We start from the raw sequence: 55,855 nt of genomic DNA, 5'->3' as shown, positions 1-55,855 counted from the left end.
CAGCAGGTCATCGACATAACCGATCCACTGGTGCCGCGAAAGGTCGTCGCGGATGATCAGGCGCGGTGCCCTAGCCAGGTATGCCGGGCTGGCATAAAGTGCCAGGCGATAGTCAGTGAGCTTACGGGTGATCAGCATATCGGCGTGGGGGCGGTCGAGGTGGATGCTGATCTCAGCCTCGCGGTTGAGGATGCTGACGAAGCGTGGCACCGCCACCAGCTCGACTTCCAGTCCGGGGTAGCGCTCGAACAGGCCGCCCAGGCGCGAGGTGAGGAACATAATGCCGATGCCTTCGGTCACACCCAGGCGAATCTTGCCCAGGGGCGCAATGGCTTGAGTGATTTCTTCCTGAGCCAGCAACGCGACGTTCTCCATCGCCTCGGCATGTTTGAGCAAGGCCTGGCCCGAGGGTGTCAGTTCATAGCCCTGGGCATGCTGGACAAACAATGCGGTGCCCAGGTTCCGCTCGATGGTTTCGATGTGCCTGGCGACAGTGCTGTGGGTGGTATTCAGCCGTTTGGCAGCGCTCAGCAAACGTCCGCTACGCTGTAGTTCGAGGAAAAATCGCAAGCCGTTCCAGTCAAACATAGGGCTCCTTGTGAATCGTCGGTTTCACTTTCCTTGCTTGAAAACGCGCAGCCTATGCGCAAAAACGCAGGTTTTCATCTCGAAATTAATCAATAACATAAGCTGATACAAGGACAATAAAACGGCGAGGTTGCTGATGTCATCGGCCCATCTGCCTTACGATTATGTGATCGTCGGTGCTGGCCCCGCGGGTTGTGTGCTAGCCAACCGACTGTCCGCCGACCCGCGCAACAACGTGGTGTTGCTCGAAGCCGGCGGCCAGGATAGCTACCCATGGATTCATATTCCGGTCGGTTATCTGTTCTGCATCGGTAATCCACGCACCGATTGGTGTTTCAAGACCGAGCCCCAAGCCGGCCTGCAAGGTCGCAGCCTGAGCTACCCGCGGGGCAAGGTACTCGGTGGCAGTTCCTCTATCAACGGTATGATTTACATGCGTGGCCAGTCTAGCGACTATGATCGCTGGGCTGAGCAAGGCAATCCGGGTTGGGCCTGGAAAGATGTGTTGCCGTTGTTCAAACACAGCGAAAATCACTTCGGTGGAGCCGACGCATGCCATGGCGACCGGGGCGAGTGGCGGGTGGAGCAGCAGCGTTATTCCTGGCCGATCCTCGATGCCTTCCGCGCCGCCGCCGCTGAAAATGGCATTGCCAGCGTCAGTGATTTCAATGCCGGTGATAATCAGGGCTGTGGATACTTTCAGGTCAACCAGCGTTCCGGAGTGCGTTGGAATTCGGCCAAGGCCTTTCTGCGACCGGTGCTCAAGCGTCCCAACCTGACTATCCTGACGGGCGTGCAGGTCAACCGGGTCAGCCTGGAAAACGGTCGGGCCACGGCAGTCCTGGCGCGTTGGCAAGGCGAGGAGCGCTGGTTCCCTGCCCGTCGGGAAATCATCCTCTGCGCCGGCTCGGTCGGCTCTCCCGCAATCCTGCAACGCTCCGGCATCGGTCCACGACCGTTGCTGGAAAGCCTCGGGATTGCCGTGCGCCACGAACTGCCGGGCGTGGGTGGCAACCTGCAGGACCATCTGCAACTGCGACTGATCTACAAGCTCAGCAATGCCCGCACGCTCAACCAGGTGGCCAACAGCCTGTGGGGCAAAGCCGGCATGGGCTTGCGCTATCTCTACGACCGCAGTGGTCCGCTGGCGATGGCGCCGAGCCAGTTGGGCGCCTTTGTGAAATCGAGCCCGGAGCAACGCTCGGCCAACCTGCAATATCACGTACAGCCGCTGTCGCTGGAACGCTTCGGCGAGCCCCTGCATCGCTTTCCTGCATTCACCGCGTCGGTGTGCAACTTGCGACCGTTGAGTCGGGGTCGCATCGATATCCGCTCGGCCAATCCGGAGGATGCACCGCTGATCGATCCCAATTACCTCAGCGATCCCGAGGACCTGAGGGTCGCCGCCCAGGCCATTCGCCTGACCCGGCGCATTGTCGACGCCCCTGCCCTGCGCGTGTTCAAGCCCGAGGAATACCTGCCCGGTGCGTCCCTGCAAAGTGAAGAACAACTCTACGAGGCCGCCGCAAAGATCGGCACCACCATCTTCCACCCGGTCGGCACTTGCCGCATGGGCAACGGTGCGCAGGCTGTGGTCGATGCCCAGTTGAGGGTCCACGGCGTGCCCGGGTTACGGGTGGCGGACGCCTCGATCATGCCACAGATCACCTCCGGCAATACCTGTTCACCGACAGTGATGATTGCGGAAAAAGCTGCGCGGATGATTTTGCAAACTCGCCAGGCGACGGACCAAGGAGGATTGGGCAGCACCCCGGAAAGTGTATTACCGAGCGCTTGAACAGAGCGATCGGCAGCAGGATTGCGTTGGTCGTCAGGCGCAATTCACAGTGGAACAACAACAATAATCACTGGGGCCCACAAGGCCGAGGACATCACGCATGTCGGACTATATCGAGCAACAGTCAACGCCGGCGTCTGCCAGCACGGGCAAGGAAGAACGAAAGATCATCTTTGCGTCATCCCTCGGGACCGTCTTCGAGTGGTATGACTTCTTTCTCTATGGCGCCCTGGCGGCGGTGATCAGCAAGCAGTTCTTTGCCGGGGTCAACGACACCACTGCGTTTATCTTCGCGCTGATGGCCTTTGCCGCAGGCTTCCTGGTGCGACCGTTCGGCGCGCTGGTGTTCGGTCGGCTGGGGGACATGATCGGACGCAAATACACCTTTCTCATGACCATCGTCCTGATGGGCCTTTCGACTTTTGCCGTCGGCCTACTACCGACCTACAGCAGCATCGGCATCGCCGCGCCGATTATCCTGGTGGTGTTGCGCATGCTCCAGGGGCTGGCGCTGGGCGGTGAATACGGTGGTGCCGCGACCTATGTGGCCGAACATGCACCGGCTGGCAAGCGGGGTTTGCACACCGGTTGGATCCAGTCCACGGCGACCCTCGGACTGCTGCTATCGTTGCTGGTGGTCCTGGCCAGTCGCTACATCAGCGGCGATCAGTTCGAAGTATGGGGCTGGCGCTTGCCGTTTCTGCTGTCGATCTTCCTGCTGGCGATCTCTACCTGGATTCGCCTGAGCATGCACGAATCACCCGCTTTCGTGAAGATGAAGGCACAGGGCAAGGTCAGCCAGTCGCCGATCCGCGAGTCTTTCGGTTCCTGGCCGAACCTGAAGATCGTCCTGACCGCATTGTTCAGCATCAACGCCGGGCAAGCGGTGACTTTCTACACCGCTCAGTTCTACGTGATGTTCTTCATGACCCAGATGCTCAAGATGGATCCGGCCCAGGCCAACACGCTACTGATTATCAGCGTGGTGATCGGTGCACCGTTCTTTGTGCTGTTTGGCTGGCTCTCGGACAAGATCGGTCGTAAGCCGATTATCATGCTGGGTCTGTTGCTGGCGACGGTCTGCTACTTCCCGCTGTTCAAGGCGCTGAGTCATTACGCCAACCCGCAGGTGGACGCCGCCAGCCGGCAGGCGCCCATCGTCGTACTGGCCGATCCGGCTGGTTGTACCTTCCAGTTCGACCCTGTGGGTAAAGCCCGTTTCGATAGCCCTTGCGACCAGGTCAAGACCTTCCTGGTTAAACAGGGCCTGCCTTACGATTCCCGGACAGCAGCGCCGGGTTCCACGGTGACGGTTTCGGTGGGCGAGCAGAAGATCAGCGGCTTCGACGAAGCAGCCATGCGCGCGGCCATCAGCCAGGCCGGGTACCCGGCCAAGGCCGACGCGGGTTCAGTGAACGAACCGATGGTGGTCTTGCTGATCGTGCTGTTGATCCTGATCGCTACCATGACCTACGGCCCGCTGGCGGCGGTGATGGTCGAATTGTTCCCGACCCGCATCCGCTACACGTCCATGTCGCTGCCCTACCATATCGGCAACGGCTGGTTCGGTGGATTCCTGCCGACCGTTTCGTTTGCCCTGGTGGTCTATACCGGCAATATCTTCTACGGCCTCTGGTACCCGGTGCTAGTCACCGGGATCAGTCTGGTGGTGGGGCTGTTCTGCCTGAAAGAAACCAGGGATGTGGATATCGATAAGGTCTAAGCGGTTCGACGGGTGGCAGTGGTGTATCTGTCACCCGCGGCCCTCAAGGAAATGCTGTATGAAAACCTTGAACCTCATCCTCGTCATTTTAGGTGGTATGGCCTTGGGGCGCGGTCAGGTACACGCGGCGACCATGCGCTGTGATAAAGGCCCGATTGGCGAAGGAGAGACTTCATTCGAGGTGCTGGAAAACTGACCGGCATTAGCGCCGGTTTTTTTATCGCCAAGAAAAACTTATGCACGATTTTCATAAAAAAATAATATAGAAAAATAAGTATATAAATCAGATACTTAGAGTATTTTTTAGAAAGAAATAAAAATTTTGTGCACAAGTTATCCACAAAACATCAGGCGGCACTCGGCGTTTCCGCCACCGTTTGCGACGGCAGTGAACCCATGTCGCGCTGGGCATTTTCGTTCCAGGCCTGAACCCGCTCGTTCAACTCGGCAATGGCTCGTGGGCCAGTGCCTTCGGCGAACATCGGTGCGCCGATCACCACGGTGATGGTGCCGGTTTTTTTGGCCCAGCCGGTTTTCGGCCAGAACTTGCCGGCGTTGTGAGCAATCGGTAGCACCGGGAGCTCGGCGTTTACGGCCAGCGCTGTACCGCCCCGGGAAAACTTGCCGACGGTGCCGAAGGGCACGCGGGTGCCCTCCGGGAAGATCAGCACCCAGACGTTATCCCTGAGCAGCTCATCGCCCTTCTTCGCCACGTGCTTGAGCGCCGCTTTTGGGTTGTCCCGGTCAATGGCGATCGGCCGCAGCATGGCCATGGCCCAGCCGAAGAACGGTACATACAGCAACTCACGCTTGAGCACCTGGCTCAGCGGCGAAAAATAGGCCGACAGAAAGAACGTTTCCCAGGTGCTCTGGTGGTTCGACAGAATTACGCAAGGGCGCTCGGGAACATTCTCCGCACCTTTGATCTCGACCCGGATATCCAGGCATACCTTGGTCAGCCACAAGGCACAGCGGCACCAATAGACATTGATGAAGCGATAACGGGCCTTGAACGGCAGGAACGGGGCAATAAAAAAGCTCAGGGAGCACCACAACAGCGAACTGGTGCCCAGCAGCAGGTAAAAGAAAAAGGTTCTGATGGCCTGCAGGATCGACATAGCGGCATTTACCGTTGCGGGCATTGCCCGGCTGTTAATAAGTGCACCCCCGAACAGTCCTTGGTCAGGAAGTCAGAGAAGCGCTAATTGTGGATAAGTTCAGCGGCCACCGCCGCCAGATCGTCAAAAATCAAAGTGCCCACCGGCAGGGTTTTGCCCAATGTCTTCTCGCCTTTACCGGTCTTAACCAAAACTGGCTGACAATCGACGGCGCTGGCGGCTTCCAAGTCACCCAGGCTGTCTCCAACAAACCATAGCCTAGACAGTTGGACACCGTAATACGCGGCGATGGTCCTGAGCATGCCCGGCTTGGGCTTGCGACAATCGCAACCCTCGTCCGGGCCATGGGGGCAATACACGACCAGTCCGAGCTCGCCACCTTGTTGCGCCACTAACGAACGCAGGCGCTCGTGCATGGCATCCAGGGTCGCGAGATCGTAGTAGCCGCGAGCAATGCCGGACTGGTTGGTAGCGACGGCTACCGTCCAACCGGCACGGCTCATCTGTGCGATGGCTTCGATGGCGCCGGGAAGTGGAATCCACTCCTCCAGCGACTTGATGTAAGCGTCGGAGTCGTAATTGATCACGCCGTCCCGATCGAGAATCAGCAGCTTCAAAACCGGCCCTCAGCCCAGCAGCGAAATATCGGCGACGCCGAGGAACAGACCCCGCAGGCGTGCCAGTAGCGCATAACGGTTGGCTCGCACCTTGGCGTCTTCGGCATTGACCATCACCGCTTCGAAGAACGCATCCACCGGCTCGCGCAGGGCAGCCAGGCGTGCCAGCGCTTCGTTGTACTGGCGCGCCGCAGCCATTGGCTGGACGGCCTGGTCCGCTTGCTGGATCGCCGAGTAGAGCGAGAATTCGTTGGCGTTGTCGAAGTATTTCGCCTCCACCGTAGCGGCGATGCTGCCCTCGGCCTTGCTCAGCAAGTTCGATACCCGCTTGTTCACCGCCGCCAACGCGGCGGCTTCCGGCAATTGGCGGAATGTCTGCACCGCTTGTACGCGCTGGTCGAAATCCAGCGCTGAACCTGGTTTCAGGGCACGGACCGACAGGTAAGTAGCGACGTCCACGCCTTCGTCTTCATAACGGGCACGCAGGCGGTCGAAGATAAACTCCAACACCTGCTCGGCCAGGCCGGCGGCCTTGATCTTGGCACCGAAAGCGCTGACGGCGAAGGCCACGGTTTCGATCAAGTCGAGGTCGAGTTTCTTCTCGATCAGGATTCGCAGTACGCCCAGGGCGGCACGACGCAGAGCATAGGGGTCCTTACTGCCGGTCGGCAGCATGCCGATACCGAAGATGCCCACCAGCGTGTCGAGCTTGTCGGCAATCGCCACTGCCGCACCGGTCAGGGTTGTCGGCAGTTCGGCACCGGCACCGCGCGGCATGTACTGCTCGTTCAGGGCCAGGGCGACATCTTCTGGCTCGCCGTCATTGAGGGCGTAGTAGTAACCGGCGATACCTTGCATTTCGGGGAACTCGCCGACCATTTCGGTCGCCAGGTCGCACTTGGACAACAGGCCGGCGCGTGCCGCGTGCTGAGCGTTGCCCGCGATGCGTGGAGCGATAAACGCCGCCAGCTTGGAGATGCGTTCGGCCTTGTCGTAGACGCTGCCCAGTTTTTCTTGAAACACCACGTTCTGCAGGCGCAGATTGAAGTCGGCAAGCTTGTGCTTCTTGTCCTGCTTGAAGAAGAACTCGGCGTCGGTCAGGCGTGGGCGCACGACCTTCTCGTTGCCGGCGACGATCTGCCGCGGGTCCTTGCTCTCGATGTTGGCGACCGTGATGAAACGCGGCAGCAACTTGCCTTCGACATCCAGCAGGCAGAAGTACTTCTGGTTGTCCTGCATGGTGGTGATCAGGGCTTCCTGTGGTACATCAAGGAAACGCTCTTCGAACGCGCACACCAGTGGCACCGGCCATTCGACCAGGGCGGTGACTTCGTCCAGCAGGGCCGGCGGTACGATCGCGGTGCCTTCTTGCAGGGTCGCCAGCTCCGTGGTACGCCGGCTGATCAGTTCGCGACGCTCGTTGGCATCGGCCAGCACGTAGGCGGCACGCAGGTCGTCGAGGTAGCTGGCCGGCGAGCCGATACGCACGCTTTGCGGATGATGGAAACGATGACCACGGGAATCGCGACCGGCCTTCTGGGCGAGGATGGTGCAGTCGATGACCTGGTCACCGAGCAGCATCACCAGCCATTGGGTGGGACGCACGAATTCTTCCTTGCGCGCAGCCCAGCGCATGCGCTTGGGAATCGGCAGGTCGTTCAGCGAGTCTTCGACGATGGTCGGTAACAGGCTGGCGGTCGGCTTGCCGGGGATGTTCTGGCTGTAGCGCAGTTTCGGTCCGCTCTGGTCGATTTCGTTCAGTTCGACGCCGCACTTCTTGGCAAAGCCCAGGGCGGCCTGGGTCGGGTTGCCTTCGGCATCGAAGGCGGCTTGGCGTGGCGGGCCATCGAGATTGATGCTGCGGTCCGGTTGCTGAGTCTGCAATTGGGTCAGCAATACGGCCAGACGCCGTGGCGCGGCGTAGACCTGCTTGGCTGCAAAGCTCAAGCCGGCAGCCTGCAGGCCTTTTTCAATACCGGCGAGGAACGCCTCGGCGAGGGTATTGAGGGCCTTGGGTGGCAGTTCTTCAGTGCCCAGTTCTACCAGAAAATCTTGCGCACTCATTGTGCCGCCTCCAACTTAGCCAACACTTCATCACGCAAATCCTCGGTCGCCATCGGGAAGCCCAGCTTGGCACGGGCCAGCAGGTAGGCTTGGGCGACGGCACGCGCCAGGGTGCGCACCCGCAGGATGTACTGCTGGCGTGCGGTCACCGAAATTGCCCGGCGCGCGTCCAGCAGGTTGAAGGTGTGCGAAGCCTTGAGGACCATTTCATAGCTCGGCAACGGCAGCGGCTGATCCAGTTCGATCAGGCGCTTGGCTTCGCTTTCATAGAAATCGAACAGTTCGAACAGCTTCTCGACGTTGGCGTGTTCGAAGTTGTAGGTCGACTGCTCCACTTCGTTCTGGTGGAACACATCGCCATAGGTCACCTTGCCGAACGGACCGTCGGCCCAGACCAGGTCGTAGACCGAATCGACACCTTGCAGGTACATCGCCAGGCGTTCGAGGCCATAGGTGATTTCGCCGGTCACCGGGTAGCACTCGATGCCTCCGGCTTGCTGGAAGTAGGTGAACTGGGTGACTTCCATGCCGTTGAGCCAGACTTCCCAGCCCAGGCCCCAGGCGCCGAGGGTCGGCGATTCCCAGTTGTCTTCGACGAAACGGATGTCGTGCACCAACGGGTCGAGGCCGACGTGCTTGAGGGAGCCCAGGTACAGTTCCTGGAAGTTTTCCGGGTTCGGCTTCAGGACCACCTGGAACTGGTAGTAGTGCTGCAGGCGATTCGGGTTTTCGCCGTAGCGGCCGTCAGTCGGGCGGCGGCTGGGTTGTACGTAGGCGGCATTCCAGGTTTCCGGGCCGATGGCGCGCAGGAACGTGGCGGTATGAAAAGTGCCGGCGCCTACTTCCATATCGTAGGGCTGAAGTACCACACAACCTTGCTCAGCCCAGTATTGCTGGAGGGCGAGGATCAAGTCTTGGAAGGTACGCACGGCTGGCGTAGGCTGGCTCACGAAATTCACCTGTTACTTGGGCTGCGATTCAAAAGGCGGGAGTATACCCGATTCGGTCGCGCCTCCACCCCCTGGGAGCCTTATGCCACGCTGCTTTTGGTGTAACGACGAGCCTTTGTACATGGACTATCACGATCAGGAGTGGGGCGTACCGTTGCGCGACGAGCAACGACTGTTCGAGTTACTTCTGCTCGAAGGGTTCCAGGCCGGGCTCTCGTGGATCACGATCCTGAGAAAACGCGAGCACTATCGCAAGGTCCTGTTCGGTTTCGATATGAGCAAAATCGCGGCAATGAGCGACGATTACATCGAGACCCTGATGCACGATCCCGGGATCGTGCGCAATCGCCTGAAGCTCAATGCCGCCCGGCGCAACGCCCAGGCCTGGCTGAAGACGAAGGACCCGGTGGCCCTGCTCTGGTCCTTTGTCGGCGGCCTGACGCTGACTCATCACTTCAAGGACCGTAGCGAGGTTCCGGCCGTCACGCCCGAGGCCCAAGCCATGAGCAAGGCTTTGAAGAAACTCGGTTTCAGCTTTGTCGGGCCGACCATCTGCTACGCCTTCATGCAGGCGTCGGGGATGGTCATGGACCATACCACCGATTGTCATCGCTATGCCGAGCTGGCCGGGCTGGGGCTACAATAGCCGGCTGACGAGTGAGCACATCGGGAGTGATCTGTGGAAAAGTTTAAAGGCGCCATGTTGGTGGGCGCGTTGCGGTTGTTTGCGCTGTTGCCCTGGCGTGCCGTGCAGCGTGTCGGCGCGACCATCGGCTGGCTGATGTGGAAGCTGCCCAACCGTTCCCGCGAGGTGGTGCGGATCAATCTGGCGAAGTGTTTTCCCGAGCTCGATCCGCTGGCCCGCGAGCAACTGGTCGGGCAGAGCCTCAAGGATATCGGCAAGTCCCTGACCGAGAGCGCCTGCGCGTGGATTTGGCCGGCCCAGCGCTCCATCGACCTGGTGCGCGAAGTCGAAGGCCTCGAGGTGCTCAAGGACGCCCTGGCCTCGGGCAAGGGCGTGGTCGGTATCACCAGCCACCTGGGCAACTGGGAAGTACTCAATCACTTCTACTGCAACCAGTGCAAGCCGATCATTTTCTACCGTCCGCCCAAGCTCAAGGCGGTCGATGAACTGCTGCGCAAACAGCGGGTGCAACTGGGTAACCGGGTGGCGGCCTCGACCAAGGAAGGCATTCTCAGCGTCATCAAGGAAGTGCGCAAAGGTGGCGCGGTGGGCATTCCCGCCGATCCTGAGCCGGCCGAGTCCGCTGGGATCTTCGTGCCGTTCCTGGGCACCATGGCCTTGACCAGCAAGTTCGTGCCCAACATGCTGGCCGGCGGCAAGGCGGTCGGGGTGTTCCTGCATGCGCTACGCCTGCCCGACGGTTCGGGCTTCAAGGTGATTCTCGAAGCCGCTCCAGAAGCCATGTACAGCGCCGACACAGAGACTTCGGCGGCGGCCATGAGCCAGGTGGTCGAACGTTATGTGCGGGCTTATCCGAGCCAGTACATGTGGAGCATGAAGCGCTTCAAGAAGCGCCCGGTGGGTGAACAGCGCTGGTACTGAAACACCTCGTTGGCGCGAGCTGTGGATAAAATCGCCAGCGATTTATCCACAGCGGCGTTAGCCAAGGACGCAATAGATGTCCGATCACAAGCATGACCTGCGTATCAAGATCGTGCACCCCAGCATGGGTGAGTGCCTGGCACGCACGCGCCATCTGTCCTGCAAGGGTGTGTACGTGCAGCACCTGCGTTTTATTGATCTTTGAGTGCGGCTTTTTCCAGTTTCTTCAGAAACACCGTCATTTCCTTTTCCGCTTGCTTGTCGCCATGGGCACGAGCAGCGTCCAGTCCCTGTTCCCAGGCCTGTTTCGCCGCGTCGGTGTCGCCAGCGGCCTGATAGGCCTTGCCCAATAGTTTCCAGGCGGCGGAATACTTGGGGTCCAGGGTCACGCAGCGTTGCAGGTGTTCGGCGGCCTCGGCGTTGTTGCCAAGATCCAGGTAACCCTTGCCCAGGCCGAAGCGCAGCAGGGCGTTATCCACACCCTTGGCGAGCATTTTTTCCAGTGATTCGAGCATCGGGGATTCCCTTTAAAAAAAACTCAGACCGACGTGGAACAGCTTCTCCACATCGCGGATATATTTTTTATCCACAAGGAACAGGATCACATGGTCGCCGGTCTGGATCATTGTATCGCCATGAGCGATCAGCACTTCTTCGTCGCGGATGATCGCACCGATGGTGGTTCCAGGCGGCAGTGCAATCTCCTCGATGGTCCGGCCGATCACCTTGCTCGACTTTGCATCGCCATGGGCAATCGCCTCGATGGCTTCCGCCGCGCCCCGGCGCAAGGAGTGCACGCTGACGATATCGCCACGCCGCACGTGGGCGAGCAAAGTGCCGATGGTCGCCAACTGGGGGCTGATGGCGATGTCGATATCGCCGCCTTGGATCAGGTCGACATAGGCCGGGTTGTTGATGATGGTCATGACCTTCTTCGCCCCCATCCGCTTGGCCAGCAGCGAGGACATGATATTGGCCTCGTCGTCGTTGGTCAGGGCCAGGAACAGGTCGGCGTCGTTAATGTTCTCTTCCATCAGCAGGTCGCGGTCCGAGGAGCTGCCTTGCAGGACCACGGTGCTGTCGAGGGTATCGGACAGATGACGGCAGCGTGCCGCGTTCATCTCGATGATCTTCACCTGATAGCGGCTTTCGATGGCTTCGGCCAGACGCTCGCCGATTTGTCCGCCGCCGGCGATGACGATGCGCTTGTAATTTTCGTCGAGCCGGCGCATCTCGCTCATCACTGCGCGGATATGTGCCTTGGCCGCGATGAAGAACACCTCGTCATCGGCCTCGATCACGGTATCGCCCTTAGGCATGATTGGCCGGTCGCGGCGAAAGATCGCCGCCACGCGGGTATCACCATTGGGCATGTGCTCACGCAACTGGCGTAGCTGCTGGCCCACCAGTGGCCCGCCGTAATAGGCCTTGACTGCCACCAGTTGGGCCTTGCCATCGGCGAAGTCGATCACCTGCAAGGCGCCAGGGTGCTCGATCAAACGCTTGATGTAATGGGTGACCACTTGCTCGGGACTGATCAGGACGTCCACCGGGATCGCGTCGTTGTCGAACAGGCCGGCGCGGGTCAGGTAGGCCGACTCGCGTACCCTGGCGATTTTGGTGGGTGTGTGGAACAGGGTGTGAGCGACCTGGCAGGCGACCATATTGGTTTCGTCGCTGTTGGTCACCGCCACCAGCATGTCGGCATCATCCGCGCCGGCCTGACGGAGAATCGTCGGGAACGAGGCCCGACCCTGCACGGTACGGATATCCAGGCGGTCGCCGAGGTCACGCAGGCGCTCGCCGTCGGTGTCGACCACGGTGATGTCGTTGGCTTCGCTGGCCAGATGCTCGGCCAGGGTACCGCCGACCTGTCCCGCGCCGAGAATGATGATTTTCATCGGATGACTCCGTTCAACCCGGTTAGCCGCGCACGGCAGCGATCTTGATCAGTTTGGCGTAGTAGAAACCGTCGTGGCCACCTTCCTGGGCCAGCAGTTGGCGACCGTGAGGCTGCTTGATGCCGAACGGGCCGGCGATATCCAGCTCGCGGGCACCCGGGGTGCGAGCCAGGAACGCCTCGATCACCTCGGTATTTTCCGTCGGCAGGGTCGAACAGGTGGCATAGAGCAGAATGCCGCCGACGTCCAGGGTGGTCCACATCGCGTCCAGCAGTTCGCCTTGCAGGGTGGCCAGGGCGGCGATGTCGTCGGGTTGGCGGGTCAGCTTGATATCCGGATGGCGACGGATCACTCCGGTGGCCGAACACGGTGCGTCCAGAAGGATTCGCTGGAACGGCTTGCCGTCCCACCAGGTCGCGGTGTCTCGGCCATCGGCGGCGATCAACTCGGCGTCCAGGCCCAGACGCTCGAGGTTTTCGCGTACCCGTACCAGGCGCTTGGCCTCCAGGTCGAGGGCGACCACGCTGGCCAGTCGCGGCTCGGCTTCGAGGATATGGCAGGTTTTGCCGCCAGGGGCACAACAAGCGTCCAGCAACCGTTGACCGGGAGCCAGGTCCAGCAGCCCGGCGGCCAGTTGCGCGGCTTCGTCCTGGACGCTGATCCAGCCTTCGGCAAAGCCCGGCAGGTTGCGCACGTCGCAGGCTTGGGCAAGGACAATGCCGTCCCGACTGTAATCGCAAGGCCGGGCGGCAACCGTGGCATCGGTCAGCAGCTTGAGGTAGGCATCGCGGCTGTGGTGGCGGCGGTTGACCCGCAGGATCATCGGTGGGTGGGCGTTGTTCGCCGCACAGAGGGTTTCCCATTGCTCGGGCCAGAAGGCCTTCAGGGATTTCTGTAGCCAGCGCGGGTGGGCGGTACGCACCACCGGGTCGTGTTCCAGCTCGGCCAGTAGTGCCTCGCTTTCTCGCTGTGCGCGACGCAGCACGGCATTGAGCAGGGCCTTGGCCCAGGGCTTTTTCAGTTTTTCGGCGCAACCGACGGTCTCGCCGATGGCGGCGTGGGCCGGGATGCGGGTATAGAGCAACTGGTAGAGACCGACCAGCAGCAGCGCCTCGACATCGGCGTCGGCGGCCTTGAAGGGTTTCTGCAGCAGCTTGAGCGCCAGCGCCGACAGGCGTGGCTGCCAGCGGGCGGTGCCGAACGCCAGGTCCTGGGTCAGGCCACGGTCGCGGACCTCGACCTTGTCCAGTTGCAGCGGCAACGAACTGTTGAGTGAGGCCTTGCCGTTGAGCACGGCGGCCAGAGCCTTGGCGGCGGCCAGACGCGGGTTCATTGGCCGAGCACCGTGCCGAGGGCGAATTTCTCGCGGCGGCTGTTGAACAGGTCACTGAAATTCAGGGCCTTGCCGCCGGGTAGTTGCAGGCGGGTCAGGCACAGGGCGTCTTTGCCGGTGGCGACGAGCAGGCCGTCCTTGCTGGCAGCGAGGATTTCGCCCGGCTGGCCTCGGCCTTCGGCCACGCTGGCGGCGAGGACTTTCACCGTTTCGCCGTTGAGGCTGCTGTGGCAGATTGGCCAGGGATTGAACGCACGAATCCGTCGTTCCAGCTCGACCGCCGGGCGGTTCCAATCGATGCGCGCCTCGTCCTTGTTCAGTTTGTGGGCGTAGGTGGCCAGGCTGTCGTCCTGGCCTTCGCCACCAAGGGTTCCGGCGGCCAGGCCGGCGATGGCTTGCAGGACCGCCGGTGGGCCGAGTTCGGCGAGGCGGTCGTGCAGGCTGCCACCGGTGTCCTCTGCGCTGATCGGGGTGACGCTCTTGAGTAGCATCGGCCCGGTGTCGAGGCCAGCCTCCATGCGCATCACCGTCACGCCGCTGTCGCTGTCGCCGGCTTCCACCGCGCGCTGGATCGGCGCCGCACCGCGCCAGCGCGGCAGCAGGGAGGCGTGGCTGTTGATGCAGCCCAGGCGCGGGATATCCAGGACCACCTGCGGCAGGATCAGGCCATAGGCGACCACCACCATCAGGTCTGGCTTGAGCGCCGCCAGTTCGGCCTGGGCATCGGCGTTGCGCAGGGTGGGCGGTTGCAGGACGGCAATGCCATGTTCCAGGGCAAGCTGCTTGACTGGGCTGGGCATCAGCTTCTGTCCGCGACCGGCCGGGCGATCCGGCTGGGTGTAGACCGCGACAATCTGGTAAGGGCTGCCGAGCAGGGCCTTGAGGTGTTCGGCGGCGAACTCGGGAGTGCCGGCGAAGACGATGCGCAATGGCTCAGTCATAAATGAAAGCTCGCTTGAAAAAGAAAAGGCTTGCCGTGGCAAGCCTTTGGGATGAAGGGATCAGGCGTTCTGGCGATGTTTCTTTTCCAGCTTCTTCTTGATCCGATCACGCTTGAGCGTGGACAGGTAATCGACGAACAACTTGCCGTTGAGGTGGTCGCATTCGTGTTGGATGCACACCGCCAGCAGGCCATCGGCAACCAGTTCGTAAGGCTGACCGTCACGGTCCTGGGCCTTGATCCTGACCTTGAGCGGACGTTCGACGTTCTCGTAGAACTCCGGCACCGACAGGCAGCCTTCCTGATACTCGCCGGTTTCGTCGGTCAGCGGTTCGAACTCGGGGTTGATGAACACCCGGGGCTCGCTGCGGTCTTCGCTCAGGTCCATGACCACGATACGCTGGTGCACGTTGACCTGGGTTGCCGCCAGGCCGATGCCGGGGGCTTCATACATTGTTTCAAACATGTCATCGATCAGTTGCCGCACCTTGTCGTCCACCACGGCCACGGGTTTGGCGATGGTGCGCAGGCGCGCGTCTGGAAATTCGAGGATGTTTAAAATGGCCATAGGCGTATTTGCTGCACATGTGAGGTAAAGTCAGAGACGGCTGCCCAAATGTCCCGGCGGGATTCGGCTACCGTTGTAAAACGTTCTCCTTGGGAGCGAGCTACGAAGCTCCGGCGTTTCACGCGAAGGTACATAATAAAGGGATTCACTGCATGAGGAAAACACTACTCGCCCTGCTGTTGGCCTTTACCGGTGTCGTGCAGGCGCAAGTGCAACTCAAGGACGGTTATCCACAGCGCTACACCGTGGTGCGTGGCGACACACTTTGGGACATTTCCGCTAAGTTTCTCCGTGAGCCCTGGAAATGGCCGCAAATCTGGCATGCCAACCCACAGATCGCCCATCCGGACCTGATCTACCCAGGCGACATCCTGACACTGCAGTTTGTCGACGGCCAACCGCGACTGGTCGTCGAGCGTGGTGCCTCTCGCGGTACTATCAAGCTGGTGCCGCAGGTGCGCAGTTCGCCGGTGGCGGACGCAATCCCCAGCATTCCGTTGGAAAAGATCAATGCGTTCTTGCTGAGCAACCGCATCGTCGACAGCCCCGAGGACTTCAAGCAAGCCCCGTATATCCTGGCCGGCAGCAACGAGCGGGTGCTTAGCGGCATGGGCGATCGGGTCTATGCCCGCGGCGTGTTCGATTCGACGCATTCGGTGTACGGACTGTTCCGCGAGGGCAAGGCCTACAGCGACCCACGGACCAAGGAATTCCTTGGCATCAACGCCCAGGATGTCGGCACGGGCGAGTTGCTGGCGACCGAGGGCGATGTCGGCACCCTGATGCTGCGCCGGACCACCGAGGAAGTTCGCCTCGGCGACCGGCTGTTCGTCAGCGAAGAGCGACCGATCACCTCGACTTTCATGCCCAGTGCTCCCCAAGCGCCGGTCAGTGGCGTGATCATAGATGTACCACGAGGTGTTACACAGATTGGGGTCATGGATGTGGTCACGATCGACAAAGGGCGTCGTGACGGGCTGGCGGAAGGCAACATCCTGGCGGTGTTCAAGACCGGTGAGACGGTTCGCGACCGGATCACCGGCCAGCCGGTGAAGATTCCCGACGAGCGCTCGGGCCTGCTGATGGTGTTCCGCACCTATGAAAAGCTCAGCTATGGTTTGGTACTCAATGCCACGCGGTCGCTGGCGGTGCTGGACAAGGTGCGCAATCCGTAATGGCTTTTCGGGCGAGTTCCGTTAGTTAGCTAAACAGATTACTCACAGAGTTATCCACAGGATATTCCTGCCGAATCGCGACCGCCCTGGATCAAGGATGATTGAATGTCGCTCTCTGTGAATACCCTCCCCTCGCCGGCGGAGCTGGAAGCTCGCCTGCGCTTGCATCGCCTTCCGGATATCGGTTCCAGGCGCTTTCGCAAGCTGATCGAAGCTTTTGGCTCGGCCTCTGGTGCCCTGAGTGCGCCCGCCGCTGCCTGGCATTCGTTGGGCTTGCCCGCACGCTGCGCCGAGGCTCGCCGCAGCCCTGTCGTGCGTGATGGCGCCAGCGCTGCATTGGACTGGCTAGAGCGTTCGAACCAGCATTTACTGATGTGGGACCAGATCGATTACCCGGCGTTGTTGGCCGAAGTGGACGATGCCCCGCCGTTGCTGTTCGTGGCCGGCGACCCGGCGGTTCTGGACAAGCCGCAGTTGGCGCTGGTCGGTAGCCGACGTGCCTCGAAGCCGGGCATGGATACCGCCACGGCCTTCTCCCGAAGCCTGGCCGGTGCTGGTTTTGTCATCACCAGCGGCCTTGCCCTGGGGATCGACGGAGCGGCCCATCAAGCCGCGTTGGACATCGGCGGGCTGACAATCGGCGTGCTCGGTACCGGCCTCGAGAATTTTTATCCACAGCGACACAGGGCGCTGGCGCGAGCGATGATCGACCAGGGCGGCGCGGTGATTTCCGAGTTCCCGTTGGATACCGCGCCGCATCCCGGTAACTTCCCCCGCCGCAACCGGATCATCAGCGGTTTATCCCTTGGCGTACTGGTGGTGGAGGCCAGTGTTGCCAGTGGCTCGCTGATCACCGCCCGGCTCGCCGCAGAACAGGGGCGTGAGGTCTATGCAATTCCCGGTTCCATTCACCATCCCGGTGCGCGGGGCTGTCATCAATTGATTCGCGATGGCGCGGTGTTGGTGGAGACGGTCGAGGATATCCTGCAGAACCTGCGGGGCTGGCAGCGGGTTGCCGCCAGCGAGCCGCCCGCCGCCTCCGATCACCCGCTGCTGGCCTTGCTGCACGCGGCTCCGCACACCAGCGAAGGGTTGGCACTGGCCTGTGGCTGGAACCTGTCGCGAGTACTGGCGAGCCTGACCGAGCTGGAACTGGAGGGCCGGATTGCCAACGAAGGCGGACGCTGGTTAGCTCGCATGAGATAGCCTTACTTGAGTAAACTGCGAGCGGCGTTGAATCCGGAGAACAAGCGATGGTCAAAAGTTGGCGTGTGCAAGAAGCCGCACGAGAAGTTCGCGCGGGAGCGGTGATTGCCTATCCAACCGAAGCGGTCTGGGGCCTGGGCTGCGATCCCTGGAACGAAGAGGCGGTGGATCGGCTGCTGGCGATCAAGAATCGTTCAGTGGACAAGGGGCTGATCCTGGTCGCCGACAATATCCGCCAGTTCGATTTCCTGTTCGAGGACTTTCCGCAAGCCTGGCTCGATCGCATGGCCAGCACCTGGCCGGGACCCAACACCTGGCTGGTGCCGCACCAGGATCTGTTGCCGGAGTGGGTGACTGGCCAGCACGACACCGTGGCGCTGCGGGTAAGCGATCATCCGTTGGTGCGGGATTTGTGTTCGTTGGTGGGACCGCTGATTTCCACCTCTGCCAACCCACAGGGACGGCCTGCGGCGAAAAGCCGGTTGCGAGTGGAGCAATATTTCCGCAGTCAGCTCGACTGGGTGCTGGGCGGCAATCTCGGTGGGCGCAAGAACCCGAGCCTGATCCGTGACCTGGCGACCGGCAAGGTGGTACGCCCGGCTTGAGCTGAACCCTGTGGCGAGGGTGCAAGCCTACTCGCCACAAGTTCGTGCAAAACTAAGGCAACAACACCGTCGATCCTGTAGTCCGCCGCGCCGACAGCTCGGTCTGCGCCTTGGCCGCTTCGGCCAAGGCGTAATGAGCGCCGATCTCGATTTTCAACTGACCACCGATAATCATCCCGAACAGTTCATCGGCCATGGCCTGCAGTTGTTGCGGGTTGCTGGCGTAGCTGCCGAGGGTCGGTCGGGTCACATACAGCGAGCCCTTTGCCGCCAGGATTCCCAGGTTGACGCCGTCCACCGCGCCCGAGGCGTTGCCGAAACTCACCAACAGGCCCCGTGGCGCCAGGCTGTCGAGGGAGGTCAGCCAGGTGTCCCTGCCGACACCGTCATAGACCACCGGGACCTTCTTGCCATCCGTCAGCTCCAGCACTCGTTGCGCCACGTCTTCGTGGCTGTAGTCGATGGTTTCCCAGGCACCGAGGGATTTGGCATAGGCTGCCTTCTGCGCCGAGCTCACAGTACCGATCAGCTTCGCTCCGATGGCCTTGGCCCATTGGCAGGCCAGTGCCCCGACACCGCCGGCTGCGGCGTGGAACAGCACGGTTTCGCCGGCTTTGAGCTCATGAGTCTGGCGCAGCAGGTATTGCACTGTCAGGCCCTTGAGCATGACCGCCGCCGCCTGTTCGAAGCTAATCTGCTCCGGCAATTTCACCAGGTGGGCCGCCGGCAACAGGTGAAACTCGCTGTAGGCCCCCAACGGCCCGGTGCCATAGGCCACGCGGTCGCCGACCTTGAACTGGGTAACGTCGCTGCCCACTGCCTCGACGATGCCCGCGCCCTCGCCGCCCAGCCCGGAAGGCAGGCTCGGCGGTGCATACAGACCGCTGCGCCAGTAGGTGTCGATGAAGTTCAGGCCGATGGCCTTGTTCTGTATTCGTACCTGCTGTGGTCCCGGCTCGGCGGGGGTGTAGTCGACATATTCGAGGACTTCGGGGCCGCCATGGGCACGGAACTGGATGCGTTTGGCCATCGATACTCTCCTTGGGCAGTTTTCGTCTTGAGGCTGCGCGAAGGGCCTATCGGACTCCTTCGTTTGATCTTCGTCAACTGCGACGGTGACAAGGGCGGTGTTATGCTACCTGCCCTTTGCCGCCCGCCACGCGATGTGCCGCGTAGCTTTGCCCGATTCAAGGTGATGCCATGACTACCCGCACCGAGGCCGTTAAAGCCTATCTGCTCGACCTGCAAGACCGTATCTGCGCTACGTTGGAAACCGAAGACGCGGGTTCGCGATTCGTCGAAGACGCCTGGACCCGTCCTGCCGGCGGCGGTGGTCGGACCCGGGTGATCGAAAACGGCAGGGTCATCGAGAAAGGCGGCGTGAACTTCTCCCATGTCTTCGGCAGCGGTCTGCCGTCGTCCGCCAGCGCTCACCGGCCCGAACTGGCCGGGCGCGGTTTCGAGGCGCTGGGGGTGTCCCTGGTGATCCATCCGCATAACCCTCATATACCGACCTCCCATGCCAATGTGCGGTTCTTTATCGCTGAAAAGGCCGGTGAAGAGCCGGTCTGGTGGTTTGGTGGCGGCTTCGACCTGACCCCCTACTACGGCAACGAGGAAGATTGCGTGCATTGGCACCGTGTTGCCGAGCAGGCTTGCGCGCCGTTCGGGGCGGATGTCTACCCGCGCTACAAGGCCTGGTGCGACAGTTATTTTCATATCAAGCACCGCAACGAGCCACGGGGCATCGGCGGTCTGTTCTTCGACGATCTGAACGAATGGGACTTCGACACCAGCTTCGCCTTCATGCGCGCCATCGGGGATGCCTATATCGATGCCTATCTGCCGATTGTCCAGCGGCGCAAGGCGACGGCCTGGACCGAAAAACAGCGTGAGTTCCAGGAATTCCGTCGTGGGCGCTACGTGGAGTTCAACCTGGTCTATGACCGTGGCACCCTGTTCGGCCTGCAATCGGGCGGGCGTACCGAATCGATCCTGATGTCGCTGCCGCCGCAAGTGCGCTGGGGCTATGACTGGAAAGCGACTCCAGGCAGCGACGAGGCTCGATTGACCGAGTACTTCCTGCAGGACCGCGACTGGCTGGCGCGGGGTCAGGCCTGATGGATCGCTATGTCGTCTTCGGCAACCCTATCGGCCACAGCAAATCGCCGTTGATTCACCGTCTGTTCGCCGAGCAGACCGGCCAGCAACTGGACTACAGCACCCTGCTGGCGCCACTGGATGATTTTTCCGGCTGCGCCCTGACGTTCTTCCAGGACGGTCGCGGGGCCAATGTCACGGTGCCGTTCAAGGAAGAAGCCTTTCGCCTGGCCGACGACCTGACGGCACGGGCGCGGCGGGCCGGCGCGGTGAATACCTTGAGCAAGCTGGCCGATGGCAGCCTGTTGGGTGATAACACCGATGGCGCCGGACTGGTCCGCGACCTGACGGTCAATGCCGGCTTCAGCCTGCGGGACAAGCGTATCCTGCTACTGGGGGCCGGTGGCGCCTTACGTGGAGCACTGGAGCCACTACTGGCGCAAGGGCCGGCGTCGGTGATCATCGCCAATCGCACCGTCGAGAAAGCCGAGTATCTGGCCGAAGAATTCGCCGACCTGGGGCCATTGTCCGCCAGCGGCTTTGATTGGCTGCGCGAACCGGTGGACCTGATCATCAACGCCACCTCGGCCAGCCTGTCGGGCGAGGTGCCGCCGATTGCGCCGAGCCTGATCGAGCCGGGCCAGACCTTCTGCTACGACATGATGTACAGCAAGGAGCCGACCGCGTTCTGTCGGTGGGCCAGCGAACACGGCGCGGCGGTAGCGATGGATGGGCTGGGCATGTTGGCTGAGCAGGCGGCGGAAGCTTTTTTGCTGTGGCGTGGCGTGCGCCCGGATACCGCACCAGTGCTGGCGGAGTTGCGGCGCTTGCTGGCGCTCTGAGTACCGCCTGACTTACTCCTCAAAGCGGATCGGGCACTTATCCACACCCTCCAGCTTGACCAGTTCCTCGACCACGGGTGCCCGTGCCTTTCTCAAGGTCAGGCTGCGCCCGTCCCTTGCCAGCCTGCGGGCTTCCTGGTGCAGCATCTCTACCCCGGAATAGTCGATGAAGTTGATGTGCTGCGCCTCGATCACGACCCGTGGACCGTGTAGCCGTTGCAGGCGCACCTGCAAGTAATGGCTGGCGCCGAAGAAGATCGATCCGCCGACCCGCAACACATCCTCATCACCGTTGCGCCAATGCTGCACCCGTGGCTGTGAGGTGCGTTTGAGGTAGAAGAACAGCGACGCCAGGACCCCGGCATAGATCGCTGTCTGCAGCTCCAGGAGCAAGGTGGCCATGCAGGTCAGGGCCATCACCGCAAACTCGGCATGGCTGACCCGGAACAAGGCGCGGATACCCCGGTGATCCACCAGGCCCCAACTGATCAGCAAAATGCTGCCGGCCATGGCCGGAATCGGAATATGGGTGATCAGCGCCGAGCCGCACACCGCGAATAACGCTACCCATAATGCTGAGAACACCCCGGCCAGCGGCGAGCTGGCCCCGGCCTCGTAGCTCAGGGCGGCGCGAGTGAATGAGCCGGCGGACAGGTAACCGGAAAACAGGCTACCGACGATATTCGACAGGCCCTGAGCGCGCACCTCCTGGTTGGCATCGAGCAATTGCTGGGAGCGTGCGGACAGCGAGCGGGCAATCGACAGGCTGGTCACCAGCCCCAGCATGCCCACCGCGACGGCGCTGGGCACCAGCCGCAGGACGGTCTCGACGTCCAGTGGCAACGGACTGAATGGCGGCAGGTGCCCGGTGAAGCCCTTGACCAATTGCACATGGCCGAACATCCCTGGCCACAGCCAGACCAATAGGCTGGCGAGTACCAGGGTGATCAGCAAGCTCGGCCAGCGCGGCAGCAGCGCCTTGAGCACCAGGCCCAACAGCAGCGTGCCGAGCCCGAGGGCCATCGACGCTCGGTCCAACTTATCGGCATGCCGTACCAGCGCCAGCAGACTGTTGAGGGCGGTTGCCTGGTTTACCACCTCGATGCCCAACAGGTTGGGCAACTGCCCCAGGGCAATGACCACGGCGGCGCCGAGGGTGAAACCGAGCACCACCGAATGGGAAACGAAGTTCACCAGAGCGCCGAAACGCAGTATGCCCAGCAGCCACTGGAAGATGCCGGCGATAAAGGTCAGCAGCAGAATCAGAGTGATGTAGTCCTGGCTGGCGGGCACCGCCAGTGGGCTGACGCTAGCAAACAGAACAATGGAGATCGCGGCGGTGGGACCGCAGATCAGGTGCCACGACGAGCCCCAGAGGCAGGCGATCAACACCGGAATAATGGCTGCGTACAGCCCATATTCAGGCGGCAGGCCGGCGATCAGGGCGTAGGCGACCGATTGGGGCAGCGCGAGGATGGCGCCGCTCAGTCCCACCACCAGGTCACGGCTGACGCTGGCGCGGGTTTGCCGAGGCAGCCAACTGAGAAATGGTAGGAATCTGTGGCGATTGGTCCAGCCCATGGGTCTCTCGGTGGGTTGAGTCGGCGTCAGGGTGCAGTATGAGTGTGACAGGCGCGAGAAGCCGAGCCCTCGTCACGGATTGTGGCGGATTTCACAGCGGCGCGGGCTCAGAGCTTCGCCTTCACCACTGGCAAGCCATCCTGCCCATCCACGGTCTTGACGTCCTTCAGCCACCTGTCCAGTACCGCCGGATTGGCCTTGATCCAGGCCCTGGCCGCCTCGGTGTTGCTCAGCTTCTTGGTCGCCACCTCGGCCATGATGCTGTTTTCCATGTCTTGGGTGAAGCTCAGGTTGTTCAGCAGTTTGCCGACGTTCGGACAGGCCTGTGCATAACCCTTGCGAGTCACGGTATAGACGCTGCCGGTGTCGCCGAAATATTTCTCGCCGCCCTTGAGGTAATGCAGCTTGATCTGCACGTTCATCGGGTGTGGGGTCCAGCCGAGGAAGACCACGAACTTCTGCTTCTTCACCGATCGGGCCACCTCGGCGAGCATGGCCTGTTCGCTGGACTCCACCAGTTTCCACTGGCCCAGGTCGAATTCGTTCTTCTTGATGATCTCCGCCAGCGAAGCGTTGGCCGGCGCGCCGGAGCCGATGCCATAGAGCTTCTTGTCGAATTGGTCGGCGTACTTGGCCAGATCGGCGAAGTCATGCACACCCGCTTCCCAAACATAGTCCGGGACCGCCAGGGTGAATTCGGTGCCTTCGAGGTTCTTCGCCAATTGCGTGACATCGCCGCTGGCGACGAACTTGTCGTAGAAGCCCTGCTGCGCCGGCATCCAGTTGCCGAGAAAGACATCGACCTGGCCGTCCTTGAGGCCGCCGTAGGTAATCGGCACCGCCAGGGTGTCGACCTTGGCCTTATAGCCCAGGCCGTCGAGCAGCAGGCTGGCAATGGCGTTGGTCGCGGCGATATCGCTCCAGCCGGGGTCGGCCATCTTCACCGTGTCGCAACTCGGTTCGGCGTAGGCGCCCAGGCTGCTTATGGCCAGCAGCCCGGCGGTCAGCGCTGTGGATAACTTCTTCATGGCTTTCCCCTTGTATGTGTTATTGGTTTTGGCAGGGTTGTGGATAACGAGCCTTGCGCTCCAGATCGTCGAGGTCGATGTGGTTGCGCATGTATTGCTGACTGGCGTCCACCATCGGCTGATGGTCCCAGCTCTTGAGCTTTCCGAGGGTCAGGGCGTCGGCGACGAAACGCCGGCGGCGCTGACTGGCGAGCACTTGCTGGTGGATCGCCGGGATATTCCATTTCGCCCGGGCTTCGACCAGAAAATCGTTGAACAGTGCCTGATGCTCCGCTGACTGACTGAGCTCTCGCTCTTCGCGAGGATCGTTATGGAGATTGAAGAGTAGGCAGGGGTCGTCTTCGCTGTAGATGAATTTGTAGGCGCCACGGCGAATCATCATCAGCGGACTGATGGTGCCTTCGGCCATGTACTCGCCGAACACTTCATCGTGTCCACCCTCGCCTCGCAGATGCGGCACCAGCGAGCGGCCGTCCAGCGGCAATTGGCCATTCAGGGTGCCACCGGCCAGCTCCACCAGGGTCGGCAACAGGTCGGCGGTGGAAACCGCGGCGCTGACCCGTCCGGCGGCGAATTGCCCCGGTGCGCTGATCAGTAGCGGGACGCGAGCGGCCATCTCGAACCAGTGCATTTTGTACCAGAGGCCGCGCTCGCCGAGCATATCGCCGTGATCGCCGGAGAATACGATCACGGTGTCGGCGGCCAGGCCGGTCTCTTCCAGCGTCTGCAGGAGCTTGCCGACATTATGGTCGATGTAACTACAGGCACCGAAATAGGCTCGGCGGGCGTCACGGATCTTGTCCACGGGTAGCGGCTTGTCCCACAGATCGTAGACCTTGAGCAGGCGTTGGGAATGCGGATCGAGACTGTTCTGGGCCGGAGTGTGCGGCAGCGGGATATCCTCGTCGCGGTAAAGGTCCCAGAACGCCTTGGGAATGCTGTACGGGTCGTGGGGGTGAGTCATCGAGACGGTCAGGCAGAACGGTCGGTCGCCGTCTTCGCGGATATGATCGAACAAGTACTGCCGGGCCTTGAACACCACCTCCTCGTCGAAATCCAATTGATTGGTGCGCACGCAAGGCCCGGCCTGTAGCACCGAGGACATGTTGTGATACCAAGTGGGGCGCACGTCTGGCTCGTCCCAGTTGACTGCCCAGCCGTAGTCGGCTGGGTAGATGTCGCTGGTCAGGCGCTCCTCATAACCGTGAAGTTGGTCCGGCCCGCAGAAATGCATCTTGCCCGACAATGCGGTGCGGTAGCCCAGGCGGCGCAAGTAGTGAGCATAGGTCGGCACGTCGGCGGGGAAATCGGCGGCGTTGTCATAGGCGCCGATCTTGCTCGGCAACTGGCCGCTGACCAGGGTGAAACGCGAAGGAGCGCACAGCGGGCTGTTGCAGTAGGCGGCATCGAATACCACGCCGGCGGCGGCCAGGCGGTCGAGATTGGGCAGTTTGATCGGTGAGGGTCCGTAGAACGGCAACAGGGGCGCGGCCATTTGATCGGCCATGATGAAAAGAATGTTCTTGCGCTTCATGATGTCGCGGCATTCCATAGTCAATTGTTATGCGATAGTGCTGCGATCCAGCATGTGCCCCGTGCAATTTGCGGTAAAGCCCATGCCAGACAATGACTAGGATAAGTACAGCTTATGTTTGATGCATTGGGCGACCAGTCCCTGGACATGCTCCGGGTTTTCGAAGCGGCGGCTCGTCATCGCAGCTTTACCGCGGCGGCGGCGGAACTGGGCACCACCCAGCCAGCCATCAGTCAGCAGATCAAGCGCTTGGAACAACAACTGGTGACGCGCCTGTTCGACCGTATCTACCGTGGCATCGAACTGACCGAGGCCGGCTCGATCCTGTTCGAGCAGGTGCAGGCCGGGTTGCTGAGCATCGACAGTGGCCTGAGCGCAGTGACCGCCCACCGTCAGCATGAGGTGTTACAGGTCGCCACCGATTTCGCCTTTGCCGCCTACTGGCTGATGCCGCGCCTACACCGCTTCCACGCGGCCAATCCGCAGGTCGATGTCAGCCTGGTAACCAGCGAGCGCAGCCACAACATGCTGCGCACCGATATCGACGTGGCGGTGCTGTTTGGCCAGGGGCGTTTCAAGCAAGGCGAAAGCCATTGGTTGTTCAGCGAGGAAGTGTTCCCGGTGTGCGGCCCGCAATTGCTCAACGGGCGCGTGCGACCATTACCCGTCGAGAGTCTGCTGGAGTTTCCGTTGTTGCACCTGAAGGGCGAGAGCAGCAGTCAGTGGTTCGACTGGAGCGGAGTGTTTCGCGAGCTGGGCCTCACCACGGCGCCGGCGCCGGGGCAATTGCGTTTCGACAACTACACCTTGCTGATCCAGGCGGCAATCGGTGGCCGGGGCGTGGCCATCGGCTGGCGGCACCTTGTGGACAACTTGCTGGAGCAGGGATTGTTATGCCGACCGCTCGACGAGACAGTGCTTTCGAGCTTCGGTTACTATGTGGTGCTGCCACCGCGCAAGCGCCGTGGGCCATTGATCCGGCGCTTCTTCGACTGGTTGATGGCCGAGCAGGCCGGCAGCGCGCAATCGTTGGTGGAGCTGGGATCGCCGTCGATTGCGCTGTAGCGTTGAGTCATTCCCAGGATCAACGAAAGAGGGCGGTATGCAACGTATCAAGGGCTACCACGCCCATGTCTATTTCGATGCCTCGACGGTCGATCAGGCGCGCGAATTGTGTGAGCGGGCGGCGGCGACATTTGCGTTGCAGATGGGACGCATGCACCAGCGCCCGGTAGGTCCGCATCCGGACTGGAGCTGTCAGTTGGCCTTCGACGCCGAGTATCTGGGCGAGGTCTTGCCGTGGCTGGCGCTTCATCGCAAGGGCCTGGTGGTGTTCCTGCACCCGTTGACCGGCGATGACCGGGCAGATCACAGCGACCATGCGATCTGGATGGGAGCGGTACGGCCGCTGGACTTGTCGATATTTCGGTGACCTCCGCTACCTCCTGTAGACGCCGAACTTGCCGGCAAATTGCAGGACAACGAGTTATCGGCCCCGGTAAATAGTATTTCGAATGAGCTGTAGTGCCTTTCCTGCGGAGTATTTTAAATGCGTTCATTATTTACTGGGAAACAAGAAACTCTATTTAAGCCCTCTCGCAGGGAAAACAATTTCGCTAGACCTGAATTACTCTGATTTACATGCGCGAATTGTGATAGTTGCAAGGATGTGGATGCGCTCGAATTATTTTTTTCGAGCGAGAGCCCATGATCCATGCGTATTACCAATAAGGAAATATTGTTGCCTTCAGCTTGGGTAGAGAAGCCCGGAAATACTACGCTGGCAACGAAGACTGTGCGTGTTGGCAACTCCAGTAGCGGCATCGAGGTTTGCGCGTCACCGAAGTCAGACACTTTCAACAAAGTGCCTATGAATGGCAGCGCCTATCCGGAAGATCTCAATCCCTTCGCGGGCAAGGTCGACGAATACCCGGACGGCATCAATCCCTTCGTAGACGCCGCCGAGACCTCTTCGCAAGCACTCAACCCCTTCGAGAACGAAACCGACACGGCCGATAGCACCGCCGCCGGCTTGCAGGAGGTGTTGCCGTCCGCACCACGGCTTGACGTAACGTTCGGGGCTCCCCTGGCTTTCATTCAGATGATCAATACGTACCTGAGAACCCGTAGCGACGGCTCTTTTCAGAGCAGCAACAATAGCAGGCACGTTGATAAGTTGAGCAAGGACATCAACCAGACTCCGGCCCTCGCCCAATTCCTGATCATGAAGGGCGAAAAGGGAAAAGAGGCCGTGGAATGGAAGGGTGAACCTCCCAGCAAAGAAGAATTTCAGCAAATGCTGCAGGCATTCAAGCCGCTGCACAAGGTAAAGGGCAGTTTCTATACGTTGCTGACCCATTTCGACTTCGCCGGCGCGGGCTATCGCCTGCTCGACGATGGTGCCCATGAGCGGATCATCAGGAAGGCTGCCGAGCCCGACTTGCATCGCCCGGGCAAGGGGGCTGTCGTGGACATGAAGCGCAAGGCCATGACCGATGTCCTTGAGCATTTCAGTGACCCGCTACGCCGTGACGAACCTGTGCCCGAGGGCTTGTTGGATGAGCTGATTGCCCATTACGGTCGCGTGGAGAAGGACCAGGACCAGGCACGGTTATCGGCGCAGAAGCTGGCGGAGAACAGCAACCTGTCGCTCAATGACAGTGGTTTCGGTGATGCGCTTGCGCGCTTTTTTCGTCGGGTGAAAACAGGCGAACGGCTAGGTCGTTTCAATAACGAAGTGGCAGCGACCGGGGAAAAGCTTCGAGGAAAAATGTTCGAAAACCTGGAGCGTATCCATCGCCAACATGAACCACAAGCGGTGGCGGTGAGGACCAAGACAATGCTCGAAAAGCATTTGAGGAAGGCGCACGACGAGTACGCGAAAGAGATGAAAGGCAGGAATATCTACCCCGACAGCATAGGGGCGGAGACTGCCGGTCAGATTAACGGCAAAGCCGAGGAAAACTTCCAGCAGGTGCTCCGAAGCGTTGTTTTCAGCTACGAAAAAGCTTTTGTCGAGGGTATGGCTAAGGCCGTCTCGTCTTTTTCTCCGCCCGATTATTTTCAGGGAAAAAGCCTCGGTAGGTCGGTGGACAATATCATTAATATCAATGATAACTTGAGTGATTTGCATCGGGTCGCGCAAGCACAGCATAAGGCCGATATACATGAGGTAAAGAGTCGATTCGGTGAAAAAGCGGTGGTGGGACTTTCGACGGATTTCCAGGCGCTGCAACTCGATTTTGCCGGTCGCATCAAGCAAAAAGTGTTAAGCAACTACGGAGATGTGCTCCAGCGTTACGAAAAAAAGCTGGATAAACTGCGACAGGCGACACCTTCCGATAGCCTGCACGGCAAACTCAAACTTGCTCGGGAACTGGCTGTTCTCTCCAAACAATCTGCCGCTGACCTCGACAAGATACGCACGCATCGTCATGCGGAGCATCTGCAACTGCAACCTGCCGAGTTGGAGCAGGTTTTGCAAAAGGCCGCCCAGCCGATACAAGAGAAGGTAACGGAGCTGCTGCCCAAGCCGATGGGTATCAAAGGGATGCTGAAGTCGATCATCGTGCGCCCATTCAAGCCCACGGTGAAAAACATCGCAATCGGTGCCGCCGTGGCGGGCGTGTCGACCCTGGCGTTGGTGGCGTTACCCGCAGTGATCGCAGGTCCAGTGGGTGTTGCTTTGATTGTCGGGTTGTCTGTTGCGGTGGTGGGCTGGTTTGGCCGGAATATCTACAGAAGTCTTAGCCAGAGTCATGAACTCAATAAATTACTGACTCAGATAGGGCAACCACGGAGCGAGGTTGAGAACCGCGACAAAGCCTGAATGTAGCGTGACGGATCTGTTCAGGACTGTTCATATTCAGGAAGAGTAAAAAGGTGGGAAGAGGGCATTATCATTGATAGTGCCCTCTTCCTTGTTTTTCTTGGAGAAGCTGGAGTTATCGCTTAACGGATGGGGTGGTCGAATTTGCCTTGAACTGTGCTTCCCAGAAAGCTCTCATTTGCTCAACCCTCGTCTGCGTTGCTTGCGTGGTGTTGTTTGTGGGGTCGCTTTGGCTTCTCTCCAGGCCTTTTTGGGCATCTATTTTCCGTGACGGTCGGATTGGCACGGATCTGGTGCCGGCTTCCGAGTCGCTACGTTTGACTAGTGATGGCGGTGGCACCTCTTGGCCGATGGGTGTTTTTTCTTCGCCTGTGAACATTTCATTGAACTCTTTTTCTATAACGTCTTTGGACATTTGATCAAGTGCCAGCTCTGAAGCAAACAGTTGATCAAACTCGCTGTCTACAGAGTCTCCAGGTATTCGATCGCTATTGGGCCGATCAGGCACTGGCTGCGCCGGTTTGGTTTGGGAAGGGGGACTCGAAGCGCTTGGGACTCCTCCATATTTAAATGTTCGTGGTGGTTTTTGGGGAGGAGACAGCGCTCCGGATTTATTATCTTTTTGCTCGCTGGATGCCTTATTAATCGACTCTGTTGGTGATTGTGGATTCACCTGCGCGGTGGGGTTATTAGTCGTATCGGAGCTTGATTGTGAATATGAGTTTTCAGGGTTTTCAGAAAAAGTTGAAATATATTGGAGCAATTCATTTTCATTGATAACTAAATCTTCCTGGTCGCTTCCCAAATTGTTTGAAATGACCGAATGCAAAAATTGCTTTCCTGGATTTTTCTGGGGCCATTCGCTCAGTTCATCACCAGTACTACCATATTGCGCGCTCTGTGATTTTTCTTGCATGGTAACTTCAGGCCCTTTCATCTCGTGAGGCGCATTTGAATTTTCGCCACTCATTGGATGCCGTGCAGCAGCAAATTTTTCCTCCTGAAGTTGGACTCTGTCCTCAAGAGCTTTGATATAGCCATCTTGAGTATCCAGTTTTTCATCTATTTTAGAGATGATATTGTCTTTGTCCGTTATTTTTCCAAACTCAAGGTCGAGACCATTAATCTTTTTTTCGAACTTTGCGGCGCCAGCATCGCGTAATCCGACAGCTTCAAGTATTTTGAAGCTATTACTCAAATAAAGACCTTTTGTTTCGGAGTAACGAAGAGTACCCTTATTGGGCAGGTTCTTTACGCTATCGATTTTTTCTTTTAAATTCAGTAAACTATTTTTGAGTTCTTGCGCATTGTTCTGCTGAGTCCGCAATAAATCTATGACAGGGTTGGTTTTGGCTGCGATCGGTGTTTCTTTGTGGCTACTTTCGGGAACATCTACCCTGGTGTTGACTTCTGTCTTGTGGGGGGCGTTATTAATAGTCTGAACGTGCAGGCTGGCTTTGGAGTTTTTTTCCGACCGTTCGCTCCTAAATATGTCAGGAAGAATGCTTGGGAAACTTAAAAAGGGGGCAAAGGGATGCATCATGAGGGCCCATTCTTGAAATTGAAACGACCCAGTACATTGGTACTGGCGCGATCCGCCGTTATAAAAAGTCGGTACGCGCGTTAAATGGTTGGCCCTTTAAGGAGGGTGTGCTTCCAATAAACGCCCATCGTCTATCAATCGGTTACTATCTCTGGTTCGCGTGTAGGTAAAAAACTAATATACCTATGAAAAAGGCTTCAGCGCTGTAGCGCCGAAGCCTCCAGGCGTCAAATTTTAGGCTGAGGCCCGGATTGTTTTCCTTCCAGCATTTTGAAAAAATTTATTCTGTCTTTAATTGATTGGCCATTTTGGTTTGTTTCCAATGGAGGTCTTGAGGCTGGTTTGGTCGTGTTGGTAAGTGCGCTCTGGCTTCGCTGTAAATGTGCCTGGATAAGATCTTCGCGTTTTTTGGGAGTTGGCAAAGCAGCGGTTTCCGAGGTGCTTCGAGTGAAGGGCAAGATGTGCCTCGGCAAGGGCACCGGCTTTGTCCGTGAGGGGGTAACTGCTATCTGGCCATCATTGAGATTGGGTCTCGGTTCGGCCCGCGAGCCTGTACGGGTGTCGCCAGGCTGATTTGTCAGACGAGCAATCAGTTTTTCGTTCTCGTTCAAGCACGTTTTGAGTGTCTCTTGAATAACCGTGCATTTTACTTTTTTGCCAAAGGGGGCGAGGGTAAGGTCTTTTATGTCTTGCGGGGCTTTTGAGGCACCGCCATCATGCCTGTGGATCGCTTCCCGGAAACTCCAATTTGAGCTGAAATACGCACCTCTTTCGGGAGAGAAACGCAGATAACCGCCACCTTGTTTGTTTTGTACAAAGTTGACCTGTTTTTTCAAATTTTCCAGGCATGTTCGGAGTTCCTCCGCACGTTCCAACTCCGTTATCGGAGCGGTGTGTTGGGAGGACTCGGATCCATCGAGAGTGTAAATACGCGGAGAACCGCCGTCGTTCGATATTGGGCCCATCTTCTATAAAACTCCTTTGCCCTATTCCATTTTTTTCATCGTTCACGCCACGAGCTGGCGTGAACGCAAGCAGGCGATGCTCAGTCAGCTCAATCCCTCAAAGCTTTCAGTAAACGCTCGCTGTGTCATGAATTGATTGGCCTCAATGCTGTGCGCCGTCGCCTTTGTGCTGACAGGCCAGGCGTTACACCAGGATCGCCCTGGTGCTTCTTCGGTCTGCTTCGCTCAACACGATGCTGGCCGTCGGGCTTCGGGTATCGATTGATATGACCTTGAATTGGCTACCGGGCTTGAACAAGCTTTCCTGTTCATAAGCGCTGTCGGCTGTGAACGGGTTGCCAATGACTGTGAACATGACCGGGCGATCCTTGTGGCTGCTGTACTTGCCCTCGGCGAAGGGGCGGGCGTCTTTTTTCTCAGGCGTCACCGCCATGAAAAATGATGATTCGATGGGCAGCGCACTATTATAGGCATCCTGGTATTTCTGGATTTCATTGTCGGGTAAAGAAGCACCACGAAAATAGGCCTTTGTGCCGGAAGGCTCGGTTAAGGCGGTGTCCATGACCTGGAGGAGTATTTCATCGTTCAACTCAAGAACTTTCTCGACCTGCTTGATGGCCTTCTGGGAAAAACTATTGATGTGGCTGTTATTGTCGCTGTTTTGATAGAAACAAGTGACCTCAGCAAGACCTGGTTTTTTGCTGGCCGCTTCTGGACGGAGGGTTGAAACTTTGGCGCGACACAACCCGTTGATATAGGCTGCCCCGCAGTTGCTCCCCCAGAGTTTCAGCACGCCGCGTTTAAGGTCTTCTGGTCTGTTACGTTGTTCCTGCAGTTCTTCTGATAGTGCTCCGAGTGCTTTTTTTTGTTCGTTAAGTGCTTGCTCTTCTTTGGTGGATTCGGCTTTCTTTATTTCAAGGCTTGCGATTTCCTTGGTATGGATTTTTAGTGCAAGATCTATATGGTGACGCATATCGGCCACTGCTATTTTTTTACCCGCGCCGCTGTTAAGGGTGATGCCGCTATCTTTAAGGTTGTCGACTGCTTGCGCGTAACCCTTGTCACCAAGATGCAGACGGACCGCCAGGCCTTTATGATGGCTGAAGTGGTCGCCTTTCCCCCTGGAGCTATGGAGGTAGACAGTTTGCTTGGCGGGATTTTTATTTTTTACTGTATCAAGGTTCTCGCGTAACTGGGTAAGGTAGGCGATTTTGAATTTTTCCAGCCTTAATTCCTTACTTATGTCTCCTAAAGAGTTATTTACTGCTTTAATTTGCGTGTTGAGGGTTTTAATTTTTTTATCATTACTGGTGATTTTATCATCCAGCGACACTGACAGACGATGGTTTGTAAGATTAATAGGCATATCATTCAGTCCGATTTCGAGGGCAGACGGCTGGCTGATAATGGGCGTCAGTAATAGCCCACTCGATTATGGGGGGAGGTCTGCGCGACAGATAGAGTGAAATACTCAGCTATTGCTGGCCGTCGATACTTTCAGTAAACGCTCGCCGAGCCATAGGTCGCTTCCGAGCTTCGAGTAGGTAAAGGGCCTTTGTACCCATAAAAAAGGGCTTCAGCGCTGTAGCGCTGAAGCCCTTCGGGTGTTGCCGGTGACTGGGTGGATCAGTTACGCGCCGTGCGTACCCCTTCCGCCAGCGCCGCGCATAAGCTCAGCACGCCATCGACGGCCTGTGCGTCGCTGGTGGCATTGGCAATATGGTCGATCAGCGCCGAGCCGACCACCACACCGTCCGCGAGCCGGGCGATGGACGCAGCCTGCTCCGGTGTACGGATGCCGAAGCCGATGCTGATCGGCAGGTCGGTATGGCGACGCAGGCGAGTCACTGCCTCTTCGACATGTGCCAGGGTTGCCGAGCCGGCACCGGTCACGCCCGCCACCGACACGTAGTAGACGAAGCCCGAGCTGCCGTTGAGCACGGTGGGCAAACGGACATCGTCGGTGGTCGGGGTGGTCAGGCGGATAAAGTCCAGGCCAGCGGCCTGGGCCGGGTCGCACAGTTCGCCGTTGTGTTCCGGCGGCAGGTCGACCACGATCAGGCCGTCGACGCCGGCAGCCTTGGCGTCGGCGATAAAACGCGGCACGCCATAGTGGTGGATCGGGTTGAAGTAGCCCATCAGCACCAGTGGGGTCTCGTTGTTGTCGGCGCGGAACGCACGAACCATCTGTAGGGTTTTCGCCAGATTCTGTTTGGCGGCCAGCGCACGGATATTCGCCAACTGGATCGCCGGGCCGTCTGCCATCGGGTCGGTGAAGGGCATGCCCAGCTCGATCACGTCGGCACCGGCCTTGGGCAAGCCCTTGAGGATCGCCAGGGAGGTGTCATAACCCGGATCGCCGGCAGTGACGAAAGTCACCAGGGCGGCGCGGTTCTGTTGTTTCAGCTCGGCAAAGCGGGTTTGCAGGCGGCTCATCAGTGTTTCTCCTGCTGGGATTGCTGCATATGGTGCATGACGGTTTGCATGTCCTTGTCGCCGCGACCGGACAGGTTGACCACCATTAGGTGATCCTTGGGCAGGGTCGGTGCGCGTTTGAAGACCTCGGCCAGGGCGTGGGCGCTTTCCAGCGCCGGGATGATGCCTTCGAGCCGGCAGCACTGGTGGAAGGCTGCCAGTGCTTCATCATCGGTGATGGAGGTGTACTGAATGCGACCGATATCGTGCAACCAGGCGTGTTCCGGGCCAATGCCGGGGTAGTCGAGGCCGGCGGAAATCGAGTGCGCGTCAATGATCTGGCCGTCGTCGTCCTGCAGCAGGAAGGTCCGGTTGCCGTGCAGCACGCCGGGCACGCCACCGTTCAGGCTGGCCGCGTGCTTGCCGGTCTCGATACCGTGGCCGGCGGCTTCGACACCGATGATTTCGACGCTGGTGTCATCGAGGAACGGATGGAACAGGCCCATGGCATTGGAGCCGCCACCGATGCATGCCACCAGGCTGTCGGGCAGGCGCCCTTCCTGAGCCAGGAGCTGGTCGCGGGTTTCCTTACCGATCACCGCCTGGAAGTCGCGGACCATGGCGGGGTACGGGTGTGGTCCGGCGACGGTGCCGATCAGGTAGAAGGTGCTGTCGACGTTGGTCACCCAGTCGCGCAAGGCTTCGTTCATCGCATCCTTCAGTGTGCCGGTGCCGGCTACCACCGGAATGACTTCGGCACCCAGCAACTTCATGCGAAACACGTTGGCCTGCTGGCGCTCGATGTCGGTGGTGCCCATGTAGATCACGCAGTCCAGGCCAAAGCGCGCCGCCACGGTGGCGGTCGCCACGCCGTGCATACCGGCGCCGGTTTCGGCGATGATGCGTTTCTTGCCCATGCGCCGCGCCAGCAGGATCTGGCCGATGCAGTTGTTGATCTTGTGGGCGCCGGTATGGTTCAGCTCTTCGCGCTTGAGGTAGATCTTCGCGCCGCCGCAGTGTTCGGTCAGGCGTTCGGCAAAATACAGTGGGCTGGGACGACCGACGTAGTCGCGCTGGAAGTAGGCCAGTTCCTCGATGAATGCCGGATCGGTCTTTGCGACTTGGTACTCACGGTTCAGGTCGAGGATCAGCGGCATCAGGGTTTCGGCCACGTAGCGGCCGCCGAATGCGCCGAACAGGCCGTTGGCATCGGGGCCGTTGCGCAGGTTGGACGGGGTCATGGGAGGCTCCAGGTGGGTGATTGAATGAGCGATAGCTTCACTCTAACCATGACAGGCGCGGATGAAAACCGATAAGATTGCTATGACTTGTCAGGAAAACTCACAGATATCATGAGCCGCGATCTACCTCCGCTCAATGCCCTGCGCGCCTTCGAGGCCACGGCCCGCCTGAATAGTGTCAGTCGGGCCGCCGAACAGCTACATGTGACCCACGGTGCGGTCAGTCGGCAGTTGAAAGTCCTTGAGGAGCACCTGGGCCTGAGCCTGCTGGTCAAGGATGGACGTGGCCTGAAACTCACAGATGCCGGCATCCGTCTGCGTGACGTTAGCGCCGACGCCTTCGAGCGCCTGCGGGCGGTGTGCGCCGAATTGACTCAGGATTCGGCATCCGCTCCGTTTGTTCTGGGTTGTTCCGGCAGCCTGCTGGCCCGCTGGTTTATCCCGCGCCTGGGCCGCCTGAATGCCGATTTGCCGGATTTGCGCCTGCACCTGTCGGCGGGTGAAGGTGATCTCGATCCGCGCAAACCAGGGCTCGATGCCCTGCTGCTGTTCGCCGAGCCGCCGTGGCCGGTGGATATGCAGGTTCATGAGTTGGCCGGCGAGCGCATCGGGCCGGTGATGAGTCCGCACTTCGCCCGCTATGAAGCCTTGCTCAAGGCGCCGGCCCAGGACCTGGTCGGCGAGCCGTTGTTGCATACCACTTCGCGCCCGCAGGCGTGGCCGAGCTGGGCGCGGCGCAACGGCATCGATGCCAACGAGCTGAAATATGGGCAGGGTTTCGAGCATCTGTACTACCTGCTTGAGGCGGCGGTGGCCGGATTGGGCGTGGCGATCGCGCCGCAGCCGTTAGTGGCGGACGATTTGCGCGCCGGTCGATTGGTCGCTCCCTGGGGCTTCAACGAAACACCTGGGCGACTGGCGTTGTGGTTGCCTGGGCGCGCCGCGGATGGGCGCGCCCGGCAGTTGGCAGAATGGCTCAAGACCGAGCTCGAACTCCTGGTGTGAGTCTCGGGCGACTCAATCCCCGCGTTTGCACAGCAGGTAGGCGGCCAGCAAGCCGAGGGCTCCGATGGCGACACCGGCGGTCGTCCACGGGTGCTCTTGAGCGTAGTCGCGGGTGGCGATCCCGGTTTCACGGGTCTTGGTCTTGACCTCCTCATACGCCTCGCCGAGCAGATGGCGAGAGTGCTTGAGGGCGCTCTCGGCATTGCTCTTGAGCGCTTTGAGGGTTTTGCGCGACTCTTCCGACGCATCGTCCTTGAGGCTTTCCAGAGACTTGAGCAGGCTCTCGATCTCAGCTTCCATGCTTTGCAATGAGGTTTTACGTAACGATGAATGGGCCATGTTGGCTCTCCTGCGATGATGAGTGGCGTGTGCAAATTGGGACTGCGCGGGTTTGTGAAAGTGCAGAAAATCTGCCGCCCGCCCGCTTTGGGTCATCCGGGAAATCACTGCTAGGCTGTATTGACAGTCCCGAGAGTAGGAGAACGCCATGAGTGATCATCACACCTACAAGAAAATCGAACTGATAGGTTCGTCGCCCAACAGCATCGAAGAAGCGATCAATAACGCCTTGGCTGAGGCTGGCAAGAGTATCAAGCACCTGGAATGGTTCGAAGTGCTGGACACTCGTGGCCATATCAAGGACAACAAGGCGGCGCACTTTCAGGTGACGTTGAAAGTCGGTTTCAGGATCGCCAATAGCTGAGCAGATGCTGGTGGCGGGTTCTGTCATTCAATTTCGTCGCCACGAGCCCCCGGTCGGCGTTGCTGTTCCTCGTCATAGCCGGCTATGACTCGTCGCAGCGCCTTGGCCACGGACTTGAGGCAGTCGGGCTTGAGCTAACCCACTAAGCGTACCGGCCACTCGCCTTTTGAACTTCTGCACTGGCCGACAGCCCTATTGCTTGTTATACCGAAGGCTCTATCAGGCCTTATGTGCGTCGCTCAAAAGCCGACGCACTTTTTTTGATTCGACCAGGGAATGTGAGTGATGAAAAAGCTGATGTTGGCAGTAGCCTTGCTGAGTATCGCAGGTACCACTCTTGCGGCGGGCAAGTCGTGTGACGAGCTGAAATCGGAAATCAAGGCGAAGCTGGATGCCAAGAAAATACCTCATTACTCGCTGTCCATTGCCGATAAAGGAACCGGGGAAAGCGCAGGCAAAGTGATAGGTTCTTGCGAAGGTGGAACCAAGGAAATCGTCTACAGAAGAGATGCCGGTGATTTGTAGTTCACTGGACACTTATCGCGAGCAACTGTGCTCGCGATAAGTGTTTGTAGCTTTCAGCCCTTCATCACCTGTGCCAACAACTCGTAGGAATGCAGCCGATCAGCGTGTTCGTACAGGTCGCAGGTGAAGATCAGTTCATCGGCCTGTGTCTGTTCTATCAGCACGTTAAGATTCGCACGGATCTTCGATGGGCCGCCGACCATCGCCAGGCCTAGAAAATCCCCTACCGCTTCGCGTTCATGGGGCAGCCATAAGCCGTCCATGGTCTGTACCGGTGGACGCTGTACCAGGCTTTGGCCTCGCATCAGCGCGAGGATGCGCTGGTAGACCGAGGTGGCCAGGTAATCGGCCTGCTCGTCGGTGTCGGCGGCCACCAGCGGTACCCCGAGCATCACGTAAGGCGTGTCGAGTACCTCGGACGGCTTGAAGTGGTTGCGGTACACCCGAATCGCTTCATGCATGAAGCGCGGTGCGAAATGTGAGGCGAAAGCGTAGGGCAAGCCTCGCTCGCCGGCCAGTTGTGCACTGAACAGACTCGACCCGAGCAGCCAGACCGGCACGTTAGTGTTGCTGCCCGGCATGGCGATCACCCGCTGGTCCGGGGTACGCGGGCCGAGGTATTTCATCAGTTCGGCGACATCCTCCGGGAAGTCGTCGGCGCTGCCCGAACGCTCGCGGCGCAGAGCGCGGGCGGTCATCTGATCGGAACCAGGCGCACGGCCCAGACCCAAGTCGATCCGGCCCGGATACAGGCTGGCCAGAGTGCCGAACTGTTCGGCGATCACCAGTGGCGCATGGTTGGGCAGCATGACACCACCGGAGCCGACGCGGATGGTCGAGGTGCCACCGGCCAGATAGCCCAACAGCACGGAGGTGGCCGAGCTGGCGATGCCGTCCATATTGTGGTGCTCGGCGACCCAGAAGCGGTTGTAACCAAATTTCTCTACGTGTCGGGCCAGGTCCAGCGAGTTGCGCAAAGATTGCTCCGGGCTGCCATCCTGGCGCACGGGCACCAGGTCGAGGGTGGAGAATTTGACATCGGACAGTCGCTTCATAAGCCTGCTACTCCTTTTGGGGGCACAGGTTTCCGGCACGTGGCGAAATACCTGGCGGTATAGTCTTGGCAATATGGGCATATACCCGAGTTTCAAGAGCTACCGAAACTTTTAGGTTGCAAAATTAGCCTGCAAAAAAAGCAGACGGCTCCTACAGGTTGAACTTTGCCGGCTCGACTATCCTCAGAACCCTAGTGACGACACAGATCACCCTGTCCGGCGCGAACCTTCGCACTGGCTTTTGAGGAGGTAGTTATGAGTATCACGAAGAACGCATCGGCTCATTGGGAAGGCGACCTGAAAACCGGCATCGGCTCCATCTCCACGGAAACCGGCGTGCTGCGCGAGGCACCTTATGGCTTCAAGGCGCGCTTCGAAGGTGGCCGGGGCACCAACCCCGAAGAGTTGATCGGCGCGGCGCATGCCGGTTGTTTTTCCATGGCCCTGTCGATGATCCTCGGTGAAGCCGGGCTCAAGGCGGATCGTATCGACACCAGCGCGCAAGTGACGCTGGAGCAGGTCGACGGTGGTTTTGCGATTACCGCGGTACACCTGATCCTCAAGGCGAAAATCCCTGGGGCCAGCCAAGGGCAGTTCGATGAACTGACCAGCAAGGCCAAGGATGGTTGCCCGGTATCCAAGGTTCTGAACGCGAAGATCACGCTGGACGCGACCTTGCTGGACTGAGGCCGGATGATCCTGGTCTGACGGGCTGGCCCGTGCGGCTTTTGGCGGTCTTACGATGCCGTTCGTGATGGCTCGGCAGGCTTCCTCCCGTATGAGTGATGTGAGGGAGGGTCAGAACTTGGCTTGCCCGGTTGTGGTCCAATCGGTTGTGGCAACCCAGTGCGTACGCCCTTGCGACGCGTTGCCGCGAAGGAGCTTGACCATGAAACGCATTGCCCTGGGAGTTTTCTGTTGCGCACTGGCTGCGTCGGCCCTGGCGGCCCCGAAGGATTGCGAGGAGCTGAGGAAAGAGATTGAGGTCAAGATCCAGGCCAAGGCCGTACCGTCCTATACCCTGGAGATCGTTTCTAAGAAAGAAGCCGAGAAGCACGATATCGCGATGATTGTCGGACGTTGCGAAAACGGCACCAAGGCAATCATCTACCAGAAGAACGATATCTGAGGTCTTCTACGGGATGCAGCGTACATTCTGGCTTTCGCCGACCTGTTCGCGCTTGTCGTTGTAGAGCCGTGCGCTGGCGTCGAAGCTCAGGGCGACGGCCTCCAGGTGATAACGCCGGCCAGCTTCGAAGTGCTCGTAGGGTACGCTGATATAGCAGATGCGCTCCAGCGGATCGGTGTTCATCGCCATGCCGCCGGCGTAGACATCGAAGTCGAAACGCACGGTCAGTTCATGGGCGCCTGGGGTGACCTGGAAAAAACGCCCGTCGTCCAGACGCTGGTTATCCAGGCTTTCGGCCATGACCAGCGTGCCGGTGCGGGTGCCCATGTCGATCCAGGCCATTTGCGGGTTGACCGCTGGCAATGGGTTGGCGCAGCCGCCAAGGCTGGCGAGGACCAGAAGGGAAGAAAGGAGCTTGCGCATGATGATTTTCGCTCGGTGATATGAAATTCGGCGTACCCGCAATCGATGCCTCGGGTTGCCCTGTCAACATCCAGTGGACACCTGATCCTCGACCATCATTCATGCATATTTTTCGCTCTACGCGATAGTCTTGCAACAAACCCCGACCGGATGATTTTTCATGGTGCTCAGGCTGTGTCCAGGCCCTAGGCGACTCACGCTTATTTTGCGTCCCTTGCTCGCTGGCCTGTCGCTTTGGTTTATCGGCGGTTGTAGCAGTGTGAGTTATTACAGCCAATTGGCCGGCGGGCAGTTGAGCCTGTTGCGCGCCCGAGAACCGGTCGCCGAGGTGATCGCCGACCCGAACCGCGACCCCGAGCTGCGCGAACACCTGATTCGCTCACAAGAGGCCCGGACGTTCGCCAGTCAGCGCCTGCATCTGCCGGATAACCACAGTTATCGCCTATATGCCGATATCAAGCGGCCCTATGTGGTCTGGAATGTCTTCGCCACGCCGGAGTTCTCTCTGACCCCACGCGAGCAGTGTTTTCCCATTGCCGGTTGCGTGGCCTATCGCGGTTACTACAGCCAGGGCGCGGCCCGGGGCGAGGCGGCGCTGCAACGCCAACGGGGCCTGGATGTGTACATCGGCGGGGTCGAAGCCTACTCGACGCTGGGTTGGTTCGATGATCCGATTCTCAACTCAATGATGAACTGGGGCGACGAGCACCTGGCGACGCTGATCTTCCATGAACTGGCACACCAGCGTTTCTATGTAAAGGACGACACCGAGTTCAACGAGTCCTACGCCAATTTCGTCGAGCAGGAAGGCACACGCCAATGGCGGGCAGCACGGGGATTACCCCCGGCCGAGGTCGACGAGGTGGCGCAGAAGGAGCAGTTCATCGAGTTGGTGCTACACACCCGCAAGCGCTTGCTGGCGCTCTACGCCCTGCCCTTGCCGGCTGAGCAGATGCGCGAGCGCAAGGCTGCGGAGTTCGCGCGCCTACGCCTGGAGTACCGTCGGGTACAGGCGACGCAGTGGGCTGGAGACAAGCGATATGACGCCTGGATCAACTCGCCACTGAACAACGCCAAGCTGCTGCCCTTTGGCCTCTATGACCAATGGGTGCCGGCTTTTACCGCGTTGTTCAGGCAAGTCAACAGTGATTGGCCGGCATTTTTTACCGCGGTGGAGAAGCTCGGGGGCTTACCGGTTGACGAGCGCAAGGCAGCGTTGCGTCAACTGATGCCGGGCTGACTGGCCGCTGTGGCCCGCCCGCTCGCCACAGGGGACGGCACCTTACATGAACGCCCGATGCAACTCAGCCAATGTCTGGAAGTGATACGCCGGTTGTTCGCCATTGAGCTCCTCGACGCTGCCGAAGCCGTAACCCACCGCCGCCGCATCCAGCCCGTTGCGTCGGGCGCCAATCAGGTCGTGCTTGCGGTCGCCGATCATCAGTGTATCGCCCGGCTCCAGCCCTTGCTCGGCGATCAGGTGGGCAATCAGTTCGACCTTGTCGGTCCGGGTGCCGTCGAGTTCGCTGCCGTAGATCACCTTGAAGTACTTGGCAAAATCGAAGTGGCGGGCAATCTCACGGGCGAATAGCCAAGGCTTGGAGGTGGCGATATACAAGGTGCGGTCTTGTCCACTGAGGGTTTCCAGCAAAGGTGTGACCCCCTCGAACAGGCGATTTTCATACAGCCCGGTGACCTTGAAGCGCTCACGGTAGAAATTCACCGCCTCCCAGGCCTTGGCCTCGTCGAAACCGTAGAACTGCATGAACGCCTGCAACAGCGGTGGGCCGATGAAGTGTTCGAGCTTGCTCAGGTCCGGTTCGTCGATGCCGAGTTTGCCGAGGGCGTACTGGATCGAGCGGGTGATGCCCTCGCGCGGGTCGGTCAGGGTGCCGTCGAGGTCGAACAAAATGGTCCGGTAATGCATGAAATACCCCAATCTGTATAAATAACGATCAATCGGCCCGGTGGTAACCTTCGGCGATATGCTGATCCTTGAGTTTCACGTAGTTCGAGGCACTGTAGGTAAAAAAGGCCTTCTCCTTGTCCGTCAGCGCGCGCACTTGCTTGACCGGGCTGCCGACATAGAGAAAACCGCCGGTCAGGCGCTTACCCGGCGGCACCAGGCTGCCGGCGCCGACGATTACCTCGTCTTCGATCACCGCCCCATCCATGACGATACTGCCCATGCCGATCAGGATCCGGCTTCCAACGCTGCAACCGTGCAACATGACCTTGTGGGCGATGGTCACGTCGTCACCGATCAGCAGTGGGAAACCCTGTGGGTTGAAAGGCCCGGCATGGGTAATGTGCAGTACGCAACCATCCTGCACGCTGGTGCGGGCGCCGATACGGATACGGTGCATGTCGCCACGGATCACCGTCAGTGGCCATACCGAGCTGTCGGCGCCGATTTCGACATCGCCGATGACCACCGCCGAGGCATCGACAAAAGCCCCGCTGCCAAGGGTCGGTGTGTGATTCTGATAGGTGCGAAGGGTCACGATAGGCTCTCTCTCTGTTGCCGATAGCTGCGGTGGGCATTGATTGTAATTAAGATGGCCCCATCTATGTTCTTACTGTTTCTCCAGCCAAGGTACCCACCGTGAGCGTGAACAACCCTCTTCTGCAACCCTATGACCTGCCGCCGTTCTCGGCGATCCGTGCCGAGCACGTACAACCGGCCATCGAGCAAATCCTCGCCGACAACCGTGCCGCCATCGAAGTCATCCTGCAAAGCCAGGGGAAAAACCCGAGCTGGGCCGGCCTGGTTCTGGCCATGGACGAACTCAATGACCGTCTGGGTGCCGCGTGGAGTCCGGTCAGCCACCTCAACGCCGTGTGCAACAGCGCCGAACTGCGCGAAGCTTACGAGGCCTGCCTGCCTGCCCTGAGCGCCTACTCCACCGAGCTAGGCCAGAATCGCGCACTGTTTCAGGCCTTCGAAGCCCTGGCCAAGAGTCCTGAGGCCGCCGGTTTTGACGTGGCGCAGAAGACTGTTCTCGAACATGCCCTGCGCGACTTTCGACTGTCGGGTATCGACCTGCCCGAGGCCGAGCAGAAGCGTTATGCCCAAGTGCAGAGCAAGCTGTCCGAGCTGGGTAGCCGCTTTTCCAACCAGTTGCTCGACGCGACCCAGGCGTGGAGCAAACACATTAGCGACGAGGCCGGTCTCGCCGGGCTGAGCGCGTCGGCCAAGGCACAGATGGCCGCCGCCGCCCAGGCCAAGGGCCTCGATGGCTGGCTGATCACCCTGGAGTTCCCCAGCTACTACGCGGTAATGACTTACGCCGAGGACCGCGCCCTGCGCGAGGAAGTGTACGCCGCCTACTGCACCCGAGCGTCGGACCAGGGCCCCAATGCCGGTCAGAACGACAACGGCCCGGTGATGCAGGACATCCTCGACTTGCGCCGGGAGCTGGCGCAACTGCTGGGTTTCGCCAGCTTCTCCGAGTTGAGCCTGGCGACCAAGATGGCCGACTCCAGTGACCAGGTGCTGACTTTCCTGCGTGACCTGAGCAAGCGTAGCAAGCCGTTCGCTGCCCAAGACCTGCAACAGCTCAAGGCCTATGCCGCCGAGCAGGGCTGCGCCGAGCTGCAAAGCTGGGACAGCGGGTTCTACGGCGAGAAGCTGCGTGAACAGCGCTACAGCGTCTCCCAGGAGGCCCTGCGCGCTTACTTCCCGATCGACAAGGTATTAAGCGGCCTATTTGCCATCGTTCAGCGTCTGTATGGTATTGAGATCACCGAGCAGAAAGGCTTCGATACCTGGCACCCGGATGTCCGCCTGTTCGAGATCAAGGAAAACGGCCAGCATGTCGGACGATTCTTCTTCGACCTCTACGCCCGCGCCAATAAGCGTGGCGGCGCCTGGATGGACGGCGCTCGTGATCGTCGGCGTACCGTCGCTGGCCTGCTGCAAAGTCCCGTGGCCAACCTGGTGTGCAATTTCGCCCCGGCCGACAGCGGCAAGCCCGCGTTGTTGACCCACGATGAAGTGACCACTCTGTTCCACGAGTTCGGCCACGGCCTGCATCACCTGCTGACTCGCGTCGAGCATGCCGGTGTTTCCGGCATCAACGGGGTGGCCTGGGATGCGGTGGAACTGCCGAGCCAGTTCATGGAGAACTGGTGCTGGGAGCCGGAAGGCCTGGCGCTGATTTCCGGCCACTACGAAAGCGGCGAGCCGCTGCCTCAGGACCTGCTGGAAAAAATGCTCGCGGCAAAGAACTTCCAGTCCGGTCTAATGATGGTCCGCCAGTTGGAGTTCGCGCTGTTCGACTTCGAACTGCACGCCACCCACGGCGACGGTCGCAGTGTGGCGCAGGTCCTCGAAGGTGTGCGCAACGAAGTCTCGGTGATGCGTCCACCGGCCTACAACCGCTTGCCCAACAGCTTTGCGCATATTTTCGCCGGCGGTTACGCGGCGGGCTACTACAGTTACAAATGGGCGGAAGTGCTGTCGGCCGACGCTTTTTCCAAGTTCGAGGAGGAGGGCGTATTGAACGCCGAAACCGGTCGCGCGTTCCGTGACGCTATCCTGGCCCGTGGTGGCTCCCAGGCGCCGATGGTGCTGTTCGTCGACTTCCGTGGTCGCGAGCCGTCGATTGACGCACTCTTGCGCCACAGCGGCCTGAGCGCGGACGCGGCGGCATGAGCGAGGTACCCGTGATCAAGACCAAGAAACGTTTTATCGCTGGCGCGGTCTGTCCGGCATGCAGCGAGCAAGATAAGCTGATGATGTGGAGCGAAGACGAGGTTCCGCACCGTGAATGCGTGGCTTGCGGCTATGCCGATACGTTGAATGAACAAGGCTTGTCAGTGCCCAAGGAGCTGGGCACGCGGGTCAATACGCCGGCGGTGAAAGTCGTCGACAAAAAGGTCCAGACCGTGCAGTTTTTCCCCAATCCCAAGCTGAAAAAGAAGCCTGAGGGCGAGTAATCGAGCCCTTGCGCTCTTGCGGGTCGTCCAAGGCCCCGGGGCGCGTTATCCATGCATCACTCTTGAAAGAGCCCGCTGCCCTAGGCTGGGGGCCTTGAGCGGGCCGGTGGTCGGTCCGCGACCATCAAGGAGTGAAACGTGGGGACCTTCAACCCGCTGCTGCAAGCGCAGCCGTGCGATCTGCCAGCTTATTCGTCAGTGCGTGTCGAGCACCTGCTGCCGGCGCTCGATGCGCTGATCAAACACAGCCGACGCGCGATTGACGAGATTGTCGCGAGCCAGAGCCAATACCCGACCTGGGACGATTTTTTCGTGCCGGTCGACGCTCTACAGGCCCGGCTCTCGGGGTTCATGGGCGTCGTGAGCGCCTTGAGTACCGCCCGCCCCTACCCACACTGGGGAGGCGCGCTCCAGCGTTGTCGCCAGCGTTATCTCGCTTATCGGCTTGAGGTCAGTCAGCATCCCCGGCTCTTCCAGCTCTATGAAAAGTTGGCAAATTGCGAACACGCGAAACTGTTCGACGCATCGCGTGTATCCGCTCTCCAGCGGATATTGCTGGATTGCCGCCTGGCGGGCGCGCATTTGGCCGAGGGTCAGAAAACCCAGTTGCAAACGCTTGATGCACAGATCAAGGCACTGGAGTCGCGCTTCCTCACTAATGTCTACATTGCCAGTGAAGACGCCAGCCTGTACTTCGGCGACGACGGTGTGCTTGATGGCGTGTCGAGCGAAGACAAGACTCATATGGAGCTGTATCACGAATCGAACTTTGCCGGTTGGTGGTTGAACATCGACGATCCGCAGGCCGTCAGCTCGATTCTGGTGGACGCACGCGGGCGCGAGCTTCGCCAGCAGGTCTATGAAGCGGTTATGACCCGTGCCAGCGATCCCGAAACAGACTATGACAATAGTGCCGTGCTCGATGAGTTGCTGCAGTTGCGTTTTCAAAAGGCCGGCCTGCTGGGTTTTGCCAATAGCGCGGCGCTGCGACTGCAGAGCTTTTCGTTGAGTTCTCCTGAGCAGGTCGAGCGCTTTTTGCGCCAGCAGGTGAGCGAGGAAAAACCGGGCTGGCTCAGCGAAGTGGAGGAATTGAAGCAGTTTGCCGCCCAGGACGGGCTGGTGGAACTGAAACCCTGGGACCGATCCTTTTATGCCCAGCGGTTGCGCTTGCACAAAGGAGCGATCAGCGAAGATGAATGTCGTGCCTACTTCGAGCTTGAGCAGGTTCTGAAAAGCCTGCTAGCGTTACCCGGCCGCCTTTTCGGGGTTGAATTCATCGCCCGCGACGAGTTGGATACCTGGCACGCCAGCGTTCGACCGTTCGAGGTCCGTGAGCAGGGGCAGACGATAGGCTACCTGTTCCTCGATCTGTTCGCCCGCGAAGAGAAGACCACCAGGGGGGGTGCGATGTTCGCGCTACGCCATCGGTTGTTATCGGTCGAGGGCCGTACCCTGACGGCACCGATTGCGGTGCTGTCGTGTTACCTGCCAGCGACCGCCGCTGACAGGCCGCTGCTGCTCAAGCACGGACAGATACGGACACTGTTCCACGAATTCGGACATTGCCTGCATCAGTTGTTGGATCGCTCGAATTGCTGGCGCCTGTCCGCAATCGAGTCCGCCAGGGATGTCGGCGAGTTCTTCTCGGCGTTGCTGGAGTGCTGGTGTTATTCGCGCACCTATCTGGTCGAGATCAGCCGGCACCATGAGACTGGGGCAGCGCTTTCGGTTGATCAGGCCGACCAGTTGATGATTGCGCTTACGACCCAGAACAGCTTGACGTCTGCCAGTACCTTAATACTGGCCTCGCTCGCGCTGGAGCTGCACCAGAACTCCGCACAAGGGCAAAGCGTCCTGGCGCGCGCCGCACGTGTACGAGACGAGATTTTGTCGCTGCCGGCACCGGGCAATGAGCGGCAGGTCTACAGCTTCAAGCATCTGGTTACGGAAACGGATGTCGCCTACTTCATCTATCCTTGGGGGCAGATGCTGGCCAAGGCGGTATTCAGCCGCTTCGAAGACAAGGGACTCTTCGACCCCGTGGAAGGTAGGCGCCTGCGTGAGCTGGTCTTCGCGCCGGGTGCCTCCCAACCCATCCTGACATCCATCGAGGCCTTTCTCGGACGCACGCTCGATGAAGCCAGGATCATTGCACCTTCGTCGACTTGAGCCCGTTTTGCCCATCGTCGGTGGCGGGTGGGTGGGCTGGTGGTGGTGCGAGCGCCGCTCGCCAGCCTCTCGTTATCGGCCTTGATCATGGCGCGTGGAATCTGTACGAAATGCTTTCGAGCGAAGGCCAGGCCAGGCGAAAGCAGGCGAGCCAGCGCCGTTGACGGGGGTCAATGAGCATGGCGGGGCTGCTTTCAACGCGGCATGGGCGAGCGCAGATACATTTCATACTGAGCCTAGAATCTGCAACAGGTCTGCAGGGTATGCCGGGGGGCGGCGTTTCTGACTTCCGAGTCGCTTTTCGTTACTGCGCCTTGTACGGTGGCATCCTGCGGGCATACATGCGTGTTGGCCCGATGGTCCCAATTGGCTAGATTGGTTGGCCTGACACTCTCCCTGACCCTGTCACCATCAGCCACCTTCAGCGCGGTATCGTCGTCTTCGCGCTGCTCCGTTGCCCTCTGGACGGTAAATCTGAGTATTGCCCCGGTATCGCAGGCGCTGTCTTCGGACCAGCCCTGCCTTGGATCCTGTTCCGACTTGTCGGTGGGGGCGGTGCCTGTTCCCGGCTCGGCCTGTGCCGCTAAAGTCGTCTCCTGAACAATAATGGAGAGCGCAACGGCAAAAACGCATAATGCGGTGTAGTTAGACATAATTTTAACCTTCCTGTTAACACTATGCCCGGTGACGATGCACTGCCTTCTTCTCGTCAGGGTGCAGGTGCATGATGAACCATGGGCCCTGAATCAGTTGCCGATGTCCTGTTTTATCTTCGAAAAGACCGTGGCGAGTTCGAGCAACGGATCATCGTCATGGTGATGGCTCATGGGCGCCAGAAAAACGCCTTTTTGCGGTTTTTCCTCAGCCGCCGTGCGAAAGGTGTCTGCGCTCACCCACGCGGTGGTGAAAACTGGCTCGCCATGCTCATTGATAACCCGTCAATTACGCTTTCCCGCCTGCTTTCGCTGGGTCAGGCCGCCGCTCGAAGACATTTCGTACTGAGCCTGATTAAGGGCTCATTTAGGAGACCGCTATAACTTTCGGTGCCTACTCTATGGGGGCTCTCTTGAATGTGTCTACTGTCAAACTTGACAGGGTGTATGTCTGTCCAGTGTTTGGTGGCATTTTTTTGGCGACTTCTGTGTGAGCTTCTTCGTGCTGGCGTCGGGGCTCCGATCAATGCGCCGGATTCGGCCGCACCGGTGGTTTTTTTGTCCGTTGAGGGGGTAGATGGTGCTTTTCGCGCAGCGTAAAAATAGCGTGATGGAGAACGGAAAAGCCCGTTTTAGAGCCTCTGATTCAGTTTGAATTAAGTTTTTACGGCTATGCTGGTTGCGCCTGTTTCCTATAAATGACAGGCAGTGTTCAAGGAATCGGGCGTGCTGACCCGAAGAACGCTGGCTCTGAGCAAGCCAAATCAAGAAAATCTCCTTCAATCCGTCAGAAAAAAGGATGAATCATGAGTGACAGGGATAAACAGCCTTTGGCTGCGTCGGCTTCAGTGCTCCCCGAGACCGAAAGCGCCGATGCAGCATTGCAGCATATCGTCGATGGCTTTCTGCATTTTCATCATGAAGTCTTTCCGCAGCAGCAAGAACTCTTCAAGAAGCTCGCCACGGCGCAGCAGCCGCGAGCCATGTTCATTACCTGCGCCGATTCGCGCATCGTTCCCGAACTCATCACCCAAAGCTCCCCCGGCGACCTGTTCGTCACCCGCAACGTCGGTAACGTGGTGCCACCTTACGGGCAGATGAACGGTGGCGTCTCAACCGCCATCGAATACGCCGTGTTGGCCCTTGGCGTGCAGCACATCATCGTCTGTGGACATTCGGACTGCGGTGCGATGCGCGGGGTACTGACTCCCGCAAGCCTGGAAAAGATGCCCACGGTAAAAGCCTGGTTGCGCCATGCCGAAGTGGCGAAAACCATGGTCCAGGAAAACTGCGACTGCGCCAATGAAAGCGAAAGCATGCAGGCGCTGACCCAGGAGAACGTGATCGCCCAGTTGCAGCATTTGCGTACCCATCCGTCGGTGGCCTCGCGCATGGCCAACGGGCAGTTGTTCATCCATGGTTGGATCTACAACATCGAAACCAGCGAAATCAAAGCCTATGACGCGGATCGAGGCAGTTTTCTGCCTCTGGACGGTATTCTTCCAATCCCGAGCGCGACGCCCAAGGCCCGTTTCTAAAGCCTGAAGCTTTTCTCAATCGATAAGGTTTTGCCACGACTGCCGTCGAGCCGTCTGGCTTTGCCATGCCTGAAGAAATCCTCGGGAGATTTATCATGCGTGCAGCACAACTGAAAGCTGTTTTACCCAGGGAGCTATTGGCTTCCATGGTGGTGTTCCTGGTGGCCCTGCCGTTGTGCATGGGAATCGCCATTGCTTCCGGCATGCCGCCGGCCAAGGGGTTGATCACCGGGATTGTCGGTGGCCTGGTGGTCGGCTGGATAGCGGGTTCGCCGTTGCAGGTCAGCGGTCCTGCCGCCGGGCTGGCGGTGCTGGTGTTCGAGTTGGTGCGCCAACACGGGATCGCTATGTTGGGGCCGATCCTGCTGCTGGCCGGGCTCCTGCAATTGATCGCCGGGCGCATGCGCCTGGGCTGCTGGTTCCGGGTCACTGCCCCGGCGGTGGTGTACGGGATGCTCGCCGGGATCGGCGTGTTGATCGTGCTCTCGCAAATCCATGTGATGTTCGACGGCTCGCCCCAGCCCTCGGGCCTGGACAATCTGTTGGGCTTTCCCGAAGTCCTGGGCAAAGCCTTGCCGGTGGTTAGCGGCGGCATTGGCTGGCAGGCCGGTTTACTGGGGGTGCTGACAATCCTGGTGATGGGGTTGTGGGAGAAGTTCAAGCCCCATGCTCTGCGCTTTGTGCCGGGCGCTTTGCTCGGTGTGGGCCTGGCGACACTGGCGAGCCTGCTGCTGGCCTTGCCGGTCAAGCGGGTGGAGGTGCCCGATAATCTGGCGCAGGCCATCGATTGGCTGCGTCCGGCGGACCTGCTCAACCTGGCGGATCCGGCGCTGCTGATCGCGGCCTTTGCCGTGGCCTTTATCGCCAGCGCCGAAACCCTGCTCTCGGCGGCAGCGGTGGATCGCATGCACGACGGCCAGCGCTCGGATTTCGACCGTGAGCTGTCGGCGCAGGGAATTGGCAACATGCTTTGTGGCCTGCTTGGGGCACTGCCCATGACCGGGGTGATCGTGCGCAGTTCGGCCAATGTCCAGGCCGGCGCACGGACTCGGCTGTCGGCGGTATTTCACGGTGTCTGGCTGTTGGCCTTCGTGCTGTTGCTGTCCAGCGTGCTGCAAAGCATCCCGGTGGCGAGCCTGGCGGGGGTATTGGTCTACACCGGGCTGAAACTGGTGGACCTCAAGGTTTTTCGGGGACTGTCGCGGTATGGCCGGATGCCGATGCTGACCTACGCGGTCACGGCGCTGTCGATCATCTTGACCGACCTGCTGAGCGGCGTGCTGATTGGCTTCGGTCTGACCCTGGCGAAACTGGCGTGGAAAGCCTCGCGGCTGAAGGTCAGCCTGGTGGATTTACCGGGCGAAGGGCAAAAGGAGCTGCGGCTGACGGGAGCGGCGACCTTTCTCAAGGTCCCGGCGCTGACCCAGGTACTGTCGACGATACCGTGGGGCAGCACGGTGCATGTGCCGCTGAACAACCTGACGTATATCGACCATTCCTGCCTGGAGCTACTCGAAGAATGGGCGCGCGCCAACGTGGCCAAGGGCTCGCGGCTGGTCATCGAATCCCGCGGGCTGAAGCGGCGTCTGGAAGGACGCCTGCGCACCACGGTAGGTGTAGGCTCGACCTCTTGACGCGCACAGGTACGGTCAGGGCGTGGGGTGTTTCAGTTCCAGTTCTACCCCCAGTTGGCGGGACAGGCAGGGCTGGCGCTTCCACGCGGCTTCGGTATTTGGATCGTTGAGGCGGTCACGGTAGGCTTCCACTGATTCAAGGGCGAAGCTTTCTTCGTCGAGCATTTCATCGACAGCATGGTGCACCGCCCCATCCAGTTGGTTGGCGAAGTCTTCGCCGATCAGTTGGTGGGCGATCAGGTTGGCCACGGTGGTGTCCAACGGGATCAGCGCCTGGCCGAAATGTACGATATAGAGATCGTTGACCTCTTCCACCAAACGATGCGCCAGATACGCTTCATCCAGCAGGCTGGCGAGACCGATATGGCCGTCGAGGAGGGTCGGCGGTTGCAGGAAAAACTGCTCGGCGATTTTCAGCACCGGGGTGATCTGCGACTCGATGCCCGCTTCACGGGCGACTTCATTGGCGGCGTCCAGCAGGTCCGGGACCAGATCGATATAGGTAGTGACGAACCGGGTCATGACTCCTTTGGCATCGATTTGCGGTAGTTGAATGGCGGGATGAAGGTGCGGCAACTGCACTTCCAGTTGTCGCGTCAATTGACCGGTAGCGGCCTCGTGTTGATGTGCACGCTGTATCTGCTCGCGCAATGCGGCGGTGTTCATGAAGGCTCCAGGATGGAAAACAAAGGGAAAAGTGAGGCCAATAAGGTAGCTGGGTTATAAAAGTTGCTAAGACATATTTGTCATAATTATTTCATAGTTATATGTCTGCGTTATAACGATTTGCTATCACGTCGCGCTATCCCACGTCATCCGTGGCCTCTGGCCAAATTATCGGTTCATTTTCCTTATCGCGTTGCGTGGTCGCAGTCGCTGTCTATACTCGGTTTTGTGAAGAGCTAGCTGATGATGTCCGGCTGCATGTTCCGGCAAGACCGAATGGTCCGCTTGCGTAGTCCGACCATTTCCCTCTGCCTCAGGTGAAAGCCGGCGGGATAACAAGAATGATAAGGGGAACCCGCAATGATGCGACGTCCACAGGTCTGGATGGGCCTGCTGTTGTGGTCGATATTCAGCCAGGCGCAAGCCGCCTGGACCACGAATATGACTCAAGGGGCAACCGAAGTAAGCCACGCGGTCTTCGATCTGCACATGACCATCTTCTGGATCTGTGTAGTGATTGGTGTCATCGTCTTTGGCGCGATGTTCTGGTCGATGATTCTTCACCGCCGTTCCACCGGACAGGTTGCCGCCAAATTTCATGAAAGCACCACGGTGGAAATTCTCTGGACCATCGTACCTTTCCTGATTCTGGTGGCCATGGCGATCCCGGCGACCGCCACGTTGATCAAGATGTACGACGCCAGTGAATCGGATGTGGACATCCAGATCACCGGCTATCAGTGGAAGTGGCACTATAAGTACCTGGGCCAGGATGTCGAGTTCTTCAGCAACCTCGCCACCCCCACCGAACAGATTCACAACCAAACCACCAAGGGCGAGCACTATCTGCTCGAAGTCGACCAGCCGCTGGTGCTGCCGGCAGGTGTCAAGGTGCGCTTTCTGGTGACCGCCGCCGATGTGATCCACTCCTGGTGGGTGCCGGCCTTCGCGGTCAAGCGCGATGCGATTCCTGGGTTTGTCAACGAGGCCTGGACCAAAGTCGACAAGCCGGGCATCTACCGTGGGCAGTGCGCTGAACTGTGCGGCAAGGATCACGGTTTCATGCCGATCGTGGTCGAGGTGAAGTCCCAGGCCGACTACGCCACCTGGCTGGGCGAGCGCAAGGCCGAAGCGGCCAAGCTCAGCGAGCTGACCACCAAGGAATGGACGCTCGACGAACTGGTGGCCCGTGGCGACAAGGTCTATCACACCACCTGCGCGGCTTGTCACCAGGCCGAAGGCCAGGGCTTGCCGCCGATGTTTCCGGCCCTCAAGGGCTCGCCGATCACCACCGGATCGAAGGAAGACCACCTGCACCGGGTCTTCTTCGGCAAACCGGGCACCGCCATGGCGGCCTTCGGCAAACAACTTTCCGAAGTCGATATCGCCGCAGTTGTCACTTACGAGCGTAATGCCTGGGGTAACAACAAAGGCGACATGGTCACGCCCAAAGACGTGCTGGCTCTGAAGCAGGAGCAAAGCAAATGAGCAAATCGGCTGCGTGCTCCCTGAACTGGCCTGGATCATGCCCAGGTCACCCGGTTCAACCGTTTGCAGGAGACAGGACATGAGTGCTGTGATCGATGACCATGGTCATGCCGTTGACCACGCCCATGGTCCCGCCAAGGGCCTGATGCGCTGGGTGCTGACCACCAACCACAAGGATATCGGCACGCTGTACCTGTGGTTCAGCTTCGCCATGTTCCTGCTGGGCGGATCGTTCGCCATGGTGATCCGTGCCGAACTGTTCCAACCCGGATTGCAGATCGTGCAGCCGGCGTTCTTCAACCAGATGACCACCATGCACGGGTTGGTGATGGTCTTCGGCGCGGTGATGCCGGCCTTCGTCGGCCTGGCCAACTGGATGATCCCGCTGATGATCGGGGCGCCGGATATGGCCCTGCCACGGATGAACAATTTCAGTTTCTGGTTGTTGCCCGCGGCATTCCTGTTGCTGGTGTCTACCCTGTTCACCGCCGGTGGCGGACCGAACTTCGGATGGACCTTCTATGCCCCGCTTTCGACCACTTATGCACCGGAAAGCGTGACTTATTTCATCTTTGCCATCCACCTGATGGGCATCAGTTCGATCATGGGCGCGATCAATGTGGTCTCCACCATCCTCAACCTGCGTGCACCGGGCATGACGCTGATGAAGATGCCGCTATTCGTCTGGACCTGGTTGATCACGGCCTTCTTGCTGATCGCGGTGATGCCGGTGCTGGCCGGTTGCGTGACCATGATGCTGATGGACATCCACTTCGGCACGAGCTTCTTCAGCGCCGCCGGCGGTGGTGATCCGGTGTTGTTCCAGCACGTGTTCTGGTTCTTCGGCCACCCCGAGGTGTACATCATGATTTTGCCGGCCTTCGGGGCCGTCAGTTCGATCATCCCGACCTTCTCGCGCAAGCCGCTGTTCGGTTACACCTCAATGGTCTACGCCACGGCGAGTATCGCGTTCCTGTCATTCATCGTCTGGGCGCACCATATGTTCGTGGTCGGCATTCCGCTGGTGGGCGAGCTGTTCTTCATGTACGCCACGTTGCTGATCGCGGTGCCGACCGGGGTCAAGGTGTTCAACTGGGTCAGTACCATGTGGCAAGGTTCGCTGACCTTCGAGACGCCGATGTTGTTCGCCGTGGCGTTCGTCATCCTGTTTTCCATCGGTGGCTTTTCCGGCCTGATGCTGGCGATTGCCCCGGCGGACTTCCAATACCAGGACACCTATTTCGTGGTGGCGCACTTCCACTACGTGCTGGTACCGGGGGCGATTTTCGGGATCTTTGCATCGACCTACTATTGGTTGCCGAAATGGACCGGCCACATGTACGACGAAACCCTGGGCAAGCTGCACTTCTGGTTGTCGTTCGTCGGCATGAACCTGACATTCTTCCCGATGCACTTCGTGGGACTGGCGGGCATGCCGCGGCGGATTCCGGACTACAACCTGCAGTTCGCCGATTTCAACATGGTCTCCTCGATTGGCGGCTTCATGTTCGGGGCCACCCAGTTGCTGTTCCTGTTCATCGTGATCAAGTGCATTCGTGGTGGCCCGGTGGCCCCGGCCAAGCCATGGGATGGGGCCGAAGGACTGGAGTGGAATATCCCGTCGCCGGCGCCGTACCACACATTCACCACGCCACCGGAAGTGAAATGACGCGGAGGGCTGTCCGATGAACGACTCGATCGCACTCAAGCGTCTGGTCACGCGCCTGTTGCTGGTGGTGGTGGCGATGTTCGCCTTCGGCTTCGCCCTGGTGCCGATCTATGACGTGATGTGCAAGGCCTTCGGCATCAACGGCAAGACCGCCGGCCAGTACGAGGGCGAGCAGGTGGTGGATGCGTCACGCCGGGTCGGTGTGCAGTTCCTCTCGACCAACGCCGTGGACATGGTCTGGGAGTTCTATCCCAAGGCCGACCAGATCAGCGTCAATCCCGGTGCGGTCAACGAAATGATCTTCGTTGCCTACAACCCGACCGATCAGGTGATGAAGGCTCAGGCGATCCCGAGTATTTCGCCCAGCAATGCGGCGATGTACTTCCACAAGACCGAGTGCTTCTGCTTTACCCAACAAACACTGCAACCGGGGCAGCGAATCGAGATGCCGGTACGTTTCATCGTTGACCGTGACATGCCCAAGGACGTGAAGCACCTGACACTGGCCTACACGCTGTTCGATATCACTGCTCGCAACCCACCCATGGCCCGCTCGGGCGGGTAGGCCATCCAGTGTGCCCGATAAGGAGAACAATAAAATGGCAACGCCGACTCACGAGCATTACTACGTTCCTGCCCAGAGCAAATGGCCGATCATTGCCACACTGGGCATGTTGACCACCGTCTACGGCCTGGGTACCTGGTTCAATGACCTTAAGGCGGCGCGCCCGGAATCCCATGGCCCGCTGATCTTCTTTGTCGGCGGACTGCTGTTGGCCTATATGCTGTTCGGTTGGTTCGGCACGGTGATCAAGGAAAGCCGCTCCGGCCTCTACAGTGCCCAAATGGATCGTTCGTTTCGCTGGGGCATGAGCTGGTTCATCTTTTCCGAGGTGATGTTCTTCATCGCGTTCTTCGGTGCGCTGTTTTATGTGCGGCACCTGTCTGTGCCGTGGCTGGCCGGTGAAGGCGGTGCCAAGGGCCTGGCGCACATGCTTTGGCCGGATTTCCAAAACGTCTGGCCGC

56 protein-coding genes (2 of these 56 running past the window's edge) are annotated in these 55,855 nt (G+C 59.5%); 30 read left to right on the top strand and 26 right to left on the bottom strand.

Annotated elements, in window-relative coordinates:
* Positions 1-588 carry the 5' portion of a LysR family transcriptional regulator gene (locus tag AWM79_RS13455; protein WP_060783060.1) on the bottom strand. It extends 300 nt beyond the left edge of the window, so the window shows 588 of its 888 coding nt (coding positions 1-588); the start codon lies at positions 586-588; the stop codon falls past the left edge of the window.
* A gap of 136 nt (positions 589-724) precedes the next feature.
* On the opposite strand from AWM79_RS13455, the gene AWM79_RS13450 reads away from it, so the two are divergent.
* The 3 genes from AWM79_RS13450 (at position 725) to AWM79_RS25000 (ending at position 4,305) form a co-directional block, all read left to right on the top strand.
* A complete protein-coding gene (locus AWM79_RS13450) occupies positions 725-2,386 on the top strand; it encodes a GMC family oxidoreductase (RefSeq protein WP_017132204.1) in 1,662 nt (553 codons plus the stop codon).
* A gap of 100 nt (positions 2,387-2,486) precedes the next feature.
* Positions 2,487-4,109, top strand: coding sequence for an MFS transporter (locus AWM79_RS13445; RefSeq protein WP_017132203.1), 1,623 nt, complete (start codon positions 2,487-2,489; stop codon positions 4,107-4,109).
* Between the two features lie 58 nt (positions 4,110-4,167).
* Positions 4,168-4,305, top strand: coding sequence for a hypothetical protein (locus tag AWM79_RS25000; protein WP_017132202.1), 138 nt, complete (start codon positions 4,168-4,170; stop codon positions 4,303-4,305).
* A 151-nt stretch (positions 4,306-4,456) separates the two neighbouring features.
* Here AWM79_RS25000 and AWM79_RS13440 read toward each other — a convergent pair whose 3' ends face one another.
* The 4 genes from AWM79_RS13440 to glyQ all read right to left on the bottom strand — a co-directional run bounded on the left by AWM79_RS13440 (position 4,457) and on the right by glyQ (position 8,858).
* Entirely contained in the window at positions 4,457-5,227 is a 771-nt protein-coding gene (locus tag AWM79_RS13440; protein ID WP_017132201.1) for a lysophospholipid acyltransferase family protein, read from the bottom strand.
* Between the two features lie 83 nt (positions 5,228-5,310).
* Positions 5,311-5,844, bottom strand: a complete 534-nt coding sequence (gmhB, locus tag AWM79_RS13435) for a D-glycero-beta-D-manno-heptose 1,7-bisphosphate 7-phosphatase (RefSeq protein ID WP_017132200.1) — start codon at positions 5,842-5,844, stop codon at positions 5,311-5,313.
* Positions 5,845-5,853: 9 nt separating this feature from the next.
* Positions 5,854-7,908 (bottom strand): glycine--tRNA ligase subunit beta, encoded by a 2,055-nt coding sequence (gene glyS / locus AWM79_RS13430; RefSeq protein WP_017132199.1) that lies wholly within the window; start codon positions 7,906-7,908, stop codon positions 5,854-5,856.
* Entirely contained in the window at positions 7,905-8,858 is a 954-nt protein-coding gene (glyQ, locus tag AWM79_RS13425) for a glycine--tRNA ligase subunit alpha (RefSeq protein WP_017132198.1), read from the bottom strand. Before glyQ ends, glyS begins: the two co-directional genes overlap by 4 nt.
* Before the next feature lie 82 nt (positions 8,859-8,940).
* On the opposite strand from glyQ, the gene AWM79_RS13420 reads away from it, so the two are divergent.
* From AWM79_RS13420 to AWM79_RS13410, 3 genes are all read left to right on the top strand, one after another.
* A complete protein-coding gene (locus AWM79_RS13420; protein WP_060783059.1) occupies positions 8,941-9,504 on the top strand; it encodes a DNA-3-methyladenine glycosylase I in 564 nt (187 codons plus the stop codon).
* Positions 9,505-9,537: 33 nt separating this feature from the next.
* Positions 9,538-10,425 carry a lysophospholipid acyltransferase gene (locus AWM79_RS13415; protein ID WP_017132196.1) on the top strand — a complete coding sequence of 296 codons (888 nt, stop codon included), beginning with the start codon at positions 9,538-9,540 and terminating at the stop codon, positions 10,423-10,425.
* A gap of 76 nt (positions 10,426-10,501) precedes the next feature.
* The gene (locus tag AWM79_RS13410) at positions 10,502-10,630 is read left to right on the top strand and encodes a hypothetical protein (protein ID WP_017132195.1); all 129 of its coding nucleotides are present in this window, start codon (positions 10,502-10,504) and stop codon (positions 10,628-10,630) included.
* Here the strand turns inward: AWM79_RS13410 and AWM79_RS13405 are convergent.
* The 5 genes from AWM79_RS13405 to def are packed head-to-tail and all read right to left on the bottom strand — an operon-like array spanning position 10,617 to position 15,167.
* Positions 10,617-10,940 (bottom strand): tetratricopeptide repeat protein, encoded by a 324-nt coding sequence (locus AWM79_RS13405; protein ID WP_017132194.1) that lies wholly within the window; start codon positions 10,938-10,940, stop codon positions 10,617-10,619. The two genes, AWM79_RS13410 and AWM79_RS13405, sit on opposite strands and share 14 nt — an antisense overlap.
* 12 nt (positions 10,941-10,952) lie before the next feature.
* Positions 10,953-12,326, bottom strand: a complete 1,374-nt coding sequence (gene trkA, locus AWM79_RS13400; RefSeq protein WP_017132193.1) for a Trk system potassium transporter TrkA — start codon at positions 12,324-12,326, stop codon at positions 10,953-10,955.
* A 22-nt stretch (positions 12,327-12,348) separates the two neighbouring features.
* A complete protein-coding gene (gene rsmB, locus AWM79_RS13395) occupies positions 12,349-13,659 on the bottom strand; it encodes a 16S rRNA (cytosine(967)-C(5))-methyltransferase RsmB (protein WP_017132192.1) in 1,311 nt (436 codons plus the stop codon).
* Complete coding sequence (gene fmt, locus AWM79_RS13390) at positions 13,656-14,600, bottom strand: methionyl-tRNA formyltransferase (RefSeq protein WP_060783058.1); 945 nt, start codon at positions 14,598-14,600, stop codon at positions 13,656-13,658. Before fmt ends, rsmB begins: the two co-directional genes overlap by 4 nt.
* 60 nt (positions 14,601-14,660) lie before the next feature.
* Positions 14,661-15,167, bottom strand: a complete 507-nt coding sequence (gene def, locus AWM79_RS13385) for a peptide deformylase (RefSeq protein ID WP_017132190.1) — start codon at positions 15,165-15,167, stop codon at positions 14,661-14,663.
* Positions 15,168-15,319: 152 nt separating this feature from the next.
* Here def and AWM79_RS13380 point away from each other — a divergent pair, with 152 nt between their 5' ends.
* The 3 genes from AWM79_RS13380 (at position 15,320) to tsaC (ending at position 18,153) form a co-directional block, all read left to right on the top strand.
* Complete coding sequence (locus AWM79_RS13380) at positions 15,320-16,342, top strand: LysM peptidoglycan-binding domain-containing protein (protein ID WP_060783057.1); 1,023 nt, start codon at positions 15,320-15,322, stop codon at positions 16,340-16,342.
* 105 nt (positions 16,343-16,447) lie between these two features.
* Positions 16,448-17,548: a DNA-processing protein DprA gene (gene dprA / locus AWM79_RS13375; RefSeq protein ID WP_017132188.1), complete on the top strand. Its 1,101-nt coding sequence runs from the start codon at positions 16,448-16,450 to the stop codon at positions 17,546-17,548.
* A 47-nt stretch (positions 17,549-17,595) separates the two neighbouring features.
* The gene (tsaC, locus tag AWM79_RS13370; RefSeq protein ID WP_060783056.1) at positions 17,596-18,153 is read left to right on the top strand and encodes an L-threonylcarbamoyladenylate synthase type 1 TsaC; all 558 of its coding nucleotides are present in this window, start codon (positions 17,596-17,598) and stop codon (positions 18,151-18,153) included.
* Positions 18,154-18,205: 52 nt separating this feature from the next.
* On the opposite strand, the gene AWM79_RS13365 is transcribed toward tsaC, so the two are convergent.
* Positions 18,206-19,183, bottom strand: a complete 978-nt coding sequence (locus AWM79_RS13365) for an NADPH:quinone reductase (protein WP_017132186.1) — start codon at positions 19,181-19,183, stop codon at positions 18,206-18,208.
* 170 nt (positions 19,184-19,353) lie between these two features.
* Between AWM79_RS13365 and hemF the strand changes: the two genes are divergently transcribed.
* Positions 19,354-20,274, top strand: a complete 921-nt coding sequence (gene hemF / locus AWM79_RS13360; RefSeq protein WP_017132185.1) for an oxygen-dependent coproporphyrinogen oxidase — start codon at positions 19,354-19,356, stop codon at positions 20,272-20,274.
* Positions 20,274-21,095 (top strand): shikimate dehydrogenase, encoded by an 822-nt coding sequence (aroE, locus tag AWM79_RS13355; RefSeq protein WP_060783055.1) that lies wholly within the window; start codon positions 20,274-20,276, stop codon positions 21,093-21,095. The genes hemF and aroE overlap by 1 nt, the downstream gene beginning before the upstream one ends.
* A gap of 12 nt (positions 21,096-21,107) precedes the next feature.
* Here the strand turns inward: aroE and AWM79_RS13350 are convergent, their stop codons facing one another.
* From AWM79_RS13350 to betC, 3 genes are all read right to left on the bottom strand, one after another.
* On the bottom strand, positions 21,108-22,676 hold the full coding sequence (locus tag AWM79_RS13350; RefSeq protein WP_017132183.1) for a SulP family inorganic anion transporter: 1,569 nt from the start codon (positions 22,674-22,676) through the stop codon (positions 21,108-21,110).
* Positions 22,677-22,783: 107 nt separating this feature from the next.
* On the bottom strand, positions 22,784-23,704 hold the full coding sequence (choX, locus tag AWM79_RS13345; protein ID WP_060783054.1) for a choline ABC transporter substrate-binding protein: 921 nt from the start codon (positions 23,702-23,704) through the stop codon (positions 22,784-22,786).
* A gap of 19 nt (positions 23,705-23,723) precedes the next feature.
* Complete coding sequence (gene betC, locus AWM79_RS13340; RefSeq protein ID WP_060783986.1) at positions 23,724-25,238, bottom strand: choline-sulfatase; 1,515 nt, start codon at positions 25,236-25,238, stop codon at positions 23,724-23,726.
* Between the two features lie 114 nt (positions 25,239-25,352).
* Here betC and AWM79_RS13335 point away from each other — a divergent pair, with 114 nt between their 5' ends.
* From AWM79_RS13335 to AWM79_RS13325, 3 genes are all read left to right on the top strand, one after another.
* Positions 25,353-26,303 carry a choline sulfate utilization transcriptional regulator gene (locus AWM79_RS13335; RefSeq protein WP_060783053.1) on the top strand — a complete coding sequence of 317 codons (951 nt, stop codon included), beginning with the start codon at positions 25,353-25,355 and terminating at the stop codon, positions 26,301-26,303.
* Between the two features lie 37 nt (positions 26,304-26,340).
* Positions 26,341-26,670, top strand: a complete 330-nt coding sequence (locus AWM79_RS13330; RefSeq protein ID WP_017132178.1) for a DOPA 4,5-dioxygenase family protein — start codon at positions 26,341-26,343, stop codon at positions 26,668-26,670.
* Between the two features lie 282 nt (positions 26,671-26,952).
* Entirely contained in the window at positions 26,953-29,067 is a 2,115-nt protein-coding gene (locus AWM79_RS13325) for a hypothetical protein (RefSeq protein ID WP_156430110.1), read from the top strand.
* 115 nt (positions 29,068-29,182) lie between these two features.
* Here AWM79_RS13325 and AWM79_RS13320 read toward each other — a convergent pair whose 3' ends face one another.
* The 5 genes from AWM79_RS13320 to trpB form a co-directional block, all read right to left on the bottom strand.
* A complete protein-coding gene (locus tag AWM79_RS13320; protein WP_060783051.1) occupies positions 29,183-30,610 on the bottom strand; it encodes a hypothetical protein in 1,428 nt (475 codons plus the stop codon).
* Positions 30,611-30,837: 227 nt separating this feature from the next.
* Positions 30,838-31,446 (bottom strand): hypothetical protein, encoded by a 609-nt coding sequence (locus AWM79_RS24995; protein WP_143063243.1) that lies wholly within the window; start codon positions 31,444-31,446, stop codon positions 30,838-30,840.
* A 313-nt stretch (positions 31,447-31,759) separates the two neighbouring features.
* Positions 31,760-32,941 (bottom strand): hypothetical protein, encoded by a 1,182-nt coding sequence (locus AWM79_RS13315; protein WP_060783050.1) that lies wholly within the window; start codon positions 32,939-32,941, stop codon positions 31,760-31,762.
* Between the two features lie 260 nt (positions 32,942-33,201).
* Positions 33,202-34,011, bottom strand: coding sequence for a tryptophan synthase subunit alpha (gene trpA, locus AWM79_RS13310; protein ID WP_017132175.1), 810 nt, complete (start codon positions 34,009-34,011; stop codon positions 33,202-33,204).
* Positions 34,011-35,231 (bottom strand): tryptophan synthase subunit beta, encoded by a 1,221-nt coding sequence (trpB, locus tag AWM79_RS13305; protein WP_060783049.1) that lies wholly within the window; start codon positions 35,229-35,231, stop codon positions 34,011-34,013. Before trpB ends, trpA begins: the two co-directional genes overlap by 1 nt.
* 111 nt (positions 35,232-35,342) lie before the next feature.
* Between trpB and AWM79_RS13300 the strand changes: the two genes are divergently transcribed.
* Positions 35,343-36,236, top strand: a complete 894-nt coding sequence (locus AWM79_RS13300; RefSeq protein ID WP_060783048.1) for a LysR family transcriptional regulator — start codon at positions 35,343-35,345, stop codon at positions 36,234-36,236.
* A 12-nt stretch (positions 36,237-36,248) separates the two neighbouring features.
* On the opposite strand, the gene AWM79_RS13295 is transcribed toward AWM79_RS13300, so the two are convergent.
* A complete protein-coding gene (locus AWM79_RS13295; protein WP_017132172.1) occupies positions 36,249-36,575 on the bottom strand; it encodes an ElaB/YgaM/YqjD family protein in 327 nt (108 codons plus the stop codon).
* A gap of 148 nt (positions 36,576-36,723) precedes the next feature.
* On the opposite strand from AWM79_RS13295, the gene AWM79_RS13290 reads away from it, so the two are divergent.
* Together AWM79_RS13290 and AWM79_RS13285 are read left to right on the top strand one after the other, a co-directional pair.
* Positions 36,724-36,939, top strand: coding sequence for a dodecin (locus AWM79_RS13290; RefSeq protein ID WP_017132171.1), 216 nt, complete (start codon positions 36,724-36,726; stop codon positions 36,937-36,939).
* Positions 36,940-37,224: 285 nt separating this feature from the next.
* Positions 37,225-37,464 (top strand): DUF1161 domain-containing protein, encoded by a 240-nt coding sequence (locus AWM79_RS13285; protein ID WP_017132170.1) that lies wholly within the window; start codon positions 37,225-37,227, stop codon positions 37,462-37,464.
* Positions 37,465-37,517: 53 nt separating this feature from the next.
* Here the strand turns inward: AWM79_RS13285 and AWM79_RS13280 are convergent, their stop codons facing one another.
* On the bottom strand, positions 37,518-38,519 hold the full coding sequence (locus tag AWM79_RS13280; RefSeq protein ID WP_017132169.1) for an LLM class flavin-dependent oxidoreductase: 1,002 nt from the start codon (positions 38,517-38,519) through the stop codon (positions 37,518-37,520).
* A gap of 255 nt (positions 38,520-38,774) precedes the next feature.
* Here AWM79_RS13280 and AWM79_RS13275 point away from each other — a divergent pair, with 255 nt between their 5' ends.
* Complete coding sequence (locus AWM79_RS13275; RefSeq protein ID WP_060783047.1) at positions 38,775-39,206, top strand: OsmC family protein; 432 nt, start codon at positions 38,775-38,777, stop codon at positions 39,204-39,206.
* A gap of 202 nt (positions 39,207-39,408) precedes the next feature.
* On the top strand, positions 39,409-39,648 hold the full coding sequence (locus tag AWM79_RS13270; protein ID WP_060783046.1) for a DUF1161 domain-containing protein: 240 nt from the start codon (positions 39,409-39,411) through the stop codon (positions 39,646-39,648).
* A 6-nt stretch (positions 39,649-39,654) separates the two neighbouring features.
* Here AWM79_RS13270 and AWM79_RS13265 read toward each other — a convergent pair whose 3' ends face one another.
* The gene (locus AWM79_RS13265) at positions 39,655-40,071 is read right to left on the bottom strand and encodes a PA0061/PA0062 family lipoprotein (protein ID WP_060783045.1); all 417 of its coding nucleotides are present in this window, start codon (positions 40,069-40,071) and stop codon (positions 39,655-39,657) included.
* 160 nt (positions 40,072-40,231) lie between these two features.
* On the opposite strand from AWM79_RS13265, the gene AWM79_RS13260 reads away from it, so the two are divergent.
* The gene (locus AWM79_RS13260) at positions 40,232-41,311 is read left to right on the top strand and encodes an aminopeptidase (protein ID WP_060783044.1); all 1,080 of its coding nucleotides are present in this window, start codon (positions 40,232-40,234) and stop codon (positions 41,309-41,311) included.
* 42 nt (positions 41,312-41,353) lie between these two features.
* Here the strand turns inward: AWM79_RS13260 and AWM79_RS13255 are convergent, their stop codons facing one another.
* Positions 41,354-41,998: an HAD family hydrolase gene (locus tag AWM79_RS13255; protein WP_060783043.1), complete on the bottom strand. Its 645-nt coding sequence runs from the start codon at positions 41,996-41,998 to the stop codon at positions 41,354-41,356.
* 28 nt (positions 41,999-42,026) lie between these two features.
* Positions 42,027-42,575, bottom strand: a complete 549-nt coding sequence (locus AWM79_RS13250; RefSeq protein ID WP_060783042.1) for a gamma carbonic anhydrase family protein — start codon at positions 42,573-42,575, stop codon at positions 42,027-42,029.
* A 101-nt stretch (positions 42,576-42,676) separates the two neighbouring features.
* Here AWM79_RS13250 and prlC point away from each other — a divergent pair, with 101 nt between their 5' ends.
* The 3 genes from prlC (at position 42,677) to AWM79_RS13235 (ending at position 47,181) form a co-directional block, all read left to right on the top strand.
* Positions 42,677-44,728, top strand: coding sequence for an oligopeptidase A (gene prlC, locus AWM79_RS13245; protein ID WP_060783041.1), 2,052 nt, complete (start codon positions 42,677-42,679; stop codon positions 44,726-44,728).
* Positions 44,725-45,012 (top strand): YheV family putative zinc ribbon protein, encoded by a 288-nt coding sequence (locus tag AWM79_RS13240; protein ID WP_017132161.1) that lies wholly within the window; start codon positions 44,725-44,727, stop codon positions 45,010-45,012. Before prlC ends, AWM79_RS13240 begins: the two co-directional genes overlap by 4 nt.
* Positions 45,013-45,150: 138 nt before the next feature.
* The gene (locus AWM79_RS13235; RefSeq protein ID WP_060783040.1) at positions 45,151-47,181 is read left to right on the top strand and encodes a M3 family metallopeptidase; all 2,031 of its coding nucleotides are present in this window, start codon (positions 45,151-45,153) and stop codon (positions 47,179-47,181) included.
* A gap of 236 nt (positions 47,182-47,417) precedes the next feature.
* Here AWM79_RS13235 and AWM79_RS13230 read toward each other — a convergent pair whose 3' ends face one another.
* Positions 47,418-47,834 (bottom strand): hypothetical protein, encoded by a 417-nt coding sequence (locus tag AWM79_RS13230; protein ID WP_017132159.1) that lies wholly within the window; start codon positions 47,832-47,834, stop codon positions 47,418-47,420.
* An 81-nt stretch (positions 47,835-47,915) separates the two neighbouring features.
* Here AWM79_RS13230 and AWM79_RS13225 point away from each other — a divergent pair, with 81 nt between their 5' ends.
* The 3 genes from AWM79_RS13225 (at position 47,916) to AWM79_RS13215 (ending at position 51,006) form a co-directional block, all read left to right on the top strand.
* Complete coding sequence (locus AWM79_RS13225) at positions 47,916-48,218, top strand: hypothetical protein (RefSeq protein ID WP_017132158.1); 303 nt, start codon at positions 47,916-47,918, stop codon at positions 48,216-48,218.
* 422 nt (positions 48,219-48,640) lie between these two features.
* On the top strand, positions 48,641-49,372 hold the full coding sequence (locus AWM79_RS13220; RefSeq protein ID WP_017132157.1) for a carbonic anhydrase: 732 nt from the start codon (positions 48,641-48,643) through the stop codon (positions 49,370-49,372).
* Between the two features lie 95 nt (positions 49,373-49,467).
* Positions 49,468-51,006, top strand: coding sequence for a SulP family inorganic anion transporter (locus tag AWM79_RS13215; RefSeq protein WP_026013197.1), 1,539 nt, complete (start codon positions 49,468-49,470; stop codon positions 51,004-51,006).
* A 15-nt stretch (positions 51,007-51,021) separates the two neighbouring features.
* On the opposite strand, the gene AWM79_RS13210 is transcribed toward AWM79_RS13215, so the two are convergent.
* A complete protein-coding gene (locus tag AWM79_RS13210) occupies positions 51,022-51,672 on the bottom strand; it encodes a hypothetical protein (RefSeq protein WP_017132155.1) in 651 nt (216 codons plus the stop codon).
* A 360-nt stretch (positions 51,673-52,032) separates the two neighbouring features.
* Here AWM79_RS13210 and coxB point away from each other — a divergent pair, with 360 nt between their 5' ends.
* The 4 genes from coxB to AWM79_RS13190 form a co-directional block, all read left to right on the top strand.
* The gene (coxB, locus tag AWM79_RS13205) at positions 52,033-53,160 is read left to right on the top strand and encodes a cytochrome c oxidase subunit II (protein WP_017132154.1); all 1,128 of its coding nucleotides are present in this window, start codon (positions 52,033-52,035) and stop codon (positions 53,158-53,160) included.
* 79 nt (positions 53,161-53,239) lie between these two features.
* Positions 53,240-54,829: a cytochrome c oxidase subunit I gene (ctaD, locus tag AWM79_RS13200; protein WP_017132153.1), complete on the top strand. Its 1,590-nt coding sequence runs from the start codon at positions 53,240-53,242 to the stop codon at positions 54,827-54,829.
* Positions 54,830-54,845: 16 nt separating this feature from the next.
* Positions 54,846-55,394 carry a cytochrome c oxidase assembly protein gene (locus AWM79_RS13195; RefSeq protein WP_017132152.1) on the top strand — a complete coding sequence of 183 codons (549 nt, stop codon included), beginning with the start codon at positions 54,846-54,848 and terminating at the stop codon, positions 55,392-55,394.
* A gap of 34 nt (positions 55,395-55,428) precedes the next feature.
* A protein-coding gene (locus AWM79_RS13190) for a cytochrome c oxidase subunit 3 (RefSeq protein WP_017132151.1) crosses the window boundary here: on the top strand, positions 55,429-55,855 show its start. 470 nt of this gene lie beyond the right edge of the window; the window shows 427 of its 897 coding nt (coding positions 1-427); it begins with the start codon at positions 55,429-55,431; its stop codon lies beyond the right edge, outside the window.

Origin of the sequence: Pseudomonas agarici (genome assembly GCF_001543125.1) — a bacterium.
GTDB classification, from domain to species: domain Bacteria; phylum Pseudomonadota; class Gammaproteobacteria; order Pseudomonadales; family Pseudomonadaceae; genus Aquipseudomonas; species Aquipseudomonas agarici.
This window is presented reverse-complemented; position numbering and strand designations above follow the sequence as displayed.

Bases quoted from the DNA above. Each gene is read 5' to 3' on its own strand.
- AWM79_RS13450 (WP_017132204.1), top strand. From the start codon at position 725: ATGTCATCGGCCCATCTGCCTTACGATTATGTGATCGTCGGTGCTGGC.
- AWM79_RS13445 (WP_017132203.1), top strand. From the start codon at position 2,487: ATGTCGGACTATATCGAGCAACAGTCAACGCCGGCGTCTGCCAGCACG.
- AWM79_RS25000 (WP_017132202.1), top strand. From the start codon at position 4,168: ATGAAAACCTTGAACCTCATCCTCGTCATTTTAGGTGGTATGGCCTTG.
- AWM79_RS13440 (WP_017132201.1), bottom strand. From the start codon at position 5,227: ATGTCGATCCTGCAGGCCATCAGAACCTTTTTCTTTTACCTGCTGCTG.
- glyS (WP_017132199.1), bottom strand. From the start codon at position 7,908: ATGAGTGCGCAAGATTTTCTGGTAGAACTGGGCACTGAAGAACTGCCA.
- AWM79_RS13420 (WP_060783059.1), top strand. From the start codon at position 8,941: ATGCCACGCTGCTTTTGGTGTAACGACGAGCCTTTGTACATGGACTAT.
- AWM79_RS13410 (WP_017132195.1), top strand. From the start codon at position 10,502: ATGTCCGATCACAAGCATGACCTGCGTATCAAGATCGTGCACCCCAGC.
- AWM79_RS13405 (WP_017132194.1), bottom strand. From the start codon at position 10,940: ATGCTCGAATCACTGGAAAAAATGCTCGCCAAGGGTGTGGATAACGCC.
- trkA (WP_017132193.1), bottom strand. From the start codon at position 12,326: ATGAAAATCATCATTCTCGGCGCGGGACAGGTCGGCGGTACCCTGGCC.
- rsmB (WP_017132192.1), bottom strand. From the start codon at position 13,659: ATGAACCCGCGTCTGGCCGCCGCCAAGGCTCTGGCCGCCGTGCTCAAC.
- fmt (WP_060783058.1), bottom strand. From the start codon at position 14,600: ATGACTGAGCCATTGCGCATCGTCTTCGCCGGCACTCCCGAGTTCGCC.
- def (WP_017132190.1), bottom strand. From the start codon at position 15,167: ATGGCCATTTTAAACATCCTCGAATTTCCAGACGCGCGCCTGCGCACC.
- AWM79_RS13380 (WP_060783057.1), top strand. From the start codon at position 15,320: ATGAGGAAAACACTACTCGCCCTGCTGTTGGCCTTTACCGGTGTCGTG.
- dprA (WP_017132188.1), top strand. From the start codon at position 16,448: ATGTCGCTCTCTGTGAATACCCTCCCCTCGCCGGCGGAGCTGGAAGCT.
- tsaC (WP_060783056.1), top strand. From the start codon at position 17,596: ATGGTCAAAAGTTGGCGTGTGCAAGAAGCCGCACGAGAAGTTCGCGCG.
- AWM79_RS13365 (WP_017132186.1), bottom strand. From the start codon at position 19,183: ATGGCCAAACGCATCCAGTTCCGTGCCCATGGCGGCCCCGAAGTCCTC.
- hemF (WP_017132185.1), top strand. From the start codon at position 19,354: ATGACTACCCGCACCGAGGCCGTTAAAGCCTATCTGCTCGACCTGCAA.
- aroE (WP_060783055.1), top strand. From the start codon at position 20,274: ATGGATCGCTATGTCGTCTTCGGCAACCCTATCGGCCACAGCAAATCG.
- AWM79_RS13350 (WP_017132183.1), bottom strand. From the start codon at position 22,676: ATGGGCTGGACCAATCGCCACAGATTCCTACCATTTCTCAGTTGGCTG.
- choX (WP_060783054.1), bottom strand. From the start codon at position 23,704: ATGAAGAAGTTATCCACAGCGCTGACCGCCGGGCTGCTGGCCATAAGC.
- betC (WP_060783986.1), bottom strand. From the start codon at position 25,238: ATGAAGCGCAAGAACATTCTTTTCATCATGGCCGATCAAATGGCCGCG.
- AWM79_RS13335 (WP_060783053.1), top strand. From the start codon at position 25,353: ATGTTTGATGCATTGGGCGACCAGTCCCTGGACATGCTCCGGGTTTTC.
- AWM79_RS13330 (WP_017132178.1), top strand. From the start codon at position 26,341: ATGCAACGTATCAAGGGCTACCACGCCCATGTCTATTTCGATGCCTCG.
- AWM79_RS13325 (WP_156430110.1), top strand. From the start codon at position 26,953: ATGCGTATTACCAATAAGGAAATATTGTTGCCTTCAGCTTGGGTAGAG.
- AWM79_RS13320 (WP_060783051.1), bottom strand. From the start codon at position 30,610: ATGATGCATCCCTTTGCCCCCTTTTTAAGTTTCCCAAGCATTCTTCCT.
- AWM79_RS13315 (WP_060783050.1), bottom strand. From the start codon at position 32,941: ATGCCTATTAATCTTACAAACCATCGTCTGTCAGTGTCGCTGGATGAT.
- trpA (WP_017132175.1), bottom strand. From the start codon at position 34,011: ATGAGCCGCCTGCAAACCCGCTTTGCCGAGCTGAAACAACAGAACCGC.
- trpB (WP_060783049.1), bottom strand. From the start codon at position 35,231: ATGACCCCGTCCAACCTGCGCAACGGCCCCGATGCCAACGGCCTGTTC.
- AWM79_RS13300 (WP_060783048.1), top strand. From the start codon at position 35,343: ATGAGCCGCGATCTACCTCCGCTCAATGCCCTGCGCGCCTTCGAGGCC.
- AWM79_RS13295 (WP_017132172.1), bottom strand. From the start codon at position 36,575: ATGGCCCATTCATCGTTACGTAAAACCTCATTGCAAAGCATGGAAGCT.
- AWM79_RS13290 (WP_017132171.1), top strand. From the start codon at position 36,724: ATGAGTGATCATCACACCTACAAGAAAATCGAACTGATAGGTTCGTCG.
- AWM79_RS13285 (WP_017132170.1), top strand. From the start codon at position 37,225: ATGAAAAAGCTGATGTTGGCAGTAGCCTTGCTGAGTATCGCAGGTACC.
- AWM79_RS13280 (WP_017132169.1), bottom strand. From the start codon at position 38,519: ATGAAGCGACTGTCCGATGTCAAATTCTCCACCCTCGACCTGGTGCCC.
- AWM79_RS13275 (WP_060783047.1), top strand. From the start codon at position 38,775: ATGAGTATCACGAAGAACGCATCGGCTCATTGGGAAGGCGACCTGAAA.
- AWM79_RS13270 (WP_060783046.1), top strand. From the start codon at position 39,409: ATGAAACGCATTGCCCTGGGAGTTTTCTGTTGCGCACTGGCTGCGTCG.
- AWM79_RS13265 (WP_060783045.1), bottom strand. From the start codon at position 40,071: ATGCGCAAGCTCCTTTCTTCCCTTCTGGTCCTCGCCAGCCTTGGCGGC.
- AWM79_RS13260 (WP_060783044.1), top strand. From the start codon at position 40,232: ATGGTGCTCAGGCTGTGTCCAGGCCCTAGGCGACTCACGCTTATTTTG.
- AWM79_RS13255 (WP_060783043.1), bottom strand. From the start codon at position 41,998: ATGCATTACCGGACCATTTTGTTCGACCTCGACGGCACCCTGACCGAC.
- AWM79_RS13240 (WP_017132161.1), top strand. From the start codon at position 44,725: ATGAGCGAGGTACCCGTGATCAAGACCAAGAAACGTTTTATCGCTGGC.
- AWM79_RS13230 (WP_017132159.1), bottom strand. From the start codon at position 47,834: ATGTCTAACTACACCGCATTATGCGTTTTTGCCGTTGCGCTCTCCATT.
- AWM79_RS13225 (WP_017132158.1), top strand. From the start codon at position 47,916: ATGGGCCCTGAATCAGTTGCCGATGTCCTGTTTTATCTTCGAAAAGAC.
- AWM79_RS13220 (WP_017132157.1), top strand. From the start codon at position 48,641: ATGAGTGACAGGGATAAACAGCCTTTGGCTGCGTCGGCTTCAGTGCTC.
- AWM79_RS13215 (WP_026013197.1), top strand. From the start codon at position 49,468: ATGCGTGCAGCACAACTGAAAGCTGTTTTACCCAGGGAGCTATTGGCT.
- AWM79_RS13210 (WP_017132155.1), bottom strand. From the start codon at position 51,672: ATGAACACCGCCGCATTGCGCGAGCAGATACAGCGTGCACATCAACAC.
- coxB (WP_017132154.1), top strand. From the start codon at position 52,033: ATGATGCGACGTCCACAGGTCTGGATGGGCCTGCTGTTGTGGTCGATA.
- ctaD (WP_017132153.1), top strand. From the start codon at position 53,240: ATGAGTGCTGTGATCGATGACCATGGTCATGCCGTTGACCACGCCCAT.
- AWM79_RS13195 (WP_017132152.1), top strand. From the start codon at position 54,846: ATGAACGACTCGATCGCACTCAAGCGTCTGGTCACGCGCCTGTTGCTG.